We start from the raw sequence: 56,154 nt of genomic DNA, 5'->3' as shown, positions 1-56,154 counted from the left end.
ACCCGGCCGTCCTCCTCCTCGTCGCCCTCCTGCGCGTCGTCGAGGTCGACGTCCACGCCGTGCGGGGCGAGCGCGGCGAGCACCCGCTTCTGCACGGCGTCCGACAGGTAGTGGTGGGAGAGGTCGAGGCGGGCGAGGTGGGTCAGCGGCTGGCCGTCCAGCAGCGCCGCCGCGCCCTCGTCCGTCAGCACGCCCATGGACAGGTCGAGGCGCTCGAGCCGGGCGACGACCGGCGCGCCCGCCACGGCCGCGGCGACGGCGTCCTGGATCACGCTGTTGCGCAGGCCGAGCGAGCGGAGGGCGGGGAACGCCGCGCCGGAGAGCAGCGGCGCGAGGTCGTCGGCGGTGCTGTCGCCGCCGTACTCGTCGGTCCCGAGCCAGAGTTCCAGGTTCTCCAGGGCGGGCAGGTCGCTGCCCACGATCCCGCGCACGACCTCGGCCCCCAGGCCGCCGGTCTCCACGACCAGCGTCTCCAGGGCGGTGTGCTCGATCGGCGGGAACGCCAGCTCGGAGCCTCCGCGGACGCCGAACTCCCGCAGGGCCGGATAGGCGGCGAGCAGCGGGGTCACGTCCGACTGGATGATCCAGGAGATCTCGCAGTCCTCGCCCGTCATGTCGCCGAGGAAGACGGCCTCCAGGGAGGTCAGCCGGTCGTTGGCGGCGATGAGGGCCGTGACGATGTCCGCCGAGGAGTTCTCGTAGGCCTCGTCCCAGCCGCCGACGACGAGCGCCCGCACCCGGCCGGTGTCGACCGTCTTCAGGAACCGCTCGAAGCGCGCGCCCCACTGCTCGTCGTCGCTCTCGCAGTACGTGGGCGAGGAGAGCCGCCAGGCGACCGCGGCGGCGTCGGGCAGCGCGACCCGGCCGTCCGCGTCGGTGTCCGGGAAGGGGAACACGGGCAGCCCGTGGAATTCCTCGAGGTAGTGGCCAACGGTCATGACTGGGGCTCCCGGCGACGGACGGCGTGGTGCGGCTGATGCAGAGAGTTCTACCAAGCGGCACCGACAACGCCCTCCGGCGGGTCTCCGTCCCGGTGGCGGGCGGCCGGAGCCGGAGCGGGGAGGCCGCGGGCGGCCGGTGATCGCGGGCGTTGTCAGACCCGCCCTCTAGCGTCGTTCCCGTGTCCGGCCGCATCGGGCCGGACGGGAGGGGAGAGGCATGTACCGGCAGGGAGACGTACTGATCGCGCCCGTCGCGGAGACGGCCGTACCGGAGCGGGCGAAGGCGGCGGCGGGGGAGCCGAGGGACGGCAGGGGGCGGTTGGTCCTGGCCCTCGGCGAGGTCACCGGGCACGCCCACGCCGTCCCGGGACCCGGCCGGCTCGTCCGGGAGCCCGGACCCTTCGGCCCCCTGCTGCTCGAACTGCCCGAGGGCGGCCGGGTGGTGCACGAGGAGCACGCCCCGATACCGCTGCCCAAGGGCTGGTACCGGGTGGTGCGCCAGCGGGAGTACGTGCCCGGGGCGTACCGGATCGTCGCGGACTGACCGAGAGAGACCTGGGGGCTTCCACATGAACCACGCCGACATCACCGACACCGGCCCGCACCGCACCACCGCACTGGACCGGTGGCGGTCCGTCGCGGCGGCCACCGGGCCGGCCGACCGCGCCGCCGCGGAGGCCGGGGTCCGGCTCGCCTACCGCACGGCGGGGCTCGCCGAGCCGGCCCGCGTGCTCTGGGCGGACTCGCCGCTCGCGGCCGTCGCGCTCGTGCGGGGGCTGAGCGGTCAGGGCCGCTCGGTCCGGGACGAGGTGCGGACCCGGCCCTGGGCCGAGGAGCGGCGCCGTCTCCACGACGCGCTCGGCCCGGCCGGCTGGGCGGCCCACTGGCAGGCGACCGGGGCCCCGTTGTGGGACCTCACGCGCGGTCTGGCCGACCGGATACGGGCCGGGGTCACGGAGGCGGCGACCGGCACCGGACCGGCGACGCCCGCCGGTCCCGCCGGCGCGTCCACCCGTCCGGAGCCTTCCGCGCGGGAGGCCACCGCCGTGCGGCTCGTGCTGCTCGACGCGGTGCTCGGCCAGCACGACGCGGCCTGGCTCGCCGCCTTCGACGGCCACGGCGACCGCCTCGCCGGGCTCGCCGCCGTCGCCGTGAACGCGGGCTGGTGGTGGCCGTTCGAGAGCGTCGCCGTGCTCTGCGAGCGACCCGTCGAGCTGCACCGCGACGAGGCCGGACGGCTCGACCGGGGCGACGGCCCCGCGCTGGCCTTCGCCGACGGATTCGCCCTGTACGCCTGGCGCGGGATGACCGTGCCCGCCGACTTCCTGGCCGGGCTCGCCGGCCTCACGCCCGAGCGGATCCGGGCGGAGGAGAACGCCGAACTGCGGCGCGTGATGCTGGAGTACTACGGCTACGACCGCTACCTCGCCGTCTCCGGAGCCCGGCACCAGCACCGCGACGAGACCGGGGTGCTGTGGCGGATCGAGCTGGACGACGACGAGGACGTGGCGATGGTCGAGGTGGTCAACTCCACGCCCGAGCCGGACGGCAGCCACCGCACCTACTGGCTGCGGGTCCCGCCCGCGACCAGGACCGCGCGGGAGGGGGTCGCCTGGACCTTCGGGCTGCACCCCGACGCGTACGAGCCCCTCGTCCAGACCTGAGCGCGGCCCGGCCGCGGGGACCGGGAGCGGCGGGACGGCCGCGCGCGGTGCGACTGGTACGGAGAGGTGAAGGGCGCCCGCGGCCGGGAGTGGCGTGCGGGAGGGCGCGGTGGCGGGTGCTGGGATGTGCCCGCCGGAGCCCCGGCAGCCAGCCTCGAAGGGACCGCCCGTGACGATCCGTCGGCCAAGCGCCGTCCGTACCGCCCGTCTGCTCGCCGCCACCGCCGTGCTCGGCGGCCTGCTCGCCGGCACCGCGGCGCCCGCCCTGGCCGCGGGGCCCGGGCGGACGGTTCCGCGTACCGCCCGGGTGGAGGCGCCGGCCACCGTCACCGTCTCCGGCCACGGCCGCGCGTCCGCCGCGCCCGACCTGTCGATCCTCTCCATCGGGGTCGAGGCGAGCCGGCCGACCGCGAAGGAGGCGATGGCCGCGCAGCACACGGCGGCCGAGACCCTGCTCGCCGTGCTGGACAGGCAGGGGATCGCCGAGCGGGACATCCGTACGGACAGCCTCTCGCTCTCCCCCGTCTACACGCAGAACGCCCAGGGGGAGAGCAAGGTGACCGGCTATCAGGCCGGGCAGTCCTTCTCGGTGAAGGTCCGCGAGCTCGACAGGACGGGGCAGGTCATCGGCGCCGTCAACGACGCCACGGGGGACTCGGGCCGGATCAACGGCGTCGTCTTCGACGTCGCCGATCCGTCCGCCCTGCGCGCGAAGGCACGCGAGGCGGCCTACCGGGACGCCTACGACAAGGCGGCGCAGCACGCCCGGCTCAGCGGCCACGAGCTGGGCCGGCTGGTCTCGCTCAGCGAGGGCGAGTCCGTGCGCCCCGGCCCCGGTGCCGCCCCCGGCGTCGCCCACGACGAGACGGGCGTGCCGCTGGCTCCCGGCGAGATCGAGGAGCAGGTCACGGTGTCGGCGGTCTACGAACTGGTGTGAACCCGGCGGCCCGTGCCGGCGCCCGCCACGCAGGCCGCGCGAGGTCCGCTCGCCGACACGCCCGGACCTGCCGGACGCGGCCGGCCCGGACCGGCCTGATGTCGCCGCGCCGAGCCTGCCGACGGCCCGGACCTGCCGTCTGCCGACGGCCCGGGCCTGGCGACATGCCCGGACCCGCCTGAGGCTGCCGGACCCGTCTCGCGCGCCCGGACCCTCCTCACACGGACGGACCCGCCTCACGTGCCAGGCTTCTCGTGACGCGGCCGGCTGCGGCGCGGGGGCGGTTCTCCGGACCGGGTCTCAGGTGCCGGGGGGCGCGGGGGGATCGTCCCGGGGCGGGTCCTCGGGCTCCCCGGTGCCGGGGGACGCGTCGGGGAGGCCCAGCTCGCGGGTGAGGGCGGCGTCGGCCCAGCGGAGCATGGCGCTGCGGGAGAGCGAGCCCGCGTACGCCGTCGTCTGGACGGCGAGGCCGTCGAGGAACGCGGTGAGCCGCCAGGCGGCGGCCGCCGGGTCCGCGCAGCGGAACTCCCCGGTCTCGGCCCCCTCCGCGATCACCCGGGTCAGCGCCGTCTTCCACTCCTTGTCGAGGGAGGCGGCGACCCGGCGGAGCTCGGGGTCGCGCAGGGAGGCCGCCCAGCCCTCGATCCACAGCCGCCAGCCCTTGGCCTGGCCGGTCGGGGCGTACCAGCGGACGGCGGCGCGGAGGCGGCGCACGGCGCTGGAGCGGCGCCCGAGGAGGCGCCGCAGGTGCGCGAGGTCGGCCTCGGCGGCGTGCGCGAAGGCCGCGGCGACCAGCTTCTCCTTGGAGGAGAAGTGGTACAGCACCAGCGCGTTGCTCACTCCGAGCGCCGAGGCCACGTCGGCGATCCGGACGGCCGCGACCCCGCGCGCCTCGATCTGCTCGACGGCGGCCCTCAGCAGCTCCTCACGCCGCTCGGCCACGCTCAACCGCACTCTTGCCACGGCACGCACCTTACACAGCACGTGACGCGGGCATGATCGACCCGGCGGCCGGGGAGCCGGGGCTTCAGTACCAGCCGTAGCGTTCGGCGATCCGCGGCAGTCGCTCCTCCACCAGCGCGTGCGCCGCGGCGCGCGGGCCGGTGCCGGCCGCCTCCGCCCGGTCGAGGACGTCGCCGACGAGCCGCCGCATCGCGCCGCGCACCCGCGCGAACGCCTGGTCGGCGTCGGCCTCGATGTCGCCGAAGAGCGTCCACCACCACCAGGCGTTGGTGCACGAGTTCACGACCACGTCGGGCAGCACCGTGATGCCCCGTGCGGCGAGGGCCTCCTCGGCCTCGGGCAGGACCGGCATGTTCGCCGCCTCGGCGATCCAGCGGGCCGTGATCCGCCCCTGGTTCCCGGTGTCGATCGCGTACGAGACGGCCGCCGGGACCAGGACCTCCGCCTCGGCCGCGAGCCAGGCGTCCCCGGGCTCCTCCCGGTCGCCGGGCCGCAGCGCGGCGCGGTCGACGGCGCCGTGGCCGTCCCGGGCGGCCAGCAGCGCCTCGACGTCCAGCCCGGCCGGGTTCACGATCGTGCCGCGAACGTCGGCCACGGCCACCACGCGCAGTCCGGCGCGGGCCAGGAACCGGGCGGTCGCCCCGCCCATCGTGCCGAGCCCCTGCACCGAGACGCGGGTCCCGGCGTGGTCCCGGCCGGCCCGGTCGAGGGCGGTGAGGACCGACTCGGCGACCCCGAGACCGCCGACCAGCGCGTCGAGGCCGATGCCGTCGACCTCGATGGCGAAGGCGTCCGCGAGCCGCGCCCGGGCCGCCTCCTCGTCGTCCAGGAGCGGATACACCGCCTGCACGGAGGAGACCAGGCCCACCTCGGACACGGCCCGGTCCACCAGGTCCTGGGTGAGGCCCAGGTCCTCCCCGGTGGTCCAGAACCGCTCGACGTAGGGCCGCATCGCCCGCAGGTAGCGCACGAGGACGCCGTACGCCTCGGGGGAGCGGGGGTCGCAGTCGATGCCGCCCTTGGCGCCGCCCAGCGGCACGTACCGGCCCTCCGGGTCGTAGTGCAGGGCCTCCTTCATGGTCATCCCCCGGGCGAGCCCGGCGACCTCGCCGGCGGTGCAGCCCTCCCGCATCCGCAGGCCGCCGCTGGCCACCCCGCGCACCAGCCGGTCGATCACCAGATGGCCCCGGCGGCCGGTCACGTGGTCGGTCCAGCCGACGGAAAGCAGCGGGTCGGAACTCATCGGACATCTCCTCGTGAGGGGGTGGGTACGGTCGTACCGACCGGTACGACCGGGCGATACTACTGAACGGTGGTTCAGTACGGCGGGCCCGCCCCGACCGTTCGCGGCCCGGTCCGCCCATAATGGAACGACCCCCAGAGATCAGGAGGTCCTGTGACCGGTACCGGTTCCGACCGTTCGCCGCGGGCCCGGCTGCGCGCGCTGCGCCCCGAGTCCTTCGGCGCGGACCCCACGGGCGAGCGCCTCGCCCGCATCCACCGCTCGCCGAACTTCGCGGACGGGATCTTCCAGAACCCCGAGCCCGCCCGGCGGGGCCCCTCGGGCTCCGGCGTCGAGTTCGCCAAGATCTACTTCGACAAGGAAGCCCGCTCGCGCCGCGCCCCCACCGGCACGATCCCGGTCCACCCCACCACGGTCGCCGACCTGGCGGGGCCCCCGGCCACCGGGCTCCGCCTGACCTGGATGGGGCACTCCGGCGTCCTCGCGGAGATCGACGGCCACCGGGTGCTCTTCGACCCGGTCTGGGGCGACCGCTGCTCCCCCTTCCCCTTCGCCGGCCCCAAGCGGCTCCACCCGGTGCCCGCGCCGCTCGCCGCGCTCGGCCCGGTCGACGTCGTCGTGATCTCGCACGACCACTACGACCACCTCGACCTGCCGACGATCAAGGCGCTCGCCACCACCGACACCGTCTTCGCCGTGCCGCTCGGCGTCGGCGCCCACCTGGAGCGCTGGGGCGTGGCCCCCTCCCGGCTGCGCGAGCTGGACTGGAACGAGTCCGCCGAGATCGGCGACCTGCGCCTGACGGCCACCCCGGCCCGACACTTCTGCGGCCGCGGCCTGCGCAACCGGCAGATGACGCTCTGGGCCTCCTGGGTCGTGACCGGCCCCGCCCACCGGATCTTCCACAGCGGGGACACCGGGTACTTCTCCGGGTTCAAGGACATCGGCGCGGCCCACGGCCCCTTCGACGCCACCATGATCCAGATCGGTGCGTACTCGGAGTTCTGGACCAAGAACCACACGTCTGGACGCCGAGCGGGGCGTGTACAGAACGAAGGGTTGTTGCCCAAGAACCACACGGACTATACGCCGATGCCTGGGGCGTGGCCAGACATTCACATGACGCCCGCGCAGGGGGTCCAGGCCCATCTTGACCTGCAGGGAGGTGCTCCGTCCGGTGTGATGCTGCCGATCCACTGGGCCACCTTCAACCTGGCTCCGCACCCGTGGGCGGAGCCGGGGGAGTGGACGAAGGACGCGGCGGAGGAGGCGGGGCAGGCGGTGGCGTTCCCCCGACCCGGCGAGCCCTTCGAGCCGGCGGGCAAGCTGCCCGCGGATACCTGGTGGCGCGGGGTGTCTCAGCCAATCGCCCATCCGTGGCGCCGACCGAAGCCGGCGCAGATTCCTGCCGAGGCGTCCGAGCGGGATCTCGACCTGGCGGGTGACCGGTGACGTCGGGCGAGGAGGAGCTGGGCAGGCTCGTGGCCCTGCTGACCCGTCTCTCGGTCGAGGAGCGTGATCGTGCGCTGCGTGCTCTGGATGGTCCGTCCCGGAGAAAGCCTTCGGCGAGTATCCAGCAGTTCGTGCCCTTGCCCTCCCGGGCAGCCTCGTCCGCGGTTGTCGTCCGAACATGCATCGTAAGTTCGTGAGCATGAACCCGGAGGGGCCTCGCCGGTTTGGCGGCGGGGCTCCCTTTTCGTCCTGTATCGGGTTACTCGGGTGCAGCTGAAGCGTTGAGGCTCTTCGTTGCTGACGCTTCCGGTGAGGGTGACGGCAGTGATGGTGGTCATGTGGTTGGTCACTGCGGAGGACGCGAGTGCGGAGGCTGCTGGGTATACGGGACGGTCGCCCCGTGCTCAGAGAAGGGCCCGTGTCGCGCGGCTGGTCCGTGCGGAGCGCGACTACGACCCCGCAAGTTCACCGACGGAGTCCCCGCTGCCCCACGAGGTACGGCTTCCCTAGCAGCCCAAGAAGCGACGGCTGGTGTGCGGGCGGTGCCGCAACGACGACGCGGACGAGAGGGGCGTCCGACCGCGCTCGCCACGCGTCCTTATGACCGGTGCCGCCACGGGGCTGAGGGCGTGAGCCAGGTCACCGCTTCGGCTACGTATCCGGCGTGAAGGCTGTCCCGTCGTACCGGTGTGTACAGCCATTCACCCTGCAAGGAGCCGTGAAGCGATGCCTCAGCCCTCTCTGTCCCCCGACCCCGGCCGACTGCCGCAGCCTCTGCTGGCGGTGGCGCAGGCCGCACGCCGCGAGTTCCTCGTCGTGCTGGAGCCGCTGCGCGGGGAGTTGTTCCGCTACTGTCGGCGCCTGACCGGCAGTGTGTGGGACGCCGAGGACCTGGCCCAGGAGGCACTCGCCCGGGCATTCACGCGGGCGGCACAGACCCATCAGCCGGTCGAGCGCCCCATGGCGTGGCTGGTGCGGATCGCGACCAACGCCTACCTCGACCAGGTGCGCCGCCCGGCTCCGCTGCTCGTGGAGCCGGTGGAGCGGGCCGCCCCTGCCGCCGCCGATCTCGCCGAGGTGCGCGATGCGCTCGCGGAGATGGCCACCCTGCTGGCGCCGCAGGAGCGTGCCGCCGTCGTCCTCAAGGACGTGTTCGACCTGCCGCTGAAGGAGATCGCCGCCATGCTGAGCACCACCGAGGGGGCGGTCAAGGCCGCACTGCACCGTGGCCGAGGGCGTCTGGCCGATCCGGAGCGGGAAGCTGCGCTCGCCCGTCGTACGGCTCCCGACCGCGAGACCCTCGACGCCCTTGCCGCGGCATTCACCGCGTACGACCTGGACGGGCTGACCGAGCTCTTCGTCCAGGACGCGGTCAGCGACGTGATCGGCGTCGCCCATGAGGTCGGACGGGCGCAGATCGCCGCCGGCTCGCTGCACCACACCCTGGTTGTGGAGTCCTCCGTCCGGTGGAGTGCCGAAGTCCGGGAGCTCGACGGCGAACCGCTGGTCCTGATGTGGGCCACCCCGGCCGACGGCAGTGGCCCCGAGGCGGTCGAGGACGTCCTGCGCGCCGAGATCGTCGACGGCGGGATCACGCGCCTGCGCTGGTACTACTTCTGCCCGGGCGTCCTCGCCGAGGTCGGCGACCGGCTGGACGTGCCCGTCCGACCCCACGGCCACCTCGTGTGACGAGTGTGGGCACCGTTCTTGCCTTGCCGCAGATGACAGGGGCGCTTCCACCGCGCGTCTGCGGCCCTGCGGCGGCGCACGCTGCCGAGCAGAACTGCGGCGGCACCTTTGGGCCCGTGTCGATCTGGAGCGCCGCACCGCAGGCACAGCGTCCGCCAGCGAGCTTCTGGATGCGGCGGTGGGCCGCTCGGGCCACCCGTTCCAGCCGGAAGTTCTCGGTGTCCATCGCGTAGTTCACATGAACGGCCTGCTCGCCGCAGTACACGACGTCGACCATCTCGGGCTCGTCGTAGGCCGCTTCGATCAGAGCCGTCTTGACCGGAAAGAAGGCGCCCTGGGCGACGGCGGCCGCGATCAGTCCGTCGCCCTCCTTTCCCGGCGGCACGGCGGCGGGGTCACCGGCACTGAACTCCTCACGCTGGCTGTGCCCCCACGCCCGGGCCATCTCTACGAGCTCGTCCTCAGGACGCTCGGCGAGGTGCCGGTGGACACAGTAGGGGATCGAGTGAGCCGAGACCGGCCCGGAGTCGCAGCCCGGGACGTGGCACCGCTCGGTGGCGTAGTTGTCCTGCGTGAGGACCATCTCGAAGCGGCGGCCGCAGCACGCCACGATCAGGGAGTGGAAGCCGTTACGGGACTCCAGCTCCAGCTCGGTGGACCTGCTGGCGGGCGCTAGCAAGCCGAGGAGTAGCATGACGGTCTAGTACGGCACCGGCTCGCCCAGCGGGGTGAAGTCGAACATCTCCGGTGCCCGTTCGGGGTCGACGACCGGGTGCTGGCCGGTCCAGTCGGGCGAGGGCCCGCACGCGGTGAGCAACTTCCCCAGGGTGAACGGCCCGGGCTGGCCTTCGGCCGGGGTGGTCTTGCGGAGCTCGGCGGTGTACTTGCCCCCGGTATCGCGCTGGGCTTGCCGGGCACACTGGGCGGCGGTGTTCTGGTGACGCGGCATCGGTCTTCTCCGGACTCGAAGGGCATGCTCACGCTGCCCGTCGACGCAGAGGAACGGCGTCGGGGCGACGCGGGCCCCGAAGGGCCTTGGCCGATTGCGGGAGACGGCGTGGGCGTCGTCCTGCGGCGGGTGGCGGTGCGCGTCCAGCAGAAGGCACCGTAGCGCAACGGCCGGAGGTCACGCTGTGAGCCGCTCCATCTGGTCGTGGCAACCGATCGACCGCGACTCCTCAGCGGCCTGGCCATCGACGGGCTCGGCCTGATGCGCCCTCCAGGCACGGAGTTGATCTGGCTCCTGGGCGTGGTCGGAGGCCGCATTGGCCTTGCAGGCCGGCACGAGTAATGAGCATCGGGACGCCGGACGGCAGTGCCCCATGGGGAGGAGCCGGACGAAGTCGGAAATCAGACAGTGGGCGTCCGCGTTGCCGCGTAACGCGCATCCATGTTCACGTACGAGCCGCCGGTTCCGGCGGACCAGCTCCGGAAACTTCCCACTCGGGATGCCGCGCTTCTCCTGCTACAGAACCTTGCCAAAGGCGGCGGCGATCTTCAGTACGCTGGGCTGATAGGCGGTGCCCGCATGGCCTTCCAGGAGGAGAGGGACGTCGACCTGCTGACAAACCGGCTGTCCGACGCGTGGAGCTGGCTGGAGGCCCACGCGCTGTTGTCCCGAGTGCCGCGCCAGTCCGAGAACTTCCGGCGGCTCTCCCGTGACGGCCGGGAGCTGGCGGCGGACCCGAAGGGCCTGGCCCGGTTCGAAGCCCGCACCCGGCTCGCCGGTCCGCTCCATCCGGACCTGGAGAAGACGGTGCGCACCAACTTCGACCTCGGGGACTACGAGACCGCGTGCTTCGCCGCCATGAAGGCCGTCGAAGTCGCCGTCCGCGACGCCTCCGGGCTCGACAACTCCCTCGTCGGCGTGGCGCTGATGCGCAAGGCGTTCCAACCGCACCAGAACGGCAAGCCCGGCGGCCCGCTGGCCGACGCCGGCGCAGAGGGCGGCGAGCAGGAGGCCGAGTCCGCGCTGTTCGCCGGCGCCATGGGCCGCTACAAGAACCCCTCCAGCCACCGCACCGTCGACTTCGCCGACCCGATCGAGGCGGCCCAGATCATCCAGTTCGCCGACCTGCTGTTGCGCCAGGTCGACCGGGCCCGGGCCAGGAACAGCTAACGAGGAGCACTGGAGCCCGTATCGTCCAATCAGCCCGGAGACATGTGGTGACCTGGTGGCTTCCTGCAGTCGTGATTATGGGGTCGGCAGGCGGCGGGCGAGGTCGGGGGCGAGTTGCCCGGCTGCTTGGCCGAGTTCGAGGGCGAGGTCTCGCCGACGGGGGATGCGGCGAGACCTCGCCCTCTCATGCTACGTCGTACATGCCCCGCAGACCTCTTGTCCTGACGGTTTGTTCGCTATGCACACAAACGGGAGATGACTGGTTTGACCTCAGGGTTCGTGGGGGGCGGGGGTGCCACCTGCTCTGATGGGAGCCGCGCGCATCACACAGCCGCGCTGCCGAGTAGCTGGCCGCCCTCTGCTCCGTCCGGGCCTCGAAGTGCTGACTGCCGTGCCCGTGGAAACGACAGTCGGCGCGTTCATCCCTGACCCCCGAGGCCAGCACTGATCGTCTGGACGTGTGCGGCTGTATCAGGCGAAGGCGAAGGGTGTGAGTTCAGCCTCTGCGATGCGCTCACGCGTGAAGAGTGGTGCGACCAGTACCCAATCCTCCTTCGGGGGCGCACCGAATGATGGGTGAAAGGGACTGAACGTCCGGACGCGATCCGGCCTCGTGCCGGTGAAACCTCCCCGGAAGGGGATGCATCGCGATGACAATCAAGCGCTCCACCCGTCTGACCGCCCTCATGGCCCTGCCCGCGGCCCTCACCCTCGCCGTGGCAGCCCCGGCACTGGCCCATGACACCAACCACGCAGGTCAGCAGACGCAGCACGGCCGGAGCTACAAAGTCGACCTGCGGCAGCTGAACGACTCGGGCGCCCGCGGCACCGCCCAGCTCACCCTGCAGGGCCGCCAGCTCACGGTGAAGATCAACGCCCAGGGACTCGTCCCCGGCCAGCCCCACGCCCAGCACATCCACGGCTCCACCACCGGGCACGACTTCACCTGCCCCGACGCCAGCGCCGACAAGAACGGCGACGGCATCGTCACCACCGCCGAGGGACTGCCCGCCTACGGCGACATCAACATCTCCCTGACCACCAAGGGCGACACCACGAAGGCCAGCGGTCTGGCTGTCGACCGGATGCCGGTCGCGGACAAGAACGGCAACCTGTCCTACTCGCGGACGATCGCCGTCTCCCAGGCCGTCGCCGACAACATCACCCGCCTGCACGTCGTTCAGCACGGCATCGACCCCAATGGCAACGGGGTGTACGACTTCGGCAAGGGCAAGAGTGAGCTCGACCCCAAGCTGCCCCAGGAAGCCACCGCCCCCGCCAGCTGCGGCACCATCGAAGGCCACGCCGGAGCCTCCATGGGCAAGAACTACTAGCCCTCAGCGAAGGGGTTGACGCCCACAGCCACAGCTATACGGGCCGTAGCCGTTCCGCCCGTATGACGGCCTCGGTGACCACTCGCCGCCGGGGCCGTCACCGCCCCTTGCTGAAGACCTCGACCGCACCTGGTTCGCGCGCCGCCGCGGTTTCAGGGAGCCCCGCTCGCATCATCCAGCCTCTGTGGCCGTAGGGCCTCCCGCTCAGCGCACCCAGGAGGATCCCATGCTTGTCCGTCCCCGCTCCCGCACACCGCACATGGTCGTGGCGATCGCGCTGCTGTGCCTGCTCATCGCCCTCGCCGGCTGTTCCTCCTCCGGAGGGCCCGCGCCCACCTCCACGTCGCCCTCGGCGCCGTCCTCCACGTCGGTCAGCGAAGAGCGCATCGTCATCAAGGACTTCCGCTTCGAGCCGGCCGACCTCACTGTCGCACCAGGAGCCAGGGTTTCCGTGGTGAACGAGGACTCCGCTCCCCACACCGTGACGGCCAAGGCCGCCGATGCCTTCGATACCGGCACCATCGAAGGCGGCGAGACAGCCACGTTCACCGCGCCGTCCGCTGCCGGCACGTATCGCTACCTCTGCGGCATCCATCCGTCCATGACCGGCGCCCTCACCGTCCGCTGACCCGCGCGGCGTCTCACCATGGAGCGATCCCATGCATCACGATCCGACGCGGCCGGACAGCGGCCACCGGAGGCTGCACGCCGCCGCCCGTCTCCTGGCGGCGGCCGGTCTCGCAGCCGACGCCTACCTTCACGCGCGTCTCGCCGAACGCTACGACGCCGTCAGCGCCACCCTCAGCCAGGGCACCCTCTTCAGAATCGAGGCAGCCATCGCCGCACTCGCGGCACTGCTGCTCCTCGTCCGGCGCCGCCCTCTGGCCGACGCCTTCGCCTGGACCGTCGCCGCCGGCGGACTCGCTGCTCTCCTGCTTTACCGCTACGTCGACGTCGGCGAACTCGGCCCCCTGCCCAACATGTACGAGCCGGCCTGGTTCACCGAGAAGAATCTCGTCGTCATCGCCCAAGTGCTCGCACTTCTCGCCACCTCATTGCTCCTTCTCACCCGTCGTCGCCGACGAGGCCACGCTTGACGTCCTGCAGACCGGCGTGGCGGGCCCAGAGAATCAGCGGAACCTGGAGGGGAAGCCGCGCGTAGGCGACGGCTCTTGCGGTCGTCGAGCGGTGGCGCCAGTCGTAGGCCATCTTGACGTTCGCCGGGAACACTCCGGCGAAGAAGAGGGCGGTCGCGTGGGCGCTCGCCCTTCGGGTCGCCGGCAGCGCGAGACCGGCTGCCAGAGCCAGCTCGACCACGCCGCTGGCCGTGGTCCAGGCCCGGGGGCCACCCGGCAGAGAGCCCGGCACGATGGCGTCGAACTGCCGGGGCGCGGCAAAGTGAGCGAGGCCCGCCGAGGCCATCAGACCGGCGAGCAGAAGCGCGGAGCGAGCAGGGGACATGGGGTTCCTTCGGTCAAAAGGGCGCCGGGGCAGGCGTCCGGGAAGCGTTCAGTGGCTGCGGCGCAGGCGGATCGGGTGACGTTCACCGGCGGACGGGATGAACATGGCGGCGTCCAGCGGTCCTGCCCCCCACATTGTCTCCGGGGTGGAGGTACAGGGCGGGGAATCCAGACCGAGGGCTTCGGCTGTGCTGCGGGCGGCAAGACTGTGCCAGAGACCCGAGCGGCTGATCATGGCGTGGCGGCCGGCGGGCATGCGGATGCCTCGGACGCGGGCCCCGGCCACTTCGGCGCGATGGAGGTAGGCCCACGTGTCGGTGGCCGAGGTGATCCGGTCGGCCGGATCATGGAGGGCGATCACGGTGCGGTGCGCCAGGTGGGTGGCCGGCTCACCGGGAGGGCACCAGGGAGCGAGTGCCACGACGCCACGGACGTGCGGATCGTCGGCGACGCGCAGCGCGGCCCGGGCGCCCATCGAGTGCCCGAGCAGTACCACGGGCAGAGGGCCGACCAGGTCGGCGAGTTCGGCCAGGGCCCGGCGCGTGTCGTGGACGGGGTCGGCGTGCTCGCCGTTCCAGCCGCGCTTCCGGTAGCGGACGTAACCGATGAGGACGTCGGCGTGGCGGGGGTCCTGACCGAGTACCCGGGCGAAAGCTCTCATCCGCAGGTCGGGCAGGTTGAGGGCAGACGGGGGTGCGAGGGAGTCGGCACGTCCGCCGTGCAGCAGCAGTACCGCACTTGCCGCAGGCAGAAACCTGGGCTCGGGCAGGTGGAGAGCGGGGAAGGCGCTGCTCCGCGCGGATCCGCTCATGTCATACGCTCCGGCTTCCCCCGCGAACGGCTTTGCGGGGTGGCAGGGGAAGGAACCCGCTGGTGCGCGCGGTGTACGCGGCGTAACCGGGGCGGTGGGCCATGTGCTTCTCCAGGAGGCGCTTGCCGCTGCCGATGGTGAGCAGCAGGGTCATCAGGACCGGGGAGACGAGGACGGCGAGGGCCGACTGCCAGGCGGTGCAGGCGAGGAGGTACAGGCCCCACCAGACGAGGCTGTCGCCGAAGTAGTTGGGGTGCCGGGTCCAGGCCCACAGGCCCTGGTCCATGATCCGGCCCCGGTTGGCGGGGTCCGCCTTGAAGCGGGCCAGCTGGTGGTCGCCGACGGCCTCGAAGACGAGACCGGTCGCCCACAGCGCGAGCCCGCAGTACGCCAGGGCGCCCAGGGGCGCGGAGCTGTAGGAGGCGGCCTGGACGGGGAGGGAGATCAGCCAGACGAGGGCCGCCTGGCCGAGGTAGACGATGCGCAGCGCGTACAGGGTCCGGTTTCCGGGCGCCTTGTCGAGGAGGGCGGTGTAGCGGGGGTCCTCACCGTGTCCGCGGGAGCGGTGGGCGATGTGGGCGGCCAGCCGCAGCCCCCACAGGAGGGTCGCCGCGGCGACGAGCAGGCGGCGGCCGTCGTCGCCGTGGCCGGCGGAGAGCAGCCAGGTGACGGCGGCGACCGCGGCGAAGGCGAGGCCCCAGGCGATGTCGACGATCCGGTGCAGTCCGCGGCGCACGGCGATCGCGAAGGTGGCGAGGAGCACCGCCCCGGCCGTCGCCGCGGCGGCGGCGAGGTTGACGCCGAGGGCGCCCCAGTCGGTGCCGGTCACGCCGGGACCGACTCGGCGTACCAGGCGGCGGGGGTCGCCGGCATGGCCGACGCCCCTTCGCGGGTGGGGCGTACGGCGAGGATCTGGTCGACGCCCATGCGGCGTTCGGCGAAGGCGAGCGACGCTCCGGCCAGATAGAGGCGCCAGACGCGGGCGGTGGTCGTTCCGACGAGGTCCTCGACGTCGCTCCAGCGCTCTTCGAGGGTGGCGCGCCAGGCGTCGATGGTGGTCGTGTAGTGCTCGCGGAGGGCTTCCACGGAGCGGGCCTCCAGGCCGGCGGTCTCCAGGAGGTCCACGGTGCGGCCGACGGGACGCATGTGCATGTCGGGGGCGATGTACGTCTCGATGAAGGCGCCTCCGCCGGGCGCGTGGGAACCCCGGGACATCTGCTGGACCAGGAGCCGGCCTCCGGGACGCAGCACGTCGTGGAGCTTGGCGGCGAAGGCGGGGTACTCGGCGTCGCCGACGTGCTCGCCCATCTCGACGGCCGCGGCCGCGTCGTAGCCGCCGCCGTCGATGTCCCGCCAGTGCCGCAGCTGGACGTCCACGAGATCGGCCACCCCCTCGCGTGCGGCCCGCGCGGTGACGAACTCGTGCTGGGCGCGGGACAGGGTGACCGCGGTGACGCGGGCTTTGTGCGCGCGCGCCGCGTGGACGGTGAGGGAGCCCCAGCCGCAGCCGACGTCGAGCAGCCGGTCCCCGGGGCCCAGGCCGAGTTTGCGGCAGATCAGTTCGAGCTTGTCGCGCTGCGCGTCGGCCAGGGTGTAGGCCGGGTCGTCGGGCCGGGTCCAGTAGGCGCAGGAGTACGCCATCGTCTCGTCGAGGAGGAGGGCGTAGAAGTCGTTGGAGAGGTCGTAGTGGTGGCTGATTCCCGCGCGGTCCCGCGCGACGCTGTGCAGGCCGCCGGTCAGGCGGGCCCGCCCGTCGGGGCGCTTCGGGGGCGGTCCGACGGCACCGAGGCGTACGGCGAGGGCGGTGGCCGCGGCCATCCCCGCCGGTCCGGGGCGTGCCGCGGGCCGGTCGCGGACGCTTCGGCCGGCCGTGGAGAGGGCGTCGGCGAGGTCGCCCTCGACGTCCAGGTCGCCGGTGACGTACGCCTCGGCCAGGCCGAGCTCGCCCGGCTGCCACACCAGGCGGCGCAGCGCGTCGGGCGAGCGGAGGACCACCAGGGGCGCGTCGGCGGGGCCCGTCTGGCTGCCGTCCCAGGCCCGGACGCGCACGGGGAGCGGCCCCGGGAGGAAGTGGCCGAGGAGTTGGGCGAGTCGGTCGGCGGCGGGGCTCATCGGGGGGTTCCTTCGGTGAGGAGGAGCTGGCGGACGTCGAGGTAGCGGGAGCGGAATCCGGCTTCCGAGTAGGCGAGGTAGAACTCCCACATGCGCTGGAAGACCGGGTCGAAGCCGAGGCCGGTGACGGCGCCACGGCGGGTGGTGAACCGTTCCCGCCACAGGCGCAGGGTCTCGGCGTAGTGCTCGCCGAAGCCGTCGTCGGCGACCGTGCGCAGACCGGCGGCGGCCGAGTGCGCGGCGATGGCCTCGCGGGAGGGGATCAGACCGCCCGGGAAGACGTACTTGCTGATGAAGGTGTGGGTGGCGGCGGTGTGCAGCATCTGCCGGTGGCCCATGGTGATGGCCTGCAGGGCGATCCTGCCGCCGGGGGCGAGCGCGCGGCGCAGGGCCGTGAAGTAGGCGGGCCAGTACTCGGCGCCGACCGCCTCGATCATCTCGACGCTGACGACGGCGTCGTACCGGCCTTCGATGTCGCGGTAGTCGCGCAGCTGGACGTCCACCCGGTCGGCGAGGCCGGCCGCGGCGATCCGCTCGCGGGCCAGGGCGGCCTGCTCGGCGGAGAGGGTCAGGGTGGTGACGCGGGCGCCGCGGGCGGCGGCCCGCAGGGCGAGCTCGCCCCAGCCGGTGCCGATCTCGAGCAGCCGGGTGCCCTCGCCGACGGCGGCGAGGTCCAGGAGCCGGTCGATCTTGCGGTGCTGGGCGGCGGCGAGTGACTCGAAACGGGCGGGGAACCCGGTGAAGACGGCGGAGGAGTAGGTGAGGGTGGGGTCGAGGAAGGTGGCGAACAGGTCGTTGGACAGGTCGTAGTGGCGCTGGATGTTGCCGCGGGCCCCGTCGCGGGTGTTGCGGTCGGCGACGGGGCGGGCCGACACCCACAGGCCGCGGAGCCGGCGCAGCGGAGCGGGCACCAGCTCGTCGGCGTGGGAGGCGAGGACGGTCAGGACGCCGGCCAGGTCGTCGCTGTCCCATTCGCCGGCCAGGTAGGACTCGCCGAAGCCGATCAGCCCGTGGCGGCCGATCCGGCGGTGGAAGGCCTCAGGGTCGTGGAGCGTCAGCCGCGGGCCGGGGGCCGCCGCGCGGGCCCGCGCGGCGGGCACGGTCAGGGCCAGCCGGTCCAGGGCCCGGCCGACGAAGTGCCTGGCGACGGCGGTGCGGACGGACCCGGCCGACGGCAGCCGCGCCACGTCGGGCCACCGGCCGGCGTCGACGTCCGCGCGGCGGGCGGTCGGCACGGCCGCGGGCCCGCTGCTCGGGACCGTCTGGTGGGGGATCCCGAGGGTGCGGCCCGCGGGCTGGGGGCGGGCCTGCGGGGTGAGGGCGGGGCGGGTCACGGCAGCATGCCTTTCTGCGGCGTGGGACGGGGGCGGGGGTGCACGGGCAGGCCGCGCAGCAGCAGGTGGACGCCGTGGCGGCGGATTCCGGCCCAGACGGCGGCGGTGGCGAAGGGCCTGCGGGCGGCGGCGGACAGCAGGGCGGGCACGGTGGCGGGCCTGCGGCGGCCGCGGACCGCCGCGGTGAACGCCCGGCCGCCGCCGTGCTCCAGGTGGACGGTCAGACCGAGCCGTTCGCCGGGCAGCGGCAGCCGCATCCGGTAGCGGCCCTCGACGGCGAAGAACGGCGAGACGTAGAAGGTTTTGTCCGCCACGGCCTCGTCCGCCTCGTCCGTATGCAGCAGGTAGCAGTGGCGCTGCCCGTAGGTGTTGTGGACCTCCGCGACGACGCACACGAGGGCGCCGGCGGGATCGTGGCACCAGTACACGCTCAGCGGGTTGAAGACGTACCCGAAGACGCGGGCGTGCGCCAGCATCACCACCCGCCCGCCGCCCAGGTCGATGTTGTGTGCGGCGAGGAAGGCGTCGAGCCCGGCGCGGAGGGAGCCGGCGGTGCCTTCGAAGTGGTCGCGGGCGTCGAACCGGGCGAGCGGACGCAGTGGCCGGGGCAGCACCGGCAGGTGGTCGAGGTCCACGCACCACAGGTAGGTGTCGTGGCGCAGCGTGTGGTGCAGCGGCGTGCGGCGGACGTGCGTGATCACGCAGTCGTACAGCGCCGGCGCCTCGACCGATGGGAACGCGGCGGTCGTCCCGGTCCTCGTCACCAGCTCACCCCCAAGGAGCGGGCTGCTTCCACGCCGGAGCGGCAGCCGTCCTCGTGGAACCCCCAGCCGTGCCAGGCCCCGGCGTACGCGGTCACACCGGTGTTGAGGCGGGGCAGTTCCTGCTGTGCCGCGACCGACGTGGGCGTGCAGACGGGGTGCTCGTAGAGCATCCGCTCCACTACCCGGTCCGGGGCGATGCCGGTGTCACCGCCCAGCGTGACGACGTAGCCGGAGCCCGCGGGCAGACGCTGGAGGCGCTCCATGTCGTAGCTGACGTGTACGGGGGCGGTGGAGGGCTCGCAGCCGGTCATGCGGTAGTTCCAGCTGGCGCGCGCCTTCGGAGAGCGGGGCAGGAGGGAGGTGTCGGTGTGCAGCACGGTGGGGTTGTGCGAGTACGTGAAGGCGCCCAGGAGCCGCTTCTCGTCAGGGGTGGGGTCCGCGAGCATGCGCAGCGCCTGGTCGGGGTGCGTGGCGATGACCACGGCGTCGTACGCGTCGGTGGCGCCGTCGCCGGTGGTGACGAGGGCGCCCCGGCCCGTGCGCCGGACGGCGTCGACCGGGCTGGAGGTGCGGATGCGGTGGACGCGTTTGGCGGCGGCGGTGACGTAGGCGGACGAGCCACCGGTGACGGTCTTCCACTGCGGGGAACCGGTGATCGACAGCAGACCGTGATGGCGCAGGAAGGCGAACAGGTAGGCGGCCGGGTACGACAGCGCGGTGCGGGCCGGGCAGGACCACACCGCGGCGACGAGCGGCAGGGCGAAGTGACTGACGAAGTAGGGGGAGAACCCACCCTCGCGCAGAAAGTCCCCGAAGGTGACACCCGCATGAGTCCCGCGCGCCAGCAGCCGCCGGGCACCCCGGTGGAAGACCGGCACCTCTGCCAGGAGCCGAAGGTACCGGGCCCGCAGGGCCGCACGGGAGGCGAACAGACCTGCCGCGCCCCGGGCACCCGCGTACTCCAGCCCGCACCCGTCACACCGCACCGACATGCTCATCTCGGCGTCCTGCGTGCCGATCTCCAGCTCCCGGAACAACCTCAGCAGGGTGGGGTAGGTGCGCTCGTTGTGGACGATGAACCCCGAGTCCACAGCAAGTGCCTGACCGCCGGGGCCGGGCAGCTCACGGGTGTGGGCGTGGCCGCCGAGCCGTCCGTCCGCCTCGTACAGGGTGACCTCGTACGAGGACGCCAGGACGTAGGCGGCCGTCAGGCCCGCCACGCCGGCGCCTACGACCGCCGCCTTGCGCTGTTCGACCACCATTGCTCCCGCCACTCGACACGCTGCCCGGCTGCTGCGTCTCACCCGTACTTCGCGGCAGTCGGGCGATCGGATTGGCGTGATGTGTGACCGCGAGGTGGAGGGTCCGGTCGAAGAGGTGTGCCGGTTCAGCCGGTGAGTCCGGCGAGATGCGTGCTCAGCGTGACGGCGGGCGGGTAGCTGGCGCCTATGGCGGTGACGTGCTTCCAGTGCAGGCGGCCGTGGCCGTTGACGATGAACACCGACCGGCGCAGGCCGATCAGGGGTGCGCTGATCCCGAAGGACTTCGCCACCACACGCTCCTCGTCGGACAGCAGGGGCATGGTCAGCCTGCGGTTGCGGGCGAACTTCTCATGACTGTCGAGCCCTTGCGGGCTGATGCCCCACACGGTGGCACCGGCGGACTGGAGTTGGTCGAGGCCGTCGGAGTAGGAGCAGAGCTGTGCGGTGCATACCGGTGTGTCGTCGCCGGGGTAGAAGACGAGAACGAGCGGCTTGCCGCGCTGCTCGCACAGGGTGTAGTCGCGGCGGTGGAAGGTTTCGCCGTCCAGATGTCCGCCGGGCAGGCAGAAGTCGCCGACGATGTCCCCGATCTCCGGGGTGCTGGCCATGAAGTACCTCGATCGCTGATCGTTGCGGAGCGCCCGGTCAGGCGGGCAGGGCCATCAGCAGCAGCGGGTCGGTGGTGGGCTGGGGGGATCCTCCGTCGGGTTCGAGGGTGAGGCCGACGGCGCCCGCGTCGGCCGGGTTCCCGGCGAGGATGACGGTGCCGTCGTGGTCGATCAGACCGGCCGGGAGCATCGTGCCGTCGTGGTCGAGCCACAGCTGGTAGGTCTTCCCGGCGCCGGGCGCCGGCAGGTTGGCGGCGGTGAAGACGGCCTGGTTCCGCTGCTCGGAGGAGACGACGGTGGTCAGGGCCCCGTTGGCGGCCTTGCCGTGCACGGTTTGGGCGTCCGGGGCCGCCAGGACGGCGCTGACCGCGTCGAGCTGCTGCTGGGCCTGGCGGGCCTGCTGCTCCAGCTCCTGTCCGTTCTGTGTCTGCCACACCGCGACGCCGCCCAGTGCGACGGCGGCCACAGTGGCGGCCAGCGCCAGGGATACGGCACGGCGGCGCAGGATGCCGCCGAGGACGGGCGCCGCGCTGGCGGCGGGGACGCGTGGGGGCAGCTGACGTACGCCGTCGATGGTGGCCATGACCTGTGCTTTGGCTGCGGGAGGCGGCGGCTGGGCGACAGCGGCGGCCAGGCGCGCCGTGGTCGCCTGGAACTCGGCTGCTTCCTGCCGGCATGCCTCGCAGGTCTGGAGGTGGGCGTCGAAGTCCTTGCGTTCGGCGTCGTCGAGTGCGCCCAGGGCGTAGGCGGCGGCGAGGGTGTGGGCGTCGGTGGTGTGGTGGTTCATGTGGTCACCCCCATGCAGTCGCGGAGCCGGATGAGCCCGTCGCGCATGCGTGTCTTGATGGTGGGAAGAGGCGTGCGCAGGGATTCGGCGACTTCACGGTAGGTCAGGCCCTGGTAGTAGGCCAGGGTCACGGCCTGGTGCTGGAGTTCGGTCAGGCCGCGCAGGCAGCGGCGTACCTGCTCGGACTCCAGGCGGGTCTCGACCTGTTCGGCGACCTCGTCGAAGGCGGTGGTGTGTTCGCGGGCGGCCTGGGCGTGCTCGCGGTCGGTGGCGGCCTGGGCGGAGCGGACCCGGTCCACGGCCCGGCGGTGGGCGATGGTCGCCGCCCACGTCTGCACGCTGCCGGCGTCGGGCCGGTAGCGGGCGGCCTGCCGCCACAGGTCGATCATGACCTCCTGGGCGACCTCCTCGGACTGCGCCCGGTCGCGCACCACTTTGAGGACGATGCCGAACACCAAGGGTGCGAGGGCGTCGTAGAGGGCGGAGAACGCCTGCTTGTCACCATGGGCCACTTTGCCCATGGTCTCGGTGAGGTCGCTGGGGGCGGCGCGGCCGTTGCGGCCGGTGCCGAAGGGAAGCGGCTGGTTCACCTGCACCGCTCCGGTCGTGGTGAGAAGGCGCAGGGGCGGCCTGGGCCGGCCGTCGGGGGGCGGGGCGTCCATCGCATGCCGGTCCTTGTGTCGTCGCTCGATCGTGCCGGGCCGCCCGGCGGCGGCCCGGTCGCGAAACCTGTGGGTGCTTCGTTGATTCTTCGTAGCGGACCGGCGGGTGGATGGGTGGTGCTTCGTCACCCGCGCCATCGTCGAGTAACTCGTTCGAGGGAAGGCGGGCGCAGGGGCCAAGCCGGAGGGCGGACGGCGGCGAAGACGGTGCGTGAGGTGAGCGGAGCGACGTTCTCTCGCTCTCCTCACCGGCCGCGCGGGTTGCTCGGCCGAGGCACCTTCATGGGAGGTAGTTCACATGGTTCGTGTGCGGAATGGTCTGGCGGTGGCCCTGGCGGCCGGTGCGGTGGTCGTCGGTGGCGCGTCGATGGCGTCGGCCGATGCCGGTGCTCAGGGCGTGGCCGCCCACTCGCCGGGAGTGGGCTCGGGCAACCTCGTTCAGGTTCCCGTTCACATCCCGGTCAACGCGTGCGGTAACACCGTCAGCGTGATCGGGCTGCTGAACCCGTCCTTCGGCAACACCTGCGTCAACGCCTGATCGAGCACAGCGAGAAGAGCTCCGGTCCGCCGCCTTCAAGACGGGGTGGCGCGGACCGGTGATCCGCCCGGAAGGCAGTGTGCTCCGAGCGGGTCGGCCGCGGGCGGCTGTCGGCACAGCCGCCCGCGGTACCACGGCCTTTGCGACTGGGCTACCAGGTCAGGACCGCGATGACCTGCTTGCCCCGGTCGGAGCGGCTGACGAAGAGGTCCGCCCCCAGCGCACGAACGATCCTCAGCCCCCTGCCTCCCGTCTCCTTGCGCCGCCCTTCTCGATGGTTCCCGGCTAGGTCCGCCGTCCCGTCGCTGACGGCGATGCCCGCCTGGCCTCGTTCCAGGCTCAAGGTGAGCGCGTAGGGTCCGGCGGCGTGGAGCACCGCGTTGCCGACCAACTCCGAGACGATCAGTACGAGATCATCGGCGACCTCGCGAGGGCAGGCGTCCGCCTCCTGTTCCAGAAGTCGTGCCACGGCTTGGCGGGCCTGGCGGGCCGCGCGTTCGTCCGAGAGGAGCGGCAGATGCAGCGTGACCGGACATCCGCAGGGAACGGTGGCGGTGTCCATGATGATTCCTCGCAGTGAGCGGTCTTCGTCACCGAAAACGGGTGAAGGGGAACGTCGTGGGGTTGTGATGGTGCCGTGGACTCCGCGCCTGGTTGCCCATCGTCACAGTCCAAGGGTCCGGGAACCCAGTGGCTGACGCTGAGGCCGGCCATTCAGTGCTGCTTTCAGTAACGATTCGTGACGACTGCCGCGATGGATTGCCGGAATCCGGGAAAAGTCCCGAGCCGCCGTCCAGGTGATCTCCAGCGCTCCCTGCCATCCCTGCCCCGCTGCCGTGCCGAAGCGGATGAGGACAGCAATCAGGTGCCGTGCTCCGCTGCCGCCGGCGCCCGCAGCACGCCCCCGGCAGCAGTACAGAGGGATGACTTCGTGCTGAGGCTCAACCGTGCAAGGCCGTACATCGTGTTGCTGCTGTGGCTGATCCTGGCGGTCGCAGCCGGCCCCTACACCGTCCGTCTCGGCGAGGTCGCGCAGACCGGCGGGGACGTCACACTGCGGGAGACTACGGAGTCGGCCCAGGTGGAGCGCCTGCTGAACCCCGCGGGGGCGCAGGCCGCGCTGCCACTGGCCGTGATCTGGACTTCCCGCCCGGAGGGCGAACAGATCACGGCGCGCCAGCAGCAGGCGGCGCGTCAGATCGTCATCCGCCTGACCGGAACCGCCGGAGCTCCGGTGCTCTCCCAAGACGGCCGCGCCATGACCGCGGTGATCGCCGCCGAACCCGACGGCGGGTCCGCCCGCCTGGCCGCCGTCGCGAAGGCGGCGGCCTCGGTCGGCGGCACGAGCGTGCACCTGGCAGGACCCGCGGCCGCTCAAACAGACCTCGACGCAGCCTTCTCGCATACCGACGGCACCCTCCTGGCCGTCGCCCTCGGCGGAGTCCTGCTGATCCTGCTGCTGGTCTACCGCAGCGTGATCATGCCCCTGCTGGTGATCGTGAGTTCTCTCCTGGCCCTCGCGGTGGCCTGCGCCGTCTTGTACGCACTGGCCCGGACGGACTGGCTGTCCATCGACGGCCAGACCCAGGGCATCGTGTTCGTCCTGGTCGTCGGTGCCAGCACCGACTACGCCCTCCTCCTGGCCGCCCGCGCCCGCGAAGAACTCACCGAACAGCCGGACACCCGCCGGGCGATGACCGCAGCGTGCCGCGCCACCGCACCGCCCGTACTCGCCAGCGCCGCGACCATCGCCTGCGCCATGATGACGCTCGTCCTCAGCGACCTGCCCTCCGAGCGGGCCCTGGGCCCGGCGGTGGCAATCGCCATGGCGTGCTGCACCGCCGTGTCGCTTACCTTCCTGCCGGCCGTACTGGCACTGTGCGGGCGGCGCGTGCTGCGGCCACGAGCGGGCACACCGGGAGACTGGTGGGCCCGGCCGGCCCGTGCGCTCGAGCACAGGCCGCGCCGGGCCTGGGCCGGCTGCCTCGCCCTCCTCGCCGCCGGAGCGGCTATGGCGCCGCTACTCGCCCCGACTGGCGTCCCCCTCCACCAGGCCCTACCGGCCCAGGCCCCCTCGGTTGCCGGGCACACCGTCCTCGTACGCCACTTCCCCGCCGGCACCGCCAGCCCCCTGATCGTCCTCGCCCCTGCCGCCCGGTCGGCCGAGGTCCGCGACCGGATCGCCTCAACACCGGGCGTAGCGGCAACAGCCACCACGCCGGCCGAGACCGGTGGCAGGGCGCAGATCCTGGCGACGCTGTCGGACAGCCCGGACAGCGCCCCCGCCCGGCACACGGTGGCCCGGCTGCGCGGCTCGCTGGCCGGGACCGGGGCACTGGTCGGCGGACAGAGCGCCCAGCTCGCCGATCTGCACCAGGCATCGGTGCGTGGCCATCGGCTGATCATGCCTCTGGCACTGGCCGTGGTGCTGGCCGTCCTGATCGTCCTGCTGCGCTGCCTGCTGCTGCCACTGCTGCTGGTCGCCGCCGCCTGGGTCAGCCTGTTCACCGCGTTCGGGGCCTCCGCGCTCCTCTTCCAACTGGTGTTCGGCAGCAGCGTCACGGAGCCCGCCGTGGTGCTGTTCTCCTTCGTCTTCCTCGTCGCGCTGGGGGTCGACTACAACATCTTCCTCGTCCACCGGATCCGCGCCGAAGCGATTCGGCACGGCACCGCGGTGGGGGTCCGCCGGGGGCTGGTGACCACCGGCGGCGTCATCAGCGCCGCCGGCCTCATCCTGGCCGCCACCTTCGCCGCACTGACCGTGATGCCTCTGCTCTACCTCGCCCAGATCGGCTGCATCGTGGCCCTCGGCGTCCTCATCGACACCCTCCTCGTGCGCCTCTTCCTCGTCCCCGCCCTCATCCTCGACCTCGGCCCCCGCACCTGGTGGCCCACCCGCCTCCCGGGCGACCGCCGCCCGCCCGCCACAGCCTCCGCTCCGCGCACCCGTACCCCTGGCCGCGTCGCCGCCTCCACACCCACGCTGTAAGGCAACACCGGCAAGGGATTTCACTCTTTCGAGGGTTGGACCAATCCGCCGGGCGGAGGATGCCGAATGCAGCAACGTGAGCAGCCTCCGCAGCAAACTCGTCCGCGCCGCACTCGGCGCACTGGCCGGACTCCTGGCCGCGTTCACGGCTCTGGCCGTGGCCGAGCTGGTGGCCGGACTGGTGCGGCCCGCGGCGGGGCCGGTGACGGTGGTGGGCGGAGCGGTGATCGACCGGACGCCTGCCGCGGTGAAGGACTTCGCGATCCGCACGTTCGGGGAGAACGACAAGATCGTTCTCCAACTGGGGATCCTCGCGATCCTCGCCCTCATCGCCATCGGCCTCGGCATCCTCGCCCTGTCGCACCGACGCGCCGGTGCGGCGGGGGTGTTGCTGTTCGGGATCGTCGGCGCTGCCGCGGCTCTCAGCCGTCCCGACTCCAACGGCTCCGGTGACGTACTGCCCTCGATCGCCGGAGCGCTGGCGGGAGCTGTGGCTCTGTACGTGCTGGCGACCAAAGCCGCTCCCGTTCACGCCCCGGACGGGCAGCCAGGCACTGGGGGGTGGAGCAGGCGCGGGTTCCTCGCCGCTGCCGGTGTGACCGCCGTCGCCGCTACCTCGGCAGGTGCGCTGGGCCGGTACTTCACCGGCCGGCAAGGCCAGGGCGCCGTCGCCTCCCGGGAGAACTTGGTGCTTCCCAAGCCGGCTTCCCCGGCCCCCGCGGTCCCGGCCGGTGTTCAGCTGAAGGTGCCCGGAATCACCGCCTTCACCACCCCCAACGCCGACTTCTACCGCGTCGACACCGCCCTGACCGTTCCCAAGGTCGACGCCGGAACCTGGCGGCTGCGCATCCACGGCAAGGGGGTCACCCGTCCCCTCACCTACACCCTCGACCAGCTCTTGGCGCGCCCCCTCATCGAACGCGACATCACCCTGACCTGCGTCTCGAACGAGGTCGGCGGCCCCTACATCGGCAACGCCCGCTGGCTCGGCGTCCCACTCGCCGACCTTCTGAAGGAGGCCGGCGTGATCCCTCCGTCGCGGGGAGGGAAAGCCGATCAGCTGGTGGCGCGCTCCGTGGACGGCATGACCCTCGGCTCCCCGGTGGAGGACGTGATGGACGGCCGCGACGCGATGCTCGCGGTCGGTATGAACGGCGATCCGCTCCCCTTCGACCACGGCTTCCCCGTCCGCATGCTCGTCCCCGGCCTGTACGGCTACGTCTCGGCCTGCAAGTGGATCGAGGACATCGAACTCACCACCTTCGACGCCTACGACCCGTACTGGGTCAAGCGGAAGTGGGCCCGCAAGGCGCCGATCAAGACCCAGGCGCGCATCGACACCCCCAAGCCCTTCGCCCGCCCCGCCGCCGGCACCGTCACCGTCGCCGGCGTCGCCTGGGCCCAGCACCGCGGCATCACCCGCGTCCAGATCCGTGTCGACGACGGGCCCTGGCAGGACGCCGACCTCGCCGCACAGGCCGGCGTCGACACCTGGCGCCAGTGGTCCTACCGCTGGAACGCCACCCCCGGCGGACACAACCTCACCGTCCGCGCCACCGACGGCACCGGTCAGGCCCAGACCGAACAGCGCACCCGGACCATCCCCGACGGAGCGAGCGGCTGGCACAGCGTCTTCGTCACCGTCCCCTAGACCACCCGGACGGCCGCAAGGCCCGTACCGGGCAGCACGACCAACCCCCTCGATACCCAGAGAAAGTCCCAAGGAGCAACTGGTCATGAACAGCATGAAGATCCGCCGTACCGCGATCGCCGTCGTCGCCGCAGCCGCGCTGCCCTTCTCCCTGGCCGCGTGCTCCGACTCCGGCAGCGACACCAAGGCCGCCCCCAGCGCGGGTGCCGAGGACGCCGCGAAGACGACGGAGGCGAGCACCCCCTCCGAGGCGCCGATGACCGACGACCAGCCCTTCGGCCCCGCCTGTGCCGGGGTGCCGAAGGAGGGCGCGGGCTCCTTCGACGGCATGGCCAAGGACCCCGTGGCCACCGCCGCCTCGAACAACCCGGCCCTGTCCACCCTCGTGACCGCGGTCAAGCAGGCCGGCCTGGTCGACACCCTCAACAACGCCGAGAACATCACCGTTTTCGCCCCGACCAACGACGCCTTCGCCAAGATCCCGAAGGCCGACCTCGACAAGGTCCTCGCCGACAAGGCCACCCTCACCAAGATCCTCACCTACCACGTCGTCGGCCAGAAGCTCACGCCCAAGCAGCTGGAGAACGGCTCCTTCGAGACCCTCCAGAAGGGCATGATCACCACCGCCGGCTCCGGCGAGTCCTACAAGGTCAACGACACCGCCAACGTGGTCTGCGGCAACGTGAAGACCGCCAACGCCAACGTCTACATCATCGACACCGTCCTCATGCCCAAGTAGGGCTTCGCGCACGGTCCGCACGTCACGGTGGCCCTGCACTAGCCCTCCTCGGAAGGGTGCAGGGTCACCGGCATGATCACTGGGCCGATAGCCGTACCAGGAGCCTGGGCTCGGCAGGGTGCCGCGCCCAGGCCGGCTGCGGGCGGGGGCTACTTCTGGTTGATGGGCAGGGCCAGGTCGGTGACCTGGTACTTGGCCGGGAAGGCGCCCTTACCGGTGGCCTTGCCGGTCAGGACGTCGACTGCGTACAGGCGGTAGGAGCCACCGTTGCCGATGGCGGCGAAGCCGTGGTTAGTGCCGGCGGCCGGGTTGTAGTAGATGTCGAATCCGGCGTCCAGGGCGGCGTCCACGCCGAGGTTGCCGGTGGGGGCCAGGGTGCCGGCGTTGGCCGGGGACTGCAGGGAGATGCGGTCGGCCATCGTGTCCAGGTCGAACAGCGTCGTCGCGGTCGCCGCGTTCAGATCGTTGTTGGTGTAGGCGGCTCCGGTCACTCCCATGGCGGTCGACGGCGGCATGGTCGGGTTCGTCAGGGTGCCGTCGACGGTGGTCGTCAGCGGGGCGGCCGCGTCGTCGATGTTGTGCCGCAGGTTCTGGCCGGTGTTGGAGATGACCCGCAGCCGGTCGGCGGCGGGGTTGAAGTCCACGCCGAACGCCGCGCCGGCCAGGGCCACGGTCAGCTGGGAGACCTTCATGGCCTTGGCGTTGGTGGTGTTCAGGGTGTAGATGCCGCCCTTGTCGCCGACGCCGTACAGCTTCTCGTTCTGGACGCGGAAGTCGATCCCGACGAGCTTGGTGTCCCCGGACAACCCCGAGATCTTGCCCAGCGACCAGGTCTTGGAGGGCTTGTGGACGTCGAACTCGACGAGGCGCTGGTCGCCGGTCAGGCCGATGGCGTGCAGGGCCTTGTGGTCGTGGGCGGGCGGCGTCTTCGAGGCCGTGTCGGACACCGCCAGCGCGGGTGCCGCGCACAGGGCGGCCAGGACGACTGCGGAAGCCGCGGTCACGGTCCGGTTGCGCATGATCACTCCTTCATCGGAGCTTGGGCCCAGGTGGCCCAGGTCTCGTGGTGAATTCGCCGCCGGCGTAGTAGGGGATGGGCGCCAGGGACGGACGCCACCCGCACGGCCCAAGGGCACTGCCTCGGGCTGCGCCATCCGGGTGGGACCGGCCGCGCGCCGGTCCACCGACGGGAGGATGCGACGCTGCCGCTGGTGACGGTGTGGTCCTGGCTAGAGACGAGACATGTCGGCCCACTGACTGTGCGGGACTTGAGATCTGCTGTCATGGGACCGAGGTGCGCGGGCTGCGGCTGCTGGGCTGGCAGGAGGCCCTGCCCCGCTCTCTTGCAGCCGTCCTGGACACCCGGCCCGCGCAGGGGCCGCCGGTCCGAGGGAACGAAGAGTTCGGTCGCCACAGACTCTGTCCGGTCCTGGATGTGCGAGAAGGGGTTACTCGGCGCCACGCCGCCGGCGAGCCGGTGACAGCGATCGACCCGCGTACACGGCGGCTGCCACGCCGTGCGAGCACCCTCACTCCCTCGCCCTATGGACCCAGAGATCATCCATGCGGCAACGGCAACTGAACAGACACACTCACCACCAACGCCGCACTGTTGCAACTTAGTTGCAACAAGCGGTTGTTGGCTCATTTGGGCTAACAGCGGCACTGCGTGTCGCGCCCGCCTCGAAGCCGGGACAAGAAATCCTCTGACCTGCACAATTGTCGCTCCTCGTGGACCCGGGCGCGTCGGCGGCGGGCGGCGGGCAGGCGCGCGGCGATGTCCGGGCGTGGTTTCCTTCGCCCTGCGCAGCCCTGCGCGATGGTGTGTCCGGACCTGGTCAGTCCCGTTGCCTTTCCTGACCCTGCCCGGGCAGTGCGAACTCCCCCGTTCGCCGCGGTGCCGACCGCCACCTGATAAGCCCCCTAGCGACACCGACGCCCGCCCCTATCAGGCCGGGCTTGGTACGCACCTTGCTGGGAAGGAAGCACCTCTTCGTGAAGGCAACCTCCACAACGTCCGGCCGGCGCCGGATGCTGGACCACTCCCTGCTCGTCCTCGGCTCCGGCGCCCTCGCGACCGCCATGGCCGTCCTCGCCCTCGGCCCCGGCGTCAGTTCCGCCTCCAGCCACCGTGAGGCCCCGCTGATCGCCGGTGATCCGCGCGCCGACAACACCGACGTGTACGCGTTCACCAGCCCCGACAAGTCCGACACCGTGACCCTGGTGGCGAACTGGATCCCGTTCGAGGAGCCCAACGGCGGGCCGAACTTCTACGCCTTCGGCGAGGACCTCCGCTACAACATCAAGATCGACAACACAGGTGACGGCAACGCCGACGTCACCTACACCTGGCGGTTCAAGAACCAGATCCGCGACGACGCTAACCAGTTCCTCTACAACACCGGCCAGGTGACCACCCTCGACGACCCGGACCTGAACTTCCGGCAGGTCTACGACCTCATCGAGACCCGCGGCAAGACGAGCAGGACCCTGCTGTCCAACGTGCCCGCCGCCCCGTCGCGCGTCGGCCCCGCCTCGATGCCGAACTACGCCTCCCTGCGCGCCCAGGCCGTGCGCGGTCTGCCGGGTGGCGGGAAGGCGTTCGCCGGGCAGGCCGAGGACCCGTTCTTCGCCGACCTGCGGGTCTTCGACCTCCTCTACGGCGGGAACCTGTCCGAGCGCGGCCAGGACACCCTGGCCGGCTACAACGTCAACTCCGTCGCCCTGCAGATCCCCAAGAAGTACCTGGCGCTGAACTACACCCCGTCGCGCAATCCGGTCGTGGGCATCTGGTCGACCACCGACCGCAAGGGCGTGCAGGTCTCCGACTCGCGCACCGGGCACGGCGACAAGTGGAAGCAGGTCTCCCGCCTGGGCAACCCCCTCGTGAACGAGGTCGTCGTCCCGCTGAAGTACAAGGACGCCTTCAACACCCTCAACCCCGACCAGGACCGCACCGTCCAGCCGGTCGTCGACAAGGTCCTCGACCCGATCCTGCCCAAGCTCATCCAGCAGGTCTACGGCGTCCCCGCACCGCCCGCCCCGCGCAACGACCTCGCCGAGATCTACCTCACCGGGATCTGCAAGGCGTGCGGGCCGATCCAGGCAGACCTCAACGCCCACCGTCTCAACCGTGACGCCAACCTCCGCCGCATCGTGCCCGCGGAGGAACTGCGTCTGAACATGGCAGTCCCGCCGACCGCGAACCCGAACCGGTACGGCGTCCTCGCCGGCGACCTGGCCGGGTTCCCCAACGGACGCCGTCTGACCGACGACGTCATCGACATCTCCCTGCAGGCCGTCGAAGGCGCCGCCCAGACCGGACAGCTCATCCCGGCGCTGGCCGACGGCGACAAGGTGAACGCCAACGAGGTCCCGTTCGGCACCTCGTTCCCGTACCTGGCCCTGCCCCACACCAAGTCCGTCAACAGCGGACCGTCCGGCATGGCCAAGAGCAAGGAAAAGTCTGCGGCCTCCCTCGGCGGTGTGGGAGCCGCCCTGCTCGCGGCGGCCGGATGGCGGATGCGCCGCCGCAACCGCGCCTGATGTGACGCCACCGCACCATCAAGGCTCCCGGGGCCGGACCACGCCCGGTCCGGCCCCGGGAGCGCGTCACTCACGCAGGAAGACACCCTCCGATGACCCCTGACCCGCCCACGCCCGCCCGCGGCCGACGCCGACTGACGAAAGTCGCCGTCACCCTCGCTCTGGGAACCGCGATGTTCGCCGCCGGAGCCGTACTCATCCAACCCGCCATCCCTAACACACCCCCTTTCCCCGCCTCCGCACCTACCGGCACAGCCGCCCGGCCCGAGGCCCCGGCCGCGGCGCTCACCGCTCGCCTGGAGCGCCTGCCGGGCGACTGGAACACCTGGACGGCCCTCGGGATGGCCCGCATCGAGCAGGCCCGCACTACCGCTGACCCCGCCCTTTATGCCGCGGCCGAGAAGGCCCTGCGCCGCTCCCTCTCCTTGCAGCCTGGCGGCAACAGTGGCGCCGAGACCGGCATGGCCGCACTCGCCGCCGCCCGCCACGAGTTCACCGCCGCCCGTACCTGGGCCGAGAAGGCCATCACCAGCGACCCCTACAACCCGGCCGCGTACGGGGTCCTGGCCGACGCCCACACCCAGCTCGGCCACTACCGCGACGCCGAGCGGGCCGTGCAGAAGATGAACGACCTGCGCCCCGACGCAGCCTCCCTGGCCCGCGCCTCCTATGTGTTCGAGCTGCGCGGCAGCACCGGGCGGGCGGCGGAACTGATGCGGCGTTCCCTGACCGCGGCCACCACCGACAGCGAGCGCGCCTTCGCCCACGCCTGCCTGTCCGGCCTCGCACTCGAGGACGGCGACGCGCGCCAGGCGCTCAGCGAAGCCGAACAAGGGCTGCGAAAAGCACCGGCCGACCCCGCGCTCCTCGATGCCCGAGCACGCGCCCTCGCCGCACTCGGCCAGACGAAACAGGCACGCGCCGACTGGCAGCACGCGACGGACATCGCACCCCTGCCGCACCTCCTGCTCGCCCTCGGCGAGACGCATCAGGCTCTCGGACACGACGAACAGGCCGAATCCTCATACGCCCTGCTCAGGGCACAGGACACCCTGCGTACCTCCGCCGGCGGCTCGCCGGACACCGACGCCATCCTCTTCGAAGCCGACCACGGCAACCCCGTGCGCGCCGTGGCCATGGCCGAGCAGGCCCTGCGTACAAGGTCGTTCGTCGCCGTCCATGACGCCTACGCGTGGGCCCTGCACCGCGCCGGACGCAACGAGGAGGCCCTCGCACACGCCGACCAGGCCCTCGCGCTCGGCACCCGCAACGCCCTGTGGCACTACCACCGGGCCGCGATCCACCACGCCCTGGGCAACAAGCAGGCCGCCACCGCCGACCTGCGGTCGGCACTCGGTCAGGCTCCCGCACTCAACCCGCTGCACGCCGCCCAGGCGCGTGCCCTGTCCCAGCGAATCGGCACCCAACCATGACCCCAGCACACCGCACCGCCGTCACAGCCGCCGTCTTGCTCACCGCCGCCTGCAGCCTGACCACCCCCGCCGCAGCAGCCGCACCGGCCCATCCACTGGGCAACTTCACCGTCAACTACCACACCGGCCTCGTCCTGCACCCAGACCGCATCGACGCCACCGTCATCGTCGACCGCGCCGAGATCGCCGCCCTCCAAGAGCGCCCTCTCATCGACGCCGACCACAACAACACCCTCACCGAAGCTGAAAACGCCCGGTACGCCCGCACCACCTGCACAGCACTGGCCGACCGACTCACCCTGCGCACCCCCGCCGGACCCGCCCGATGGAGCCCCAGGGCCGCGCAGCTCACCTGGGAGCCCGGCGAAGCAGGACTCAAGACCAGCCGACTCACCTGCGCCTACACCACCGCCGCCCCACTGGAGCGCGGCGGCGCCATCAACGTCGACACGCACTACGACACCACCCGCATCGGATGGCGAGAGATCACCGCCAAGGGCATCGGACTGCGCATCACCGGAACCGATCTCCCCGCCACCTCACCCACACAGGAACTCCGCCGCTACCCGCCGGATCCCCTCGCCACAGCACTGGACCAGCGCACCGCCGAACTGCACACCACCCCCGCCGACGGCACCACCAACACCCCCACACCTGCAGCCGGTCCCGCGGGGACAAGCGCCAACCGGATCGCGAACTGGTTCGACACCCTCGTCTCCCGGCACGAACTCACCCTCCCCGTCGGCCTCCTCGCCCTCCTCCTCGCCATCGTCCTGGGGGCCTCCCACGCCCTCCTGCCCGGCCATGGCAAGACGATCATGGCGGCCTACCTCGCCGGACGCCGCGGAACCCGGCGCGATGCCGTCACCGTCGGCGCGACCGTCACCCTCACCCACACCGCGGGTGTCCTGATCCTCGGCCTCGCCCTCCCCACCGCCACCCACCTCGCGGGCGAAACCATCCTGGCCTGGCTCGGCCTGACCAGCGGACTCATCGTCACCGCCATCGGCCTATGGCTTCTGACCCGAGCCCTCCGCCACAAGCCCACCCACGGCCACCACCATCACTCCCACGGACACAGCCACCACCATCATCACCAGCACAGCCACCCTCACGAGCACGGACACGAGCACGGGGGAAGCCACCATCCGGCTCCTTCCACGGCGCCCCATACCAGCGCGCCTGAATCCGCTGCTGCCGCCACGCGCACCCTCACCGCTCCAGCCCAGGCCCCTGCCTCGCACAGAACGCACGAGCATGCGCCGTCCGAGCACACACACGCTTCTCGTCCTGCCGGGAAAGCAGGCCTGATCGGGATGGGCATCGCCGGCGGACTCGTGCCCAGCCCCTCCGCCCTCGTCGTCCTCCTCGGAGCAGTCGCGCTCGGCCGCACCGCCTTCGGCATTCTCCTCGTCCTCGCCTACGGCCTCGGCATGGCGGCCACCCTCGCCCTCGCCGGAATGCTCCTCCTCCACGTCAAACATCGCATCAAGAAGGCTGGCGACCGCCCCCGGCTGCGCTGGCTCGTAGGTACCGCCTCACGTATCGGACCGGTGGCCACCTCCGCCCTGGTCGTCGTCGTGGGGCTCGGGCTGGCCGTACGAGCTCTGGCCCCCTGAGACCGTCCCTGTTCCACCACGCTCCACGCACTGCAGAGAAGGCCCGCACGCCCCGGCGGCGACGCCCGCACCTGTCACCGATTGCACCTCATGTGGCGGGGAGCGGCGCAGCGCCTGTTGCTATACGGCGGCCAGCTCAGAGCCTGGAACGGCAGCCTGAGCGCATGATCTGAGAGAGATCGTGAACGCGATCCCCTACGTCGACCGTAGCCGAATCCCGCGCCGCTCTGGAGAGGTCGGTCCTGGGACCGATACGTCGTCTCCTTGGGCGCTTGGTCCCTCGGGGCACCGTGTGATGCCGGCCGGTTCAACGATTTCGATGTAACGCGTTGTTGACCGACATCCACATGACCCCCGCCGAGGGCATGCGGGCCCATCTCGACCTCCAGGGCGGAGCGCCCGCCGGGGTCATGCTGCCGATCCACTGGGGCACCTTCAACCTCGCCCCGCACCCGTGGGCCGAGCCGGGGGAGGGCACCGTCGAGGCCGCCGCCGGAGCCGCCCAGCGGATCGCCCTGCCGATCCCGGGCGAGCCCTTCGAGCCGGGCTCCGAACGGCTGCCCGACCACCCCTGGTGGCGCTCCGTCGCCCGGGTCCCCTCCGGCGGCTGGGCGGCACCGGCCCCCGCCGTCGGCGACGCCGGCACCGTCGCCGCGCCGGACGCGGACGCGGGTCCGTCCGCGGGCGGACCCGGCACGGACACCGGCCGGGGCACTCCGGAGGCGGCGCGGACCCCCTGAGACCACGAGCGGGCCGGACGGGTCCGCACCCCGCCCGGGGTTCCCGCCGGGCGGCATGTCCGCGGAGGGCGGAGGCGTGAGGACGCCTCCGCCCTCGCGCGTTCCCGGACCTCGCCGCGACCCCGTCCGCACCCCACGGGTTTCGGCCGAAGCCTCCCGGCCCGCGGTGGGCCCGGCGATACCGGAGCCGACCACCCACGGGTGGTTTTGCCAACTGTGCACCCCACGTGAACGGTTGACGACTACAGTGTGTGGCCGGTGATCATCGCAGGGTGACGCGCGTGTCCCGTCGCGCACCCCTCGGACCACCTCCGCGCAGTCCCCCCGTCGTCCACCTCCGCAGCTCACCCGCAGTACAGCGATTCCTGGGCACGTACGCACCAAGGACCCCCATGTCTCAACTTCGCGCACCCGCCCCGCGGTCCGAACGACGCGAGGGCGGGCGGCACGGCCGGTCAGGCACCCACCCCGCCCCCGGCCCCGGCGGCGGAACCTCCCCCCGGACCCCCGCCCCGCAGCCGGTGGAAACGCGGATACGCCCCTCACTCCTTCGTACATCCGTCCTGCCCGCCGTCGCGGTCGCCCTGGGCTGGGCCGCGGCCGTGCTCTTCACCCTCCGCTCCACCGGTGCCACCCCGACCCCCGGGCTCTGGGCCGCGCTCACCGGCGCCGCGGCGATCACCGTGGCCTCCGTGACGGCCGCCGCACTGGGCGCGGACCGGGTGGCCAGGACGGTCCTCGACCGGTGCCACGCCCTGCGCCGCGCCGGCGCCCGCCACCAGGCCGAACTGCAGACGGTCGTCGACCAGCTGCGCAGGGGCGAGGAGCCGGCGCCCCGGCCGGCCCCCGCGACCGCCGCCGCCTCCGGAGACGCGTTCGACCTGCTCTCCCAGGAGCTGGCCCGCTCCCACGAGGTCGCCGTGGCCGCCGTCGTCCAGGCCTCCAGGCTCTCCAGCAGCGCCGGCGACGAACAGAAGGTCGAGGTCTTCGTCAACCTCGCCCGACGACTCCAGTCCCTGGTGCACCGCGAGATCCAGCTCCTCGACGAGCTGGAGAACGAGGCCGAGGACCCGAAGCTGCTCAAGGGCCTGTTCCACGTCGACCACCTCGCCACCCGCATCCGCCGGCACGCCGAGAACCTCGCCGTGCTCGGCGGCGCCGTCTCGCGCCGCCAGTGGTCCCACCCCGTCACCCTGTCCGAGGTGCTGCGCTCCTCGATCGCCGAGGTCGAGCAGTACCCGCGAGTGAAGCTCGTCCCCCCGGTCGAGGGCACGCTCCGCGGCCACGCCGTGGCCGACGTCATCCACCTCCTCGCCGAACTCGTCGAGAACGCCACCCTGTTCTCCGCGCCGCACACCACCGTGCTGCTGCGCGCCCAGTACGTCACGGCCGGCCTGGCCGTCGAGGTCGAGGACCGCGGTCTCGGCATGCCCCTCACCGAGCAGAACAGGATGAACGCACTGCTCGCCGCCCCCGACCAGGTCAGCGTCGCCCATCTGCTCCAGGACGGCCGCATCGGGCTCTTCGTCGTCGCCGCCCTCGCCCGCCGCCACGGCATCGCCGTACGGCTCCAGTCCAACATCTACGGCGGCGTCCAGGCCGTGCTCGTGCTCCCGCAGGGCCTCCTCGGACCCGACCCCGACGGTCTCCCCCCGCACGAGCGCCAGGGCGCCGCTCACACCGGGCCCGCAGTGGTGCCCCCGCAGGGACGCCCGGCGGAGTCCGCCCCCACGGCCGCCGATCCCGCACCCGCGACGACCGCCCCGGTCCGCACGCCGGACCCCGCGACCACCCCGGACCGCACCCCGGACCTCACGACCGCCCCGGCCCCCGAGGCCGCCCCCGCGACCGCACCGGCACCGGGCCCCCACCCGGCGCCCGCGGCGCTGGACACCACGGCCTCCGCCGGAGCCGTACCCGACCCCGCGCCCTTCCCGGAGTGGACCGCCGTCCACCACGACCGGTCCACCGCCCCCGCACCGCTCACCCACCCCCGGACCGACGAGCCGCCCCGCGGCCCGGCGGACCCGGGCCCGACACCGGACGCCCCGGCCGCGGCGCCGCACCCACCGGGCCCGCCCGCCGACCTCCTCACACCGCTCCCGCCGTTCCCACCGGCCCCCGAGGCGGGCGGACGGCCCCTCCTCCCCAAGCGGCGCGCCCAGGAGCACCTCGTCCCGCAGCTGCGCGACGAGCCCGCGGACCGCACCGAGGAGCACACCCTGCACGACCCCGGCCTGATGGCCGCCTTCCAGCGCGGCATCGGCCTCGCCGAATCCCGACCCGCCCCCCACGAGCCGCCCCGTCCGGGCGACGCGCACAAGGAGTAGACACCATGGCGAGCCACGCGCCCACCGGCCATTCCTCCGACCTCGACTGGCTGCTGGGCGGACTGGTCCAGCGCGTCCCCTACACCCGCAACGCCGTACTGCTCTCCTCCGACGGCCTCGTGAAGTCCGTGCACGGCCTCGACCCCGACGCCGCCGACCACATGGCGGCCCTCGCCTCCGGCCTGTACTCCCTCGGCCGCAGCGCCGGCGCCCGCTTCGGCGACGGCGGCGAGGTCCGGCAGGTGGTCGTCGAACTCGACTCCACCCTGCTGTTCGTGTCCACCGCCGGCTCCGGCACCTGCCTCGCGGTCCTCGCCGGCCGCGAGGCGGACGCCGCCGTCCTCGGCTACGAGATGGCGATGCTCGTCAAGAGCGTCCGCCCCTACCTGGTCACCCCCGCCCGGCAGGCGGCCGACGCCGGGGGCGGCACCGGCCGGTGAACACGACCTCCCCCGCGGAAGGTCCCTGGCTCGACGACGCGGCCGGCCGGCTCATCCGCCCGTACACCGTCAGCGGCGGCCGGACCGAGCCGACCGCCGCCCTGGACCTGCTGTCCATGGTGATGGCGACCGGCGCGTCACCCCAGGCCCACCTGGGGCCGGAGCACGGCCTGGCCCTCGGGCTCTGCTCCGGACCCACCTCGGTGGCCGAGGTCGCCGCGCACCTGCGGCTGCCCGCGGGCGTCACCAAGGTGCTGCTCGCCGACCTCGTGGACTGCGGGGCGCTCACGGCCCGCGCCCCCCGCTTCCACACCCACCCGACCGACCGATCCCTGCTGGAGGCAGTGCTCCATGGCCTACGACAGCGGCTCTGACCGCCCCCTCCCGACCGACTCCTTCCCCACCGCGCTCAAGATCCTGGTGGCGGGCGGCTTCGGCGTGGGCAAGACCACGTTCGTGGGCGCGGTCAGCGAGATCGCACCGCTGAGCACCGAGGAACTGCTGACCTCGGTCAGCGTCGGCACCGACAGCCTGGAGGGCGTGGAGTCCAAGACCACGACCACCGTGGCCATGGACTTCGGCCGCATCACGCTCGACGACCGCCACGTCCTGTACCTCTTCGGCAGCCCCGGCCAGGAGCGCTTCTGGTTCATGTGGGACCAGCTCTCCGAGGGCGCGCTCGGCGCGGTCGTCCTGGCCGACACCCGCCGGCTCCAGGAGTGCTTCTCCGCCGTGGACTTCTTCGAGCGGCGCGGCATCCGGTTCGTCGTCGCCGTCAACGAGTTCGACGGCGCCTTCCGCTACGAGGCCGACGAGGTGCGGACCGCCCTCGACCTCGCGCCGGACGTGCCGGTCGTCCTCTGCGACGCCCGCATGGCCAGCTCCGGCATCCAGACCCTGCTCACCCTCGTCCAGTACCTCCTCACCGCCGTCCCGGCCGCCGCGCCCCGCCACGGAGGCACGCCATGACGTACGACCCCACCGGCCACCTCCTCCTGACACCCGTCGACAAGGACGCCCCGGAGCGCGCGCGGCGGCTGCGCGCACTCGGCCTCGGACAGCGGCGGGAGCCGGACTTCGACGTCTTCGCCCACCGCCTCGCGGACATGACCGGAGCCCCGGTGTCGATGGTCAACTTCATCGACGAGGAACGGCAGTTCTTCGCGGGCCTGCACACCCCCGCGGACGCGCCCGGCGCCGCCGCCCCGGTGGTCGGCCCCGTGGGCCGCTCCATGGCCCGCGACCACGGCTACTGCCCGCACGTCGTGGTGCGCCGCAGGGCCCTCGTCCTGGAGGACGTCTACGACTACCCGCGCTTCGCCGGCAACCCGGTCGTGGACGAGATCGGCATCCGCTCCTACCTGGGGGCGCCGCTCGTGGACCGCACCGGCGTCGCGCTCGGCACGGTCTGCGTGGTCGACACCGCCATCCGGCCGTGGGGACAGGCCGGACTGGAGACGATCAAGGCGATGGCGGCCGAGCTGATGGAACGGATCGACCGCCGCGCGGACCTGCGCCGCTGACCGGCCGTCCCCGGCCGGGGACGCGGCCGCCACCACCCGCCACGCCGGCCGACGGCCGTCACGGAGAGCGACCGCCACCCTCCTCCGTGCCCGCTCGGGGGCACCGGGGAAAGGGTTCGTGACCACCAGGGAAAGTGCGGTATTGTTCTCATGCGCGTCCAGCCGGGGGAAACCCCAGGTCAGACGGGCATCGGGACGTGGCGCAGCTTGGTAGCGCACTTGACTGGGGGTCAAGGGGTCGCAGGTTCAAATCCTGTCGTCCCGACTCGAAAGAGTCGTAGATCGTAGGCCGCTTCAGAGCAATCTGAAGCGGCCTACGATGCTTTTCGGCGTCTGGGGCGGGCGGCGACTCCCGCACCGGCCCTCGGGCGCCGCGCCGACCTGATCGCCCGTCCGATGCGCGCCTCCCGGCCGCTCCGGCGGTCGGCGTGACGACCGCGGTCTAGGGGAGCGCGCCGTCGGCCGCCGGCAGGGCCTGCTCGGCCCAGATCGCCTTGCCTTCCGGGGTGTACCGGGTGCCCCAGTGCTCACTGAGCTGGGCCACCAGGAACAGTCCGCGGCCTCCCTCGTCCGTGGTGGTGGCGTACCGCAGGTGCGGGGCGGTACTGCTGCCGTCCCACACCTCGCAGGTCAGGGTGCGATCGTGCAGGAGACGCACACGAACCGGCGCGGCGGCGTAGCGGATGGCGTTGGTGATGAGCTCGCTGAGGATCAGCTCCGTGGTGAACGCCAGTTCCTCCAGGCCCCACTTCTCCAGTTGCTCGGCTGCGAGGCCGCGCATCGCGCCGACCTCGCTTGGGTCGAACGGCACATCCCATTCCGCGACGCGGCTGGGGCCCAGCGTTCGTGTCCGGGCGATCAGCAGCGCGATGTCGTCGGCCGGCTGGGCGGGGAGCAGGGCGTCGAGCACCGCGCGGAGGCTGGCCCGCGGGTCTCGGTCGGGGTGGCTCAGGGCCGTGCGCAGCCTCTCCAGGCCCTCGGAGATGTCCCGGCTCCGCTCCTCGACGAGCCCGTCGGTGTACAGGACGAGCTGACTGCCCTCCGCCAGCCGCAGTTCCATCGTCTCGAACGGCATGCCTCCCAGCCCCAGCGGGGGACCGGCCGGCAGTTCCGAGATCGTCGTCGTGCCGTCCGGGGCGACCACGAGCGGTGGCACGTGTCCTGCCCGCGCCATGGTGCAGTTCCGGGAGACCGGGTCGTAGACGGCGTACAGACAGGTCGCGCCGAGGACGCCGCCGTCCGAGGGCGTGCCGTCGCCTTCCTGGTCCATGCGCTGGACGAGGTTGTCGAGACGGGCGAGGAGTTCGTCGGGCGGCAGGTCCAGGGAGGAGAAGTTGTGCACGGCCGTCCGCAGCCGCCCCATGGTGGCCGCGGCATGCAGGCCGTGCCCGACGACGTCTCCGACGACGAGGCCGACGCGGCTGCCCGACAGCGGGATCACGTCGAACCAGTCCCCGCCCACTCCCGACTGGGCGGGCTGGTAGAAGTGAGCGGCGTCCACCGCGCTCTGCTCGGGCAGATCCCGCGGCAGCAGGCTGCGCTGGAGCGTCACGGCCAGATTGTGTTCGCGCGTGTAGCGGCGCGCGTTGTCCATGGTGACCGCGGCGCGGCCGACGAGCTCCTCGGCCAGGGACAGGTCGTCCTCGTCGAACGGCTCCGGCTTCTGGGACCGCCAGAAGTTGACGATCCCGAGCACGACACCTCTGGCCTTCAGCGGCGCCGCGATGAGCGAGTGGATGCCGTAGGCGACGATCTGGGAGGTCCGCAACGGGTCCTGGGCGTGCCAGCCCGGCGCGTCGTGCAGATCGGGTACGACCTCGGTCGTGCCCGTGTCGTAGCCACGGGCCTGCGGTGTGGACGGCAGGAAGTCGATCAGCGCGCCGAGCGGGTACAACGGGTGATCGGATCGGATGCCGCTCACCGCGGTGCGCCGCATGTCGGCGCCCGGGCCGGGCTCGTCGCCCTTCAGCACCGGGTCGGCGAGGTCGACCGTGACGAAGTCCGCGAACTGGGGAACGGCGACGTCGGCCAGTTCCTCGGCGGTGCGGACCACGTCGAGGGTGGTGCCGATGTCGCCTCCGGCGTCGTACAGCAGCTTGAGGCGCTTGCGGGCCGTCTCCGCCCGGCTGCTCAGGAGCTGTATCTCGGTGGAGTCGCGGATGGTGACCGCCGAGCCCTGCGGGAGCGTGGGCCGCTGATTGACGACGAGCAGCCGGTCCCCGGCCTCCAGCACCTCGTCGGTGGCCACCCGGCCGGAGAGCAGCAGTTCCGCCATGCGGCGATCCATGCCGACCTCGTCGACGGGGCGCCCTTCGGCGTCGTCCGGCAGGCCGAGCAGCCGTCCGGCCTCGTCGTTCGCCAGGAGTAGCCGTCCTTCGCCGTCCGTGATCAGCACCCCTTCGCGGACGGAGTGGAGCACCGCGTCATGGTGCTCGTACATGCGGGTCATCTCCTGCGTGCCGAGCCCGTGGGTCTGGCGGCGCAGTCTCCGGCTGATCAGTGCCGTGCCGACGGTGGCCAGAGCCAGCCCGACGGCGATGGCGAGGAGGATCACCGGAAGCTGACGGTCGGCGATGCCGGTCACGCTGTCCACGGTCAGACCTGCCGAGACCAGGGCGACGACCTCGCCCTCGGGCGAGGTGACCGGGACGATCGCCTGGATCTCCTTGCCCAGTGGCCCCTTCACGCTCTCGGTGTACACCTCGCCGGCGAGTGAGGGCCCGATCGTGCCGACGAACTGCTCGCCGATGCGGTCCGGCTGGGGGTGGCTGTAGCGGATGCCGTTCGTGTCCATCACCACGATGAAGTCCACCCCGGCGTCCTTGCGCGTCTCCTCGGCGAGGGGCTGCAGCTCCGCGGACGGGTCCGGCGAGTTCAGCGCTTCCTGCAGGCCCAGGGAGTTCGCGAAGGTCTGCGCCACGGAGACCGACCTGTTGCGGGCCTCGCGGTCGATGTCGTAGCGCGACTGCAGCAGGAGGGCCAGGAGCGCCCCGGCGGCGAGCAGCACCACGATCGCCACCTGAAGGACGAAGACCTGTCCGGCGACGCTTCCGAATCTTCTGCCTAGGTTCGACCGCACGGGTACGCCGGGCACGAGAGACGAGACGGGCTCACAACCACAGTTGTAGCACCTCCCTCGGGCCGGGGCTCCTGTTGCGCACCGTGAGCATCCGGACCGCGACACAAGGTTCCGGGGACGGTGGGCGGGGGCAGGACGTCGATCCGTGATCGGGGGATGAGGGCGGCCGAGGGGAGGCGCACGTCCTCCCGGCTCCCGTGACGATGCCTTCGGTCCGCCGCAGGAAGGTGATGAAACCGCGCCGCAGCTGTACCGATCCTCGATCGTTCTCGGGAGCCGGTCGGAGGGGCGGCTCCCTTGCAGGGGTGCCCCGGTGGTGGTCAGGTGTCCGCTGCCGCCCGGCGGATCGCCGTGAGGGTGCGGGTCACGTCCTCCTCGGTGGTCGACCAGTTGCTCACCGAGATCCGCATCACGCGTCTGCCCTGCCAGGTGGAGCCGCTGATCCACGCCGTGCCGTCGTCGAGCAGGCGGGCGAGGATCCGGTCGGTGCGTTCGTCGGTGCCGAACGAGGCGCAGACCTGGGTGAACGCGACCGCGTTGAGGACGGTCGCGCCCTCGATGCCGGCGATACCGGCGGCGAACGCCGAGGCGTGGCCGCACAGGCGCTCGACGAGGTCGGACACGCCCGAGCGGCCGAGTGACCTGAGGGCCGCCCAGACCGTGAACGCCCGCCCGCGCCGGGACAGTTCGGGCACCTTGTCGACGGGGTCGCCGTGCTCGTGCTGGATGAGGTAGTCCCCGCGCTGGCCCATCGCCGCCCGCACCGCGGACGCGTCGCGCACGATCGCGAGGCCGCAGTCGTAGGGGACGTTCAACGTCTTGTGCGCGTCCGTCGCCCAGGAGTCCGCTTCCGCGCAGCCCGCCGTCAGCCCGGCCCGGCGCGGTGCGGCGGCCGCCCACAGACCGAAGGCGCCGTCCACGTGGACCCACGCGTCCGCCTCGCGCGCCGCGCGGACGCACGGCGCGAAGGGGTCGAAGGCGCCGGAGTGGATGTCCCCGGCCTGGAGGACGACGACCGCGGGACCCCGGCCGCCCGCCGCCAGTACCGTCCGCAGGGCCTCCGGATCCATCCGCCCCTGAGCGTCCGCCGCCACCGACTCGGGCCGTCCGAGCCCGAGATAGCGCAGGGCCAGGTCGACGGCCATGTGCCGGGACTCCCCGGCGACGACCCGCACCCGCGGGCCGCCCGCGAGGCCGTCGCGGGCGACGTCCCGGCCGGCGGCCCTCAGCACCGTGTCCCGCGCGGCGGCGAGGCACGTGAAGTTCGCCATCGTCGCGCCCGTCGTGAAGCCGACCGAGCTCTCCGCGGGAAGGCCGAGCAGATCGAGCAGCCAGTCCCCGGCGATCTCCTCCGCCGCCGCGTACGCGGGCGACACGGTCCGCATCACGGAGTTCTGGTCCCACGCGCTGACCAGCCAGTCGGCGGCGAGCGCGGCCGGTTCGGTGCCGCCGACCACGAAGCCGAAGAAGCGGCCGGCGGGGAAGGCGGTGAGACCCGGCTCGCAGGCCGTGGCCAGCAGGTCGACGACCTCGGCGGGCGGGCTGGGACCGGCGGGCAGTTCGGCGCCGAGCGCGCGCACGATCTCGTCGACCGACGCGCGGGCCGGAACATCGCGGTCCGGCAGGCTCGCCAGCCACCGGACCGCATGCGCGTACGCCCGTCGGAGCGCCGCCTCGCGCGCGTCCATACCTCGGACTATGCGACCGTCGACGCCGCCCCGCAAGCCGACCGCGCGCGGACCCGCACGGGTCCGGGCGCCTCCCGCCCGCACGGGGACCGCGCGGGCGGCGCCCCCGCGCCCGGGAGCTCCCCGCCCGTCGGCGGGATCAACTGTCGCGCCCGTCGCGCCCGTCGAGTTACCAGACGTGGAGGACGTCGTGTGCCTCCGACGGCGTCGACCAGACACCGCCCCCCAGGGCCGTCGGCTCACCGGTGACCCGTGAGGGGTACGTGATCGGGACGACGGCGCGCGCGTCCGTCGCGGCGACCAGCCAGTGACGGCCCCGCCCCCACTCCTCGTCGCACTCGGCGGTCGAGGCGACCAGCGTCGTCTCGTCGAGGAAGCCGCCGGCCCAGTCCCAGCACCGCTCCACCTCGTCCTCGTCGGCCTCCCCAGCGGCGTCCGGGTGCCGGGGGATCGCCGCCTCGGCGTTCCAGTCCAGGGCGTCCACGACCGCGCCCGCGGAGTCCCGTACGGCGAGGGAGTCCTGGTCGTGGGAGACGGTCATGAGCCGGTCGCCGGAGGGACTGAGGCCCAGCAGGCACTGGTCCTCGTCCAGGCGGTCCACCGTCAGTCCGCTCCCGTCCCAGCGGCCCCAGCGCAGCGGCGCGCCGTCCTGGCCCTCGCCGATGCTCAGCCCCATCTGGGCGGGATCGGTCGGGTGGGGGACATGGATGCTGCCGGCCGCGGCCGCCTCGGCGTCCGCGCGCCCGAGCACACGGCCGCTCCCGGCGTCGACGACGAGCCACTCGTCGACCGTGTCGGGACTCGACTCGCCCCCGGGCAGCGGACCGCGGACGTGCGCCCAGACGAGCCGGCCGTCCACGGAGAACCCGACCGAACCGCTCTCGGGGTAGCGGTGGTCCGGCCGCTCGGCGTACGCCTCGTACGAGGTGTGCGCCTCCCGGCAGGCGCCGTACCAGCAGCCGTGGCGGACCTCCCAGCGGGTCGCCCCCGACGGATCCACCGCACGCACCGCGTGCACCCCGGCGAACACGGCCAGGCCCGCGTCCGGCGCCACCTCCCAGGTGCCGCGGTCGCGGGGCCACGGTGCGGGGAAGCGGACGGACGCCCCGCGCGGGGCGAAGGAGTCGTCCAGCGGCTGGGCCACGATCTCGCCGTCGCCGCGCTGGACGAGCATCCGCCGCCCCGGCGGCCCGGTGATCTCCGGCGGCCCGGCCTCCGCGGCGGGCAGGAGGGCGGGGACGGTGGCACGGAGCCGCGCGTGGACGGACAAGCTGATCTCCCGGGGCAGTCGGACTCGGGGAAGCGTACGACGCGCCTCCGACAGCGGCCGCGGCGCGGTCCCGCGGGCGGGCCCCGAGCGCCGTCCGCCCCGTCAGGGGGCGGACGGGCAGGACGCGGCCGGAGCCAGCTGCGTGACCCGGCGCAGGTCCACCGCGAGGGGGCCCTCCGGGGTCTTGAGCTCCAGGACGCCGCCGCGGACCGCGCCCGGAGTCCCGCACACCGACTGCGTGTCGGTACGGACCCGGAGCACCGGGTCCTCGCGGGCCGGCCCGTACCAGGTGGTCGCCACGGCGGCGGCCAGCAGCACGGTGTGCAGCAGGACGAGGAGCCGTCCTGCGCGCAGGTCCCGCAGGGCGGCCAGGGCCTCCTCGTGGTCGAGGGCCACCGGGTCGACGGGTCCGGTCGCGGGCAGGACCCGGGGCACCCCGTGGGCGGCCCGGAGCAGCAGCCAGGCACCGGCGCCGCCCGCGGTCAGCGACGCGGCCAGCAGGAGCCCCGCGGCGATGCCGGCCGGGCGGGCCAGCTGTCCGACGTCCGACCGCCCGGTGATCAGGGTGAAGCCGGTGAGGGCGAGCAGCAGACCGGCGAGGCCGTTCCGCCAGGCGGTGGCGGCCATCCTGACCCTGCGCAACTCGCCGTTCGGACCGAGCTGTTCGGCGAGGAACTCGGCCCGCCGGAGATCCGCCGCCGTGGCCGCGGGTCCCGGCCGCAGCCGCGGCCCCGGGACCGGTGGTGTGCTGTTCCCCGGGCCTGGTGGTGGTCCGCTGCCGGGGTTTGGTGGTGTGCTGTTCCCCGGGCCTGGTGGTGGTCCGCTGCCGGGGTTTGGTGGTGTGCTGTTCCCCGGGCCCGGTTGCGGTCCGCTGCCTGTGCCCGGCGGCGGCCCACTCCCCGGGCTTGGCGGTGCGCTGGCCCGGACCGGTGGCGCCCCGCTTCCCGGGCCCGGTGCCGGTCCGTTCCCCGGGACCGGCGGCCGTCCGCCGCCCGCGGTCCGCCCGGCGCCGGGGCCGCCGGGCGGCGAGGTCATCGGCGTACCTCCTCGATCATGAGGTTCCAATAGGCCCCGCATCCCGTGCGGTTGGTTGGGCGCTGCGGATGCGGCTCCTCGCAGTCGCACACCACCGTCACCAGGCCGGGCCCGGTGGTCTCACGGCTGCGTACGGTCTCCGCGACGGCCGGCGGCGAGATCCACGCCCCGCACCGGGGGCAGGGCCCGGTGAGGCGCACGACCCCGCCGGGCCCCCGGTCCACGGCGAACGTGCGGGCCGCGGTGTCCGCGTAACCGGCCTCCGTGACACGGAGGAACGGCAGGGACGGCCCCGCCTGGGGATGCTGCGACGGCATGGTGCTCCTCTCGTCGGCGCCACCGGCCGCGGTGGCGGCTCAGGGGCCGATGTGGACGAAGTGGGCCCAGGGGCGCGGGTCGACGGGCAGGATGTCCCGCCAGCGCAGGACCGCCTCGTGCAGGGCCTCGTGCACCGGACGGCCGGCCACCAGCCCCGCGTAGACGGCGTGGACGATCTGGCCGGAGACGGCGTCGTCCGCCTGGTACACGGCCGCCACCACGTCGTGCCAGCCGGCCGTGCGCAGCCCCGTCGCGAGGGTCAGGGACTCGTCGGCGACGCGCCCGCCCCCGCGAAACGTGTCGCAGGCGGACAGGAACGCCAGCCGTGCGGGGGTCCGCCGGGCCCGGCTGAGGTCCGCGAGGGAGACCTCCTCCCCGTGCAGGACCAGGCCCGCCGCCGAGGGGTCGTCCACCGTCTGGGCGCCGTGGCAGGCGAAGTGCGCCCAGGAGCAGGCGTCCAGGCCCCGCAGGACGGAGTCGCGGTCGGCCCGGACGCCCGACAGGCGCAGGGCCTCCGGGAAGAGGTCCTCCAGCAGGTCCGCCTCCGCCTCGGCGCCCGGCAGGTCACGCGGGTGGGGAAGGTCGCCGACGTCGACCACGAGCAGCCCGCGCCCGGACGGCGGCAGCACCGACCGGACCCCCGGAGCCGCGCCGTCGTCCCTGACCGAGTCCAGGGAGGGGCTGTACGAGGACACCGCACGGTCCATCACCGTCCGCGGCGCGGTGTGGTGCCGGGTGGTGTGGAGCCCCGCGGCGTGCAGCGGCAGGAACGTCAGGGGCCCGGTGGGGCTCCAGACGATCCGCGGCGCGTCCCGGCCGTCGGGTGCCCGGTCCGGTACGCCGAAGGCGTCGAGGACGGGCCCCGCGACCGCCTCGTACAGCCAGGCGAGGGTGTCGGCGGCCACGTCGGCGGGCAGTTCGCCGCCCGCGGGGGAGCCGGGCCGCTCGCCGGCGGGGTCGCCGGCCTCGGGGGACTCCACCGCGTCGAGGAACCGCCGCGTGTGTCCGGAGACCTCGTCCAGCGTCGTCGCGAGCGGCAGCGAGGTGACCGCGCCGCCGCGGACCAGCAGGGCGTGACAGCCGTAGACGCTGACGTTGAGCACGGCCAGGTCCGGCCCGTTCCCGGGGACACCCGCGAACGGCGGGACCCGCAGGAACTGCTCCCGTCCCGGCAGCGCGCGCACCCGGGCCACCAGGTCGTCCCACCGGCGGGCGAGCGCCATGTGGCGGTCCACCTCCGGGCCGCGCATCCGCGTGTCCGGCCCGTCGCCGTCCCGGGGCGCGGGCAGGAAGCGGCCGGTGCCGCCGCCGCGCCGCATGGCCTCCCGGGTCTCCTCCAGGTCCCTGACCAGGTCCGGGTGTTCCTCCCGCAGGGCCGTCAGATCGGCCCGGAAGTGGAGGACCTGCCGCCACAGCACGCTGCGGCCCCGTTCGAGGAGGGTCAGGGCCTCCCGCGGCCGGTCCGCGCGGATCGCGCAGGCGGCCGCGTCGGAGGCCAGCCCGGCCAGCCCTTCGAGGACGTTCTCCCGGCTGGACCAGCCCGTCCCGTGCCACGCGAGCTGGGGCAGCAGCGCGACCGCCCCCGTCAACGCGTCGGTCGCCTCGGACCAGTCATCCAGCCCGGCGGCCGTCTTGGCCCGGAGCCTGGCGTCCTGCACCCGGGCCTCGGGAGTCAGCAGGGGGCTCGCCGCGGTGACCTTCCAGAGGGCCATCGCCTGCCGCAGGCCGGCGGGGTCGCCGTCCCGGCGGGCCTGGTCCGTCAGGAGTGTGGCGTACAGCCGCAGGGCCGCGAGCCGGTCGTGCTCTCCGGCACCCTCGTTCAGGACGGCGGCACCGCTGAGGGCCAGGGCGTCCGTCAGGTCCTGCGGGTCGCCGGTCAGCCGGTACCGCGTGCGGAGTGCGTCGGAGAGGTCCACCGCGCGGGCCACGGCGTCGAAGGCGTCGGGGTCGGTCAGGGACACGAGCCGGCGGCGTACGGAGACCACCGCGTCGATGTCGGCCCGCCGGGACCGCGTGGACGCGGGGGCGCTCCGGGCGGCCGCCCGCATCCGGAAGCGGGCCAGCTGCGTCAGGCACTCCACCTCGTCGCTGCTGTAGATGTGGGGGAGCGAGAGCATCCGCTGTGCCGTCGCGGTCGCCGCTTCGAGGTCCGCCGGGTCGCCGAAGGCGTCGTAGCGGGCGAAGTGCGCGTCCGCCAGGAGCTTCAGGAGGTCGGGCAGTTCCGGATCGCCCTCCGCCGGGACGGCGGCGGCACGCCGCAGCACGTCCACGGCCTCCGTGAAGTCCGCCGCCTCGCGGAGGAGGTCGCCGCGCCGGACGAGGGCCGCTCCGAGCGCGCCCGCGGAGTAGGCGTCGGTGTGCGCCGAGAGGTGGCCGCCCGACCAGTCGCCCGGGATGGCGGCCTGGCGGGCGAGCGGGACCGCTTCGTGCAGCGGCTCGTGTCCCCCGGTGTACTCGTGGACCATCAGCAGGGCCAATACCAGGTTGGAGCGGCGCTGCGGCAGCCGGCTGTCCGCCGGACCGGTCGCCGTGAGGACCTTCCGGAACTGGTCCACGGCGGCGACGAGGAGGTCCGGGTCGCCCTGGGCGTGGTACGCGGCCTGGAGGGTCCCGCCCAGGTTGGTGAGGGCGATGGCCAGGCCCGGGTGGGACACCGGCAGCTCGCCGAGCGCAAGGACCAGGGTGTCGAACGAGTCCTTCAGGTCGCTTGCTGTACCGGTCTGGTGGTACCGGTACCGCAGCGTCACGCCGAGGTTGACCCGCATCATCGCGCGGACCGGCCCCGGATCGACCGGGAGGTCGCGCGGCTCGGGGAGGGTCTCGACGGCCGTACGCACGTGTTCGACGGCCCGGTCCAGGAGGCCGCCCTCGCCGGTCTGCCGGAAGAGGGCGAGCTCCGCCAGCCCGCGGAGGCCGTACGCCTGCGCCTCGAACAGCTGCTGGTGGCCCGCGTCCAGGGCGGTCGGCGGCCGCGGTTCGTCCAGGGCCTGGAGCACCTGCCCCAGGGCCGCGGTGTCTCCGCGCGCGTTGCCCAGCATGTACCACGCCTGTGCGCGGATGTTCAGGATGTACGGCGCCAGCCGGAGCTCACCCGGCGGGGCCTCCGGGATCAGGCCGGCCAGCTCGCACGCGACCTCCAGGTCCTGCGGGGACCGGCCGGCCCACTCGAAGCGGAGGACCAGCAGTTCGGCCCCCATGGCGAGCCTCAGCCGGCGCCGCTCGTGGCCGGCCGGGGTGTGGTCCACCAGCGTCACGGCGAGTTCGGTCGCCCGGTCCAGCACGGCGACGTCGCCGAGGGCCTCGGCGCGCTGCCGGATCTGCCAGACCAGCATCTCCTGGGACATGGCCTTGTCCTCACTCCAGCGGCTCTCGCCCACCGGCGTCCTCCGTCCCTTCGCGCCGGGGGATCCCGCTCATCGCAGACCGCCGTGACAGAGCATCTCGACGACCTTGAAGGTGCCGTAGAAGCGCATCATCCGGGCGCGGGCCTGGAGGTCGAAGTGGGTGGTCGCGTGGGTGATGAGGGCCTCCTCCAGACGGGCCCGCTCGTCGGCCGGGCTGGCCTCCGCGTACCGGGCGACCATCGCGTGGGCCGTGTCGTCGTCGGCGCGCAGCCAGCTCTCGACCAGCGCCGCGTAGGTGGCGTGCTGGACGAACTGCATGCCCTTGTCGAACAGGTTTCCCCAGTCCATGTTCTTCTCCTCATCGTGCGGACGGTGCGGACGGTGCGGGCAGATGTGCGGTCGCCTCCGCGGCGAGTGCGGCCTGGATCTCGGGCAGGGCCTCCCGGAGGAGGGCCAGCGGGCCCGGTTCGGCGACGAGGACCCGGGTCGCCTCGCCGAGGAGGACCGGCACCGCGTCGGTGGTGAGCAGGGCGGCCCAGGTCGTGTACGCGCCGCCGTCGCGGTGCAGGGCGACCAGCCACCGCGGGCCCGGGGTGCCCGCTGCCCGGCCCCGTGCGCGCGCGTGCTCCCGGGCGCGGTCCCGGTCCACCCAGCGGGCCGCCGCCACGGTCGCGGACCGTACGGCCTCGGGGACGGCGCCGAGTTCGGCGAGCATCAGGGCGTGCACGAACCACAGGTTCCGCACGTCCGGATCGCGGTCCCCGAGGGTGCGGTCGCCCCGCGCGAGCAGGGCCTGGCTCCGCCGTACGGCTTCGACCCGGTCCCCGCGCAGCCACAGGGAGTGGACCCGCCGTGCGGCGGCGAGGAAGTCGCTGAGCGGGTCGCGCCGGGCCGTCAGCGAGGCCACGACCACCAGGGCCGCGCCCGCCGCCGTCAGGAAGCCGCCGGGGCCGAGGGACACGTCGAGCGGCGCGCCCTCCCAGGTGGCGGGGTCGGGATCGGATACCAGGGCCGTCACGGTCCACAGGAGGGCGGCGAGGCCGGCGGCCGCCCCGCTGATCCGCTGGCGGACGCCGCACCAGCCGAGGTACCAGGCGAGCACCGCCGGGAGGGCGAGGAGCAGCAGCAGGAGGGAGACGCGGGCGTCGCCGCCCGCCCAGCCCAGGGTCGTGCCCAGGCCGACGACGCCGACGGTGGGATGGGCGCCCGCGGGGACGAGGTCGGCGTCCGGGCCGGCGGTCCACGGCAGCAGGCAGCCCCCGGCGCCGAGCAGCACGCCGGCCAGGGTGAGGGTCGCCACGGCCCTGTCCCCGGGGCGCTTCCAGGACCGCCGTCGGCGCGGCTTCGGGTTCGTCGGCGGCGGGGCCTCCGTGGCCCCGGCGGCTCCCGCCGCTGCGCCGGTCCGAGGGCCCTGCCCGGGGACGGCCGGGTACGGGCGGGGCGCCTGCGGCCGCCCGGGGACGGGTGGTGCGGGAGCCACGGTGGCGGAGTCGGTCGTCGGGGCGGCGGTGCTCGTGGGGTCGGAGGGGCCGCCGGTGTGGGGCGCCGAGCCGCGGTCGCCCGCGGGAACCGCGGGAGCGGTCGGTCCGGAGGGCGGTGTCGAGGAGTCCGACGGGTCGACGGGCCCGGGCAGGCGGGAGTCGCTCATGCCGCCCACCGGCCCAGCGGCTCGATCAGGGTGAGGATGCCGAGGAGCACCACGGCGGGCACCGCGAACACGGCCGCCGTACAGGCCAGGGCCGAGGCCGGCGCCCGTCCGGCCGACCGCAGGTGCCGGGCGAGCCGGAACAGCTGCCAGGGCACGAGCGCCATCAGCAGCGCCGCCACCGCCATGTCGCGCACCGGGGCGCCGCCGACCACGTACAGCGGGGGCAGCGGGAAGTGCTGGACCAGCGACCACGAGCCGTAGCCCGTGGTCGTTCCCAGGGCCACGCCGATCAGCGCGGTCAGCGCCGCCGCCGACGGCAGCAGGACCGTCAGGGCCGGCCGGACCGCCCCGGCACCGGAGCCGGACAGGCGCCGGCCCTTCCACCGGCGGCCCCAGGTCACCCCGGCCAGCACCACGGCGGCCACGGCGCAGCCGCCCGCCAGCGAGCCGCCGAAGGCGGCCGCCCCGATCCGCTGGCTCGGCCGTGAGGCGATCAGCAGCTCGGTGCCCGGCCGCTGCCCCGTGCCGATCCGCAGGGCGTACCGGCCGGCCTCGATCCGCTTGCCGTTCTCCACGATCCGGCCCTGCCGCAGCCGTCCGGCCCCGTCCCGGACGGCATACGCGATGCCGTTCGCGACGTCGTACCGGTAGATGAGGTGGGGCGGCTTCGCGCCCTTCCTCTCCGGGATCAGTGCGATGCGCGGCCCGACGAGCTCGGGCAGGGCGGACCCGGCCGGTCCGTCCGCGTACAGGGCGTACTCCCCGGTCCTCGGCACGGTCAGCACCTGGCCCGGGACCGCCGGGACACGGTCGGCGTGGCGCAGCTCGTCCTCCCAGGTCCCCATGAAGCGGTTCTCCGCGCCGATCAGGACGACCCCCGCCAGGCACCACAGGGCCATCGCGAGGGCGTATCCGGCGCGGGTCGGGCCCAGGGAGACGGAGGTGCCGCCCAGCAGGCGCTCCTGGAGCCGCGCCGCGAGCCGGCGCACTACCCCGCCCGCGGAGGAACGGCCGTCCCCCGATGGGCGTAGATCTGCGGAATCCCCGGTACGGAGCGCCCAACTTGGTAGTCTTTCAACCAAGTTGAGCGGCGGCAGGACGATGCTGCCTGTCCCGGCAGCGCCCCTGTCGTGTGCAGTCATGCGTTCGTCCCCACCCTTCACGTCGGCGCAGCCCCGTCCGTGCGCCGATCCCCCGGTCGGCAAGGAGACCCCAGGCAGTGCTTCCGGTGAAATCCCCGTCGTGCTTCCGATCCGCTTCCGGTCCGCTTCCGATTCCGGGGAGGGCGTCATGAGTGCCGGGGTGGACGTCGAAGTGCTGGGCCGGACCCGGCTGCGGGTGGACGGCGCGGAGGTGGCCGTGCCGCCGACGGCGCTGGCGGTGCTCGCCCGGCTGCTGCTCGCCGACGGCGAGGCCGTGACCGTCGACGAGCTCTACCGGGACGTGTGGGAGGCCGGGCCCGGGCCGGTCGGCCGGGCCGACCGGGTCAGCGTGCAGAAGCGGATCGTGCAGTTACGCCAGGCCCTGTCCCGGGACACCGGCGGCGGGGCCCAGCGGGCGGTCGTCAGCACGGAACCCGGCCCGGTGTCGGCGTACCGGCTGGACCTGCCGAGGGAACGCGTCGACGCCCACCACTTCCGCGACCTGGTGGCGCTGGCCCAGCGCGCGGACGCGGTGACCGAGGCCTCCCTGCTGGAGAGCGCGCTCGCCCTGTGGCGGGGCAGACCCCTCATGGCCGTGGAACGGCTGCCGTTCGCCCGGCAGGGCATCGCGGACCTGTGCCGCGTCCGGCTGGAGGCCCGCCGTGCGCTCCTCCGCGTCAACCTCGAACTCGGCCGCGTACCCGAGGCGTTGCGCACGGCCGAGGACCTGGCGGCCGATCTGCCGGGGGACGGGGAGGTCGCGGCCACGGTCGCCGAACTCCGCTCCCGCGTCCGCTCCCTTCACCGCGGCCTGCTGCGCCGGGAGTTCGACGATCCCGCGGTCTCCGTCGTCATCGCCCGCGGCGACCTGCTCACCCAGCGGGACACCCATCTGGTGGTCGGATTCACCGACACCTTCGACACCGCCACCGACCTCGACATCGTCATCAACCAGTCCAGTGTGCAGGGGCAGTTGGTCAACCGTCTCTATGGCGGAGACCGGGCCAGGCTGGACCGCGACCTGCGCGTCGCGCTGCGGGGCGTGCAGCCGGTCGCCAAGGAGTCGCGCTCCGACAAGCGGCGCGGCAAGCTCGTCCGCTACCCGCTCGGCACGGTCGCCGTCCTCCGGCTCCCGGGCGTCCGGGTCTTCGGCGTCGCCTACAGCCGGATGGGCAACGATCTGGTGGCCCGTTCCTCGGTGCCCGAACTCGCCCATGGCCTCGACCGGTTGTGGGAGGCGCTGCGGGACCACGGGCAGCTTATGCCGGTGGCCCTGCCGCTGGTCGGCTCCGGACTGGCCCGGCTGGACGGCACCCGCCACGAGGACCTGCTGCGGATGATCGTCGAGTCCTTCGTGGCGGCCTCCCGCAGGGGCCGGTTCTGCCCCGCCCTGACCATCGTCCTTCCCCAGCCCGTGCTCGACCGCATCGGCATCCCTGAGATCGCCGCCGCACTGGCCGCCCCGTGAGCCCGACGGAAACCGGAGACACCGTGCCGAACGACCAGCATCCCGAGCAGCTCCCGCAGCGGGGACCCGACCCGACGCCGGGCCACCGTCCGGCCGCGGACCCGGACCGGGTCCCGTCCCCGCGCCGGGTCCCGAGCCCCGTGGCCGCCGTCCTGTCCGGCACCCTGAACTGGCGGCTCTCCCCGGAGGGCTGGGAGGCGGTCGGCCGGGCCCTGGACGAACTCGCGGCAGCCGGCGGCAGTCCCGACACGCCCGCCGGGCAGCGGGCGTTCGCGGCCCTGCTGGCGGCCGGGCCGGGCCGTGTCCTGCGGGCCGGTGCCGGCGCCGCCGCCCCCGGGCTCCCGGCACCGCCCCGGATCCGCGAACGCGTCAACCACCTGGTCCACCAACTCGCCACCCCCGCACCCGACTCCGCCGCGCCCGGCGCCACGGCCCGGCCGGCGGCCGGGCGGGCCGAGGAGGGTACGGACGGATGAGCCCCGCAGACGGGGCGCGGACCGGAGCCGGAGCCGTCGAGGAACCGCGGCTGATCGTCCACCTGTACGCGCCCTGCGAGGGACCGGACGCCGCGGCGGCCTACGCGGGCCTGCGGGCCATCTGGTCGGCGGCGCGCTCGCTGTTCCGGATGGACCGGCCGATCCCCGGGGCCGACCTGCCGCACGACCTGCCCGAGGAGCCGCCCGGTCCGGCGCCCCGGACGGCCGGCGGGCCGGCCGAGGAAGCCCTGGCCGCCCAGGAGTGCCCCGACGAGGGCTTCCAGGCCGTCCTGCGCCGCCACCACGACGTGCTGGTCCTGTCGGCCGCCCTCGCCCCGGGGGCCATGCGCGCCCCGGGCGGGGCATCCGCCGGCCCCTCGGGCCGGCCCGTCCCGCCCGATCCCGTCGGCCTTCCCTGGGCGCCGGGACCGGAGCGGCTCGACGCCCTCTGGGACGCCGTCAGCGGCGGCCGGACCGGCGCCCTGCTCGGCGGCGCCCGGCTCCACCTCTGCCGGGCCGCGCCCGGCCGGGCCCCCGTCCCACCTGGCACCGACGTGGTCGCCCTCGACCGGGGCGTGACCCTCTGGGAGCCCGGTCCCGGCGACGACGCGCGGGCCGAACGCCGCCTGTACCTCGCCGCGGACACCGCCGACGACGACCTGCTGAGCGCCTGGACCTGGTCCCGCGGCGACCTCGCCCTCCCGCGGCTGGCCCGCTACCTGCTCCACGCCGCCAAACTCCGCTACGAACTACGGGTGTTCGCGCGCGACACCGGTGACGTGCGCCTGCCGGACGCCGAGCCGGGGCCGCCGGACGGCGGGCCCGGAGCCCTCGACCGACGCGCGGGGCGGCTCGCCCGGCGGCGCGGCGCGGCCGCCGCCCTCGCGCTCTCCCTCAGGGAACTGCACCGCACCGGGGCGATCGCCGCCGCGAACATGGCCGAGACCCTGCGCGACCGGGAGTCGGCGGTCCTCGCCGGGGCGGGGCCGATCGCCG

49 protein-coding genes, 1 tRNA gene and 2 pseudogenes (2 of these 52 running past the window's edge) are annotated in these 56,154 nt (G+C 73.3%); 27 read left to right on the top strand and 25 right to left on the bottom strand.

What is annotated here, in order from left to right:
* On the bottom strand, positions 1-938 hold the 5' portion of the coding sequence (locus ACY0MR_RS06940; RefSeq protein WP_473559795.1) for an STM4015 family protein. Its footprint begins 28 nt before the window's first position; the window shows 938 of its 966 coding nt (coding positions 1-938); its start codon is at positions 936-938; its stop codon lies off the left edge, out of view.
* A 220-nt stretch (positions 939-1,158) separates the two neighbouring features.
* Here ACY0MR_RS06940 and ACY0MR_RS06935 point away from each other — a divergent pair, with 220 nt between their 5' ends.
* The 3 genes from ACY0MR_RS06935 (at position 1,159) to ACY0MR_RS06925 (ending at position 3,542) form a co-directional block, all read left to right on the top strand.
* The gene (locus ACY0MR_RS06935) at positions 1,159-1,485 is read left to right on the top strand and encodes a hypothetical protein (RefSeq protein ID WP_388795666.1); all 327 of its coding nucleotides are present in this window, start codon (positions 1,159-1,161) and stop codon (positions 1,483-1,485) included.
* Between the two features lie 25 nt (positions 1,486-1,510).
* The gene (locus tag ACY0MR_RS06930; RefSeq protein WP_392864030.1) at positions 1,511-2,605 is read left to right on the top strand and encodes a DUF6745 domain-containing protein; all 1,095 of its coding nucleotides are present in this window, start codon (positions 1,511-1,513) and stop codon (positions 2,603-2,605) included.
* A gap of 169 nt (positions 2,606-2,774) precedes the next feature.
* The gene (locus tag ACY0MR_RS06925; RefSeq protein WP_388795660.1) at positions 2,775-3,542 is read left to right on the top strand and encodes an SIMPL domain-containing protein; all 768 of its coding nucleotides are present in this window, start codon (positions 2,775-2,777) and stop codon (positions 3,540-3,542) included.
* 300 nt (positions 3,543-3,842) lie between these two features.
* On the opposite strand, the gene ACY0MR_RS06920 is transcribed toward ACY0MR_RS06925, so the two are convergent.
* On the bottom strand, positions 3,843-4,505 hold the full coding sequence (locus tag ACY0MR_RS06920; RefSeq protein WP_392864028.1) for a TetR/AcrR family transcriptional regulator: 663 nt from the start codon (positions 4,503-4,505) through the stop codon (positions 3,843-3,845).
* 64 nt (positions 4,506-4,569) lie between these two features.
* Positions 4,570-5,748, bottom strand: coding sequence for a Glu/Leu/Phe/Val dehydrogenase dimerization domain-containing protein (locus ACY0MR_RS06915; protein WP_473559793.1), 1,179 nt, complete (start codon positions 5,746-5,748; stop codon positions 4,570-4,572).
* Positions 5,749-5,901: 153 nt separating this feature from the next.
* On the opposite strand from ACY0MR_RS06915, the gene ACY0MR_RS06910 reads away from it, so the two are divergent.
* The 3 genes from ACY0MR_RS06910 (at position 5,902) to ACY0MR_RS06900 (ending at position 9,565) form a co-directional block, all read left to right on the top strand.
* On the top strand, positions 5,902-7,200 hold the full coding sequence (locus ACY0MR_RS06910; protein ID WP_473559791.1) for an MBL fold metallo-hydrolase: 1,299 nt from the start codon (positions 5,902-5,904) through the stop codon (positions 7,198-7,200).
* A gap of 726 nt (positions 7,201-7,926) precedes the next feature.
* A complete protein-coding gene (locus ACY0MR_RS06905; protein WP_473559789.1) occupies positions 7,927-8,889 on the top strand; it encodes a sigma-70 family RNA polymerase sigma factor in 963 nt (320 codons plus the stop codon).
* A 238-nt stretch (positions 8,890-9,127) separates the two neighbouring features.
* Complete coding sequence (locus tag ACY0MR_RS06900; protein ID WP_473559787.1) at positions 9,128-9,565, top strand: hypothetical protein; 438 nt, start codon at positions 9,128-9,130, stop codon at positions 9,563-9,565.
* A gap of 24 nt (positions 9,566-9,589) precedes the next feature.
* Here ACY0MR_RS06900 and ACY0MR_RS06895 read toward each other — a convergent pair whose 3' ends face one another.
* Positions 9,590-9,838, bottom strand: coding sequence for a hypothetical protein (locus tag ACY0MR_RS06895; RefSeq protein WP_451862563.1), 249 nt, complete (start codon positions 9,836-9,838; stop codon positions 9,590-9,592).
* A 579-nt stretch (positions 9,839-10,417) separates the two neighbouring features.
* On the opposite strand from ACY0MR_RS06895, the gene ACY0MR_RS06890 reads away from it, so the two are divergent.
* The 4 genes and pseudogenes from ACY0MR_RS06890 to ACY0MR_RS06875 all read left to right on the top strand — a co-directional run bounded on the left by ACY0MR_RS06890 (position 10,418) and on the right by ACY0MR_RS06875 (position 13,439).
* A complete protein-coding gene (locus tag ACY0MR_RS06890) occupies positions 10,418-11,008 on the top strand; it encodes a TIGR02391 family protein (RefSeq protein ID WP_242484344.1) in 591 nt (196 codons plus the stop codon).
* A gap of 650 nt (positions 11,009-11,658) precedes the next feature.
* Positions 11,659-12,327: pseudogene (locus ACY0MR_RS06885) on the top strand (hypothetical protein); the annotation flags it as partial.
* A 241-nt stretch (positions 12,328-12,568) separates the two neighbouring features.
* Positions 12,569-12,970, top strand: a complete 402-nt coding sequence (locus ACY0MR_RS06880) for a cupredoxin domain-containing protein (protein WP_473559785.1) — start codon at positions 12,569-12,571, stop codon at positions 12,968-12,970.
* Between the two features lie 31 nt (positions 12,971-13,001).
* The gene (locus ACY0MR_RS06875; protein ID WP_030497923.1) at positions 13,002-13,439 is read left to right on the top strand and encodes a hypothetical protein; all 438 of its coding nucleotides are present in this window, start codon (positions 13,002-13,004) and stop codon (positions 13,437-13,439) included.
* Here the strand turns inward: ACY0MR_RS06875 and ACY0MR_RS06870 are convergent.
* The 10 genes from ACY0MR_RS06870 to sigK form a co-directional block, all read right to left on the bottom strand.
* The gene (locus ACY0MR_RS06870) at positions 13,408-13,803 is read right to left on the bottom strand and encodes a DoxX family protein (protein WP_051788422.1); all 396 of its coding nucleotides are present in this window, start codon (positions 13,801-13,803) and stop codon (positions 13,408-13,410) included. The genes ACY0MR_RS06875 and ACY0MR_RS06870 overlap by 32 nt on opposite strands.
* Before the next feature lie 48 nt (positions 13,804-13,851).
* Positions 13,852-14,463, bottom strand: coding sequence for an alpha/beta fold hydrolase (locus ACY0MR_RS06865; RefSeq protein ID WP_383096932.1), 612 nt, complete (start codon positions 14,461-14,463; stop codon positions 13,852-13,854).
* A gap of 151 nt (positions 14,464-14,614) precedes the next feature.
* Positions 14,615-15,442 carry a DUF1295 domain-containing protein gene (locus ACY0MR_RS06860; RefSeq protein WP_451862561.1) on the bottom strand — a complete coding sequence of 276 codons (828 nt, stop codon included), beginning with the start codon at positions 15,440-15,442 and terminating at the stop codon, positions 14,615-14,617.
* Positions 15,439-16,725, bottom strand: coding sequence for a class I SAM-dependent methyltransferase (locus ACY0MR_RS06855; RefSeq protein ID WP_473559782.1), 1,287 nt, complete (start codon positions 16,723-16,725; stop codon positions 15,439-15,441). The genes ACY0MR_RS06860 and ACY0MR_RS06855 overlap by 4 nt, the downstream gene beginning before the upstream one ends.
* Positions 16,722-18,059, bottom strand: a complete 1,338-nt coding sequence (locus tag ACY0MR_RS06850) for a class I SAM-dependent methyltransferase (RefSeq protein ID WP_473559780.1) — start codon at positions 18,057-18,059, stop codon at positions 16,722-16,724. Before ACY0MR_RS06850 ends, ACY0MR_RS06855 begins: the two co-directional genes overlap by 4 nt.
* The gene (locus ACY0MR_RS06845) at positions 18,056-18,823 is read right to left on the bottom strand and encodes a DUF1365 domain-containing protein (RefSeq protein WP_473559778.1); all 768 of its coding nucleotides are present in this window, start codon (positions 18,821-18,823) and stop codon (positions 18,056-18,058) included. Before ACY0MR_RS06845 ends, ACY0MR_RS06850 begins: the two co-directional genes overlap by 4 nt.
* Positions 18,820-20,085 (bottom strand): NAD(P)/FAD-dependent oxidoreductase, encoded by a 1,266-nt coding sequence (locus tag ACY0MR_RS06840; RefSeq protein WP_473559776.1) that lies wholly within the window; start codon positions 20,083-20,085, stop codon positions 18,820-18,822. Before ACY0MR_RS06840 ends, ACY0MR_RS06845 begins: the two co-directional genes overlap by 4 nt.
* A 125-nt stretch (positions 20,086-20,210) precedes the next feature.
* Complete coding sequence (locus tag ACY0MR_RS06835) at positions 20,211-20,693, bottom strand: peroxiredoxin (protein WP_473559774.1); 483 nt, start codon at positions 20,691-20,693, stop codon at positions 20,211-20,213.
* A gap of 37 nt (positions 20,694-20,730) precedes the next feature.
* Entirely contained in the window at positions 20,731-21,480 is a 750-nt protein-coding gene (locus ACY0MR_RS06830) for an anti-sigma factor (RefSeq protein WP_473559772.1), read from the bottom strand.
* Positions 21,477-22,070, bottom strand: coding sequence for an ECF RNA polymerase sigma factor SigK (sigK, locus tag ACY0MR_RS06825; protein ID WP_473561722.1), 594 nt, complete (start codon positions 22,068-22,070; stop codon positions 21,477-21,479). The genes ACY0MR_RS06830 and sigK overlap by 4 nt, the downstream gene beginning before the upstream one ends.
* A 370-nt stretch (positions 22,071-22,440) precedes the next feature.
* On the opposite strand from sigK, the gene ACY0MR_RS06820 reads away from it, so the two are divergent.
* On the top strand, positions 22,441-22,680 hold the full coding sequence (locus ACY0MR_RS06820) for a chaplin (RefSeq protein ID WP_365340556.1): 240 nt from the start codon (positions 22,441-22,443) through the stop codon (positions 22,678-22,680).
* A 151-nt stretch (positions 22,681-22,831) separates the two neighbouring features.
* Here the strand turns inward: ACY0MR_RS06820 and ACY0MR_RS06815 are convergent, their stop codons facing one another.
* Entirely contained in the window at positions 22,832-23,242 is a 411-nt protein-coding gene (locus ACY0MR_RS06815) for an ATP-binding protein (protein WP_473559770.1), read from the bottom strand.
* 369 nt (positions 23,243-23,611) lie between these two features.
* On the opposite strand from ACY0MR_RS06815, the gene ACY0MR_RS06810 reads away from it, so the two are divergent.
* The 3 genes from ACY0MR_RS06810 (at position 23,612) to ACY0MR_RS06800 (ending at position 28,059) form a co-directional block, all read left to right on the top strand.
* Positions 23,612-25,669, top strand: coding sequence for an MMPL family transporter (locus ACY0MR_RS06810; protein ID WP_473559769.1), 2,058 nt, complete (start codon positions 23,612-23,614; stop codon positions 25,667-25,669).
* Between the two features lie 76 nt (positions 25,670-25,745).
* Positions 25,746-27,320, top strand: coding sequence for a molybdopterin-dependent oxidoreductase (locus ACY0MR_RS06805; protein ID WP_473559767.1), 1,575 nt, complete (start codon positions 25,746-25,748; stop codon positions 27,318-27,320).
* A gap of 85 nt (positions 27,321-27,405) precedes the next feature.
* Positions 27,406-28,059, top strand: a complete 654-nt coding sequence (locus ACY0MR_RS06800) for a fasciclin domain-containing protein (protein WP_190044977.1) — start codon at positions 27,406-27,408, stop codon at positions 28,057-28,059.
* A gap of 149 nt (positions 28,060-28,208) precedes the next feature.
* On the opposite strand, the gene ACY0MR_RS06795 is transcribed toward ACY0MR_RS06800, so the two are convergent.
* Positions 28,209-29,078, bottom strand: coding sequence for a DUF4394 domain-containing protein (locus tag ACY0MR_RS06795; protein ID WP_473559764.1), 870 nt, complete (start codon positions 29,076-29,078; stop codon positions 28,209-28,211).
* Between the two features lie 1,012 nt (positions 29,079-30,090).
* On the opposite strand from ACY0MR_RS06795, the gene ACY0MR_RS06790 reads away from it, so the two are divergent.
* The 10 genes and pseudogenes from ACY0MR_RS06790 (at position 30,091) to ACY0MR_RS06745 (ending at position 39,955) form a co-directional block, all read left to right on the top strand.
* The gene (locus tag ACY0MR_RS06790) at positions 30,091-31,605 is read left to right on the top strand and encodes a DUF4331 domain-containing protein (protein WP_473561720.1); all 1,515 of its coding nucleotides are present in this window, start codon (positions 30,091-30,093) and stop codon (positions 31,603-31,605) included.
* Positions 31,606-31,946: 341 nt separating this feature from the next.
* A complete protein-coding gene (locus tag ACY0MR_RS06785) occupies positions 31,947-33,038 on the top strand; it encodes a tetratricopeptide repeat protein (RefSeq protein ID WP_473559762.1) in 1,092 nt (363 codons plus the stop codon).
* Positions 33,035-34,657, top strand: a complete 1,623-nt coding sequence (locus tag ACY0MR_RS06780) for a nickel/cobalt transporter (protein WP_473559760.1) — start codon at positions 33,035-33,037, stop codon at positions 34,655-34,657. The genes ACY0MR_RS06785 and ACY0MR_RS06780 overlap by 4 nt, the downstream gene beginning before the upstream one ends.
* A gap of 338 nt (positions 34,658-34,995) precedes the next feature.
* Positions 34,996-35,397: pseudogene (locus ACY0MR_RS06775) on the top strand (MBL fold metallo-hydrolase); the annotation flags it as partial.
* 392 nt (positions 35,398-35,789) lie between these two features.
* Positions 35,790-37,727, top strand: a complete 1,938-nt coding sequence (locus tag ACY0MR_RS06770; protein WP_473559758.1) for a sensor histidine kinase — start codon at positions 35,790-35,792, stop codon at positions 37,725-37,727.
* Between the two features lie 5 nt (positions 37,728-37,732).
* Complete coding sequence (locus ACY0MR_RS06765) at positions 37,733-38,167, top strand: roadblock/LC7 domain-containing protein (RefSeq protein WP_388795645.1); 435 nt, start codon at positions 37,733-37,735, stop codon at positions 38,165-38,167.
* Positions 38,164-38,541 (top strand): DUF742 domain-containing protein, encoded by a 378-nt coding sequence (locus ACY0MR_RS06760; protein ID WP_361856913.1) that lies wholly within the window; start codon positions 38,164-38,166, stop codon positions 38,539-38,541. The genes ACY0MR_RS06765 and ACY0MR_RS06760 overlap by 4 nt, the downstream gene beginning before the upstream one ends.
* On the top strand, positions 38,519-39,136 hold the full coding sequence (locus tag ACY0MR_RS06755; RefSeq protein ID WP_392864023.1) for a GTP-binding protein: 618 nt from the start codon (positions 38,519-38,521) through the stop codon (positions 39,134-39,136). The genes ACY0MR_RS06760 and ACY0MR_RS06755 overlap by 23 nt, the downstream gene beginning before the upstream one ends.
* On the top strand, positions 39,133-39,690 hold the full coding sequence (locus ACY0MR_RS06750; RefSeq protein ID WP_473559755.1) for a GAF domain-containing protein: 558 nt from the start codon (positions 39,133-39,135) through the stop codon (positions 39,688-39,690). The genes ACY0MR_RS06755 and ACY0MR_RS06750 overlap by 4 nt, the downstream gene beginning before the upstream one ends.
* Before the next feature lie 191 nt (positions 39,691-39,881).
* Positions 39,882-39,955, top strand: a tRNA-Pro gene (locus ACY0MR_RS06745).
* 177 nt (positions 39,956-40,132) lie between these two features.
* Here ACY0MR_RS06745 and ACY0MR_RS06740 read toward each other — a convergent pair.
* The 9 genes from ACY0MR_RS06740 to ACY0MR_RS06700 all read right to left on the bottom strand — a co-directional run bounded on the left by ACY0MR_RS06740 (position 40,133) and on the right by ACY0MR_RS06700 (position 53,061).
* Complete coding sequence (locus tag ACY0MR_RS06740; RefSeq protein WP_392864021.1) at positions 40,133-42,709, bottom strand: SpoIIE family protein phosphatase; 2,577 nt, start codon at positions 42,707-42,709, stop codon at positions 40,133-40,135.
* A gap of 380 nt (positions 42,710-43,089) precedes the next feature.
* Positions 43,090-44,457 (bottom strand): pyridoxal phosphate-dependent decarboxylase family protein, encoded by a 1,368-nt coding sequence (locus tag ACY0MR_RS06735; RefSeq protein ID WP_473559753.1) that lies wholly within the window; start codon positions 44,455-44,457, stop codon positions 43,090-43,092.
* 169 nt (positions 44,458-44,626) lie between these two features.
* On the bottom strand, positions 44,627-45,727 hold the full coding sequence (locus tag ACY0MR_RS06730; protein WP_473559751.1) for a hypothetical protein: 1,101 nt from the start codon (positions 45,725-45,727) through the stop codon (positions 44,627-44,629).
* 102 nt (positions 45,728-45,829) lie between these two features.
* Complete coding sequence (locus ACY0MR_RS06725; protein WP_473559749.1) at positions 45,830-46,354, bottom strand: hypothetical protein; 525 nt, start codon at positions 46,352-46,354, stop codon at positions 45,830-45,832.
* Positions 46,355-46,758: 404 nt separating this feature from the next.
* Entirely contained in the window at positions 46,759-47,079 is a 321-nt protein-coding gene (locus ACY0MR_RS06720; protein WP_473559747.1) for a hypothetical protein, read from the bottom strand.
* 39 nt (positions 47,080-47,118) lie between these two features.
* Positions 47,119-50,424: a CHAT domain-containing protein gene (locus tag ACY0MR_RS06715; protein WP_473559745.1), complete on the bottom strand. Its 3,306-nt coding sequence runs from the start codon at positions 50,422-50,424 to the stop codon at positions 47,119-47,121.
* Between the two features lie 69 nt (positions 50,425-50,493).
* On the bottom strand, positions 50,494-50,772 hold the full coding sequence (locus tag ACY0MR_RS06710) for a hypothetical protein (protein ID WP_388795618.1): 279 nt from the start codon (positions 50,770-50,772) through the stop codon (positions 50,494-50,496).
* A gap of 10 nt (positions 50,773-50,782) precedes the next feature.
* The gene (locus ACY0MR_RS06705; RefSeq protein WP_473559743.1) at positions 50,783-52,072 is read right to left on the bottom strand and encodes a hypothetical protein; all 1,290 of its coding nucleotides are present in this window, start codon (positions 52,070-52,072) and stop codon (positions 50,783-50,785) included.
* Entirely contained in the window at positions 52,069-53,061 is a 993-nt protein-coding gene (locus tag ACY0MR_RS06700) for a hypothetical protein (RefSeq protein ID WP_388795613.1), read from the bottom strand. The genes ACY0MR_RS06705 and ACY0MR_RS06700 overlap by 4 nt, the downstream gene beginning before the upstream one ends.
* 301 nt (positions 53,062-53,362) lie before the next feature.
* Here ACY0MR_RS06700 and ACY0MR_RS06695 point away from each other — a divergent pair, with 301 nt between their 5' ends.
* The 3 genes in view from ACY0MR_RS06695 to ACY0MR_RS06685 are tightly spaced (at most 23 nt apart) and all read left to right on the top strand, a layout consistent with a single transcriptional unit that may run on beyond the window.
* Positions 53,363-54,682 carry a macro domain-containing protein gene (locus ACY0MR_RS06695; protein ID WP_404078143.1) on the top strand — a complete coding sequence of 440 codons (1,320 nt, stop codon included), beginning with the start codon at positions 53,363-53,365 and terminating at the stop codon, positions 54,680-54,682.
* A 23-nt stretch (positions 54,683-54,705) separates the two neighbouring features.
* Positions 54,706-55,158: a CATRA system-associated protein gene (locus ACY0MR_RS06690; protein ID WP_473559740.1), complete on the top strand. Its 453-nt coding sequence runs from the start codon at positions 54,706-54,708 to the stop codon at positions 55,156-55,158.
* Positions 55,155-56,154: the 5' portion of a CATRA conflict system CASPASE/TPR repeat-associated protein gene (locus ACY0MR_RS06685; protein WP_473559739.1), read on the top strand. The gene runs 899 nt beyond the window's last position; only the first 1,000 of its 1,899 coding nucleotides appear in the window; it begins with the start codon at positions 55,155-55,157; its stop codon lies off the right edge, out of view. The genes ACY0MR_RS06690 and ACY0MR_RS06685 overlap by 4 nt, the downstream gene beginning before the upstream one ends.

The sequence above is a fragment of the Streptomyces sp. JN8 genome (assembly GCF_055808075.1).
The sequence above is the reverse complement of the archived record's forward strand: the minus strand, read 5'-3'. Positions and strand labels throughout refer to the sequence as shown.

What these genes read in the sequence shown, in the direction of transcription:
- ACY0MR_RS06795 (WP_473559764.1), bottom strand. Translation starts at nt 29,078, where the DNA reads ATGCGCAACCGGACCGTGACCGCGGCTTCCGCAGTCGTCCTGGCCGCC.
- ACY0MR_RS06890 (WP_242484344.1), top strand. Translation starts at nt 10,418, where the DNA reads ATGGCCTTCCAGGAGGAGAGGGACGTCGACCTGCTGACAAACCGGCTG.
- ACY0MR_RS06720 (WP_473559747.1), bottom strand. Translation starts at nt 47,079, where the DNA reads ATGCCGTCGCAGCATCCCCAGGCGGGGCCGTCCCTGCCGTTCCTCCGT.
- ACY0MR_RS06865 (WP_383096932.1), bottom strand. Translation starts at nt 14,463, where the DNA reads ATGAGAGCTTTCGCCCGGGTACTCGGTCAGGACCCCCGCCACGCCGAC.
- ACY0MR_RS06855 (WP_473559782.1), bottom strand. Translation starts at nt 16,725, where the DNA reads ATGAGCCCCGCCGCCGACCGACTCGCCCAACTCCTCGGCCACTTCCTC.
- ACY0MR_RS06715 (WP_473559745.1), bottom strand. Translation starts at nt 50,424, where the DNA reads ATGTCCCAGGAGATGCTGGTCTGGCAGATCCGGCAGCGCGCCGAGGCC.
- ACY0MR_RS06895 (WP_451862563.1), bottom strand. Translation starts at nt 9,838, where the DNA reads ATGCCGCGTCACCAGAACACCGCCGCCCAGTGTGCCCGGCAAGCCCAG.
- ACY0MR_RS06935 (WP_388795666.1), top strand. Translation starts at nt 1,159, where the DNA reads ATGTACCGGCAGGGAGACGTACTGATCGCGCCCGTCGCGGAGACGGCC.
- ACY0MR_RS06900 (WP_473559787.1), top strand. Translation starts at nt 9,128, where the DNA reads ATGAACGGCCTGCTCGCCGCAGTACACGACGTCGACCATCTCGGGCTC.
- ACY0MR_RS06880 (WP_473559785.1), top strand. Translation starts at nt 12,569, where the DNA reads ATGCTTGTCCGTCCCCGCTCCCGCACACCGCACATGGTCGTGGCGATC.
- ACY0MR_RS06765 (WP_388795645.1), top strand. Translation starts at nt 37,733, where the DNA reads ATGGCGAGCCACGCGCCCACCGGCCATTCCTCCGACCTCGACTGGCTG.
- ACY0MR_RS06780 (WP_473559760.1), top strand. Translation starts at nt 33,035, where the DNA reads ATGACCCCAGCACACCGCACCGCCGTCACAGCCGCCGTCTTGCTCACC.
- ACY0MR_RS06820 (WP_365340556.1), top strand. Translation starts at nt 22,441, where the DNA reads ATGGTTCGTGTGCGGAATGGTCTGGCGGTGGCCCTGGCGGCCGGTGCG.
- ACY0MR_RS06915 (WP_473559793.1), bottom strand. Translation starts at nt 5,748, where the DNA reads ATGAGTTCCGACCCGCTGCTTTCCGTCGGCTGGACCGACCACGTGACC.
- ACY0MR_RS06930 (WP_392864030.1), top strand. Translation starts at nt 1,511, where the DNA reads ATGAACCACGCCGACATCACCGACACCGGCCCGCACCGCACCACCGCA.
- ACY0MR_RS06875 (WP_030497923.1), top strand. Translation starts at nt 13,002, where the DNA reads ATGCATCACGATCCGACGCGGCCGGACAGCGGCCACCGGAGGCTGCAC.
- ACY0MR_RS06725 (WP_473559749.1), bottom strand. Translation starts at nt 46,354, where the DNA reads ATGGCCGCCACCGCCTGGCGGAACGGCCTCGCCGGTCTGCTGCTCGCC.
- ACY0MR_RS06750 (WP_473559755.1), top strand. Translation starts at nt 39,133, where the DNA reads ATGACGTACGACCCCACCGGCCACCTCCTCCTGACACCCGTCGACAAG.
- ACY0MR_RS06770 (WP_473559758.1), top strand. Translation starts at nt 35,790, where the DNA reads ATGTCTCAACTTCGCGCACCCGCCCCGCGGTCCGAACGACGCGAGGGC.
- ACY0MR_RS06840 (WP_473559776.1), bottom strand. Translation starts at nt 20,085, where the DNA reads ATGGTGGTCGAACAGCGCAAGGCGGCGGTCGTAGGCGCCGGCGTGGCG.
- ACY0MR_RS06695 (WP_404078143.1), top strand. Translation starts at nt 53,363, where the DNA reads ATGAGTGCCGGGGTGGACGTCGAAGTGCTGGGCCGGACCCGGCTGCGG.
- ACY0MR_RS06815 (WP_473559770.1), bottom strand. Translation starts at nt 23,242, where the DNA reads ATGGACACCGCCACCGTTCCCTGCGGATGTCCGGTCACGCTGCATCTG.
- ACY0MR_RS06790 (WP_473561720.1), top strand. Translation starts at nt 30,091, where the DNA reads ATGCTGGACCACTCCCTGCTCGTCCTCGGCTCCGGCGCCCTCGCGACC.
- ACY0MR_RS06755 (WP_392864023.1), top strand. Translation starts at nt 38,519, where the DNA reads ATGGCCTACGACAGCGGCTCTGACCGCCCCCTCCCGACCGACTCCTTC.
- ACY0MR_RS06830 (WP_473559772.1), bottom strand. Translation starts at nt 21,480, where the DNA reads ATGAACCACCACACCACCGACGCCCACACCCTCGCCGCCGCCTACGCC.
- ACY0MR_RS06735 (WP_473559753.1), bottom strand. Translation starts at nt 44,457, where the DNA reads ATGGACGCGCGCGAGGCGGCGCTCCGACGGGCGTACGCGCATGCGGTC.
- ACY0MR_RS06705 (WP_473559743.1), bottom strand. Translation starts at nt 52,072, where the DNA reads ATGAGCGACTCCCGCCTGCCCGGGCCCGTCGACCCGTCGGACTCCTCG.
- ACY0MR_RS06800 (WP_190044977.1), top strand. Translation starts at nt 27,406, where the DNA reads ATGAACAGCATGAAGATCCGCCGTACCGCGATCGCCGTCGTCGCCGCA.
- ACY0MR_RS06905 (WP_473559789.1), top strand. Translation starts at nt 7,927, where the DNA reads ATGCCTCAGCCCTCTCTGTCCCCCGACCCCGGCCGACTGCCGCAGCCT.
- ACY0MR_RS06870 (WP_051788422.1), bottom strand. Translation starts at nt 13,803, where the DNA reads ATGTCCCCTGCTCGCTCCGCGCTTCTGCTCGCCGGTCTGATGGCCTCG.
- ACY0MR_RS06785 (WP_473559762.1), top strand. Translation starts at nt 31,947, where the DNA reads ATGGCCCGCATCGAGCAGGCCCGCACTACCGCTGACCCCGCCCTTTAT.
- ACY0MR_RS06710 (WP_388795618.1), bottom strand. Translation starts at nt 50,772, where the DNA reads ATGGACTGGGGAAACCTGTTCGACAAGGGCATGCAGTTCGTCCAGCAC.
- ACY0MR_RS06835 (WP_473559774.1), bottom strand. Translation starts at nt 20,693, where the DNA reads ATGGCCAGCACCCCGGAGATCGGGGACATCGTCGGCGACTTCTGCCTG.